At 69.5% G+C, this 54,166-nt stretch carries 59 protein-coding genes (1 of these 59 cut by a window edge); 37 read left to right on the forward strand and 22 right to left on the reverse strand.

What is annotated here, in order from left to right; all coding sequences use genetic code 11:
- The 15 genes from AC1RGU_RS28265 to AC1RGU_RS28335 all read left to right on the forward strand — a co-directional run.
- A partial coding sequence (locus AC1RGU_RS28265; protein WP_487861899.1) for an EF-Tu C-terminal domain-related protein occupies window positions 1-73 on the forward strand: 73 nt, incomplete at its 5' end.
- A gap of 21 nt (window positions 74-94) precedes the next feature.
- Window positions 95-409 carry a 30S ribosomal protein S10 gene (gene rpsJ / locus AC1RGU_RS28270; RefSeq protein WP_007838118.1) on the forward strand — a complete coding sequence of 105 codons (315 nt, stop codon included), beginning with the start codon at window positions 95-97 and terminating at the stop codon, window positions 407-409.
- A 151-nt stretch (window positions 410-560) separates the two neighbouring features.
- Window positions 561-2,141: a hypothetical protein gene (locus AC1RGU_RS28275; protein ID WP_492699685.1), complete on the forward strand. Its 1,581-nt coding sequence runs from the start codon at window positions 561-563 to the stop codon at window positions 2,139-2,141.
- A gap of 16 nt (window positions 2,142-2,157) precedes the next feature.
- Window positions 2,158-2,712 carry a hypothetical protein gene (locus AC1RGU_RS28280; protein ID WP_492699683.1) on the forward strand — a complete coding sequence of 185 codons (555 nt, stop codon included), beginning with the start codon at window positions 2,158-2,160 and terminating at the stop codon, window positions 2,710-2,712.
- 236 nt (window positions 2,713-2,948) lie between these two features.
- Complete coding sequence (gene rplC / locus AC1RGU_RS28285; RefSeq protein ID WP_062478866.1) at window positions 2,949-3,629, forward strand: 50S ribosomal protein L3; 681 nt, start codon at window positions 2,949-2,951, stop codon at window positions 3,627-3,629.
- The gene (gene rplD / locus AC1RGU_RS28290; protein ID WP_062478869.1) at window positions 3,629-4,249 is read left to right on the forward strand and encodes a 50S ribosomal protein L4; all 621 of its coding nucleotides are present in this window, start codon (window positions 3,629-3,631) and stop codon (window positions 4,247-4,249) included. Before rplC ends, rplD begins: the two co-directional genes overlap by 1 nt.
- The gene (rplW, locus tag AC1RGU_RS28295) at window positions 4,246-4,581 is read left to right on the forward strand and encodes a 50S ribosomal protein L23 (protein WP_056576559.1); all 336 of its coding nucleotides are present in this window, start codon (window positions 4,246-4,248) and stop codon (window positions 4,579-4,581) included. Before rplD ends, rplW begins: the two co-directional genes overlap by 4 nt.
- Before the next feature lie 2 nt (window positions 4,582-4,583).
- Window positions 4,584-5,408: a 50S ribosomal protein L2 gene (gene rplB / locus AC1RGU_RS28300; RefSeq protein ID WP_056576555.1), complete on the forward strand. Its 825-nt coding sequence runs from the start codon at window positions 4,584-4,586 to the stop codon at window positions 5,406-5,408.
- Window positions 5,409-5,418: 10 nt separating this feature from the next.
- On the forward strand, window positions 5,419-5,697 hold the full coding sequence (rpsS, locus tag AC1RGU_RS28305; RefSeq protein WP_062478874.1) for a 30S ribosomal protein S19: 279 nt from the start codon (window positions 5,419-5,421) through the stop codon (window positions 5,695-5,697).
- A 9-nt stretch (window positions 5,698-5,706) separates the two neighbouring features.
- A complete protein-coding gene (rplV, locus tag AC1RGU_RS28310) occupies window positions 5,707-6,039 on the forward strand; it encodes a 50S ribosomal protein L22 (RefSeq protein ID WP_007838134.1) in 333 nt (110 codons plus the stop codon).
- Window positions 6,040-6,056: 17 nt separating this feature from the next.
- Entirely contained in the window at window positions 6,057-6,968 is a 912-nt protein-coding gene (rpsC, locus tag AC1RGU_RS28315) for a 30S ribosomal protein S3 (RefSeq protein ID WP_062478877.1), read from the forward strand.
- Between the two features lie 52 nt (window positions 6,969-7,020).
- Window positions 7,021-7,437: a 50S ribosomal protein L16 gene (rplP, locus tag AC1RGU_RS28320; RefSeq protein ID WP_007838137.1), complete on the forward strand. Its 417-nt coding sequence runs from the start codon at window positions 7,021-7,023 to the stop codon at window positions 7,435-7,437.
- A 55-nt stretch (window positions 7,438-7,492) separates the two neighbouring features.
- Entirely contained in the window at window positions 7,493-7,702 is a 210-nt protein-coding gene (gene rpmC, locus AC1RGU_RS28325; RefSeq protein ID WP_056577224.1) for a 50S ribosomal protein L29, read from the forward strand.
- Window positions 7,703-7,711: 9 nt separating this feature from the next.
- Window positions 7,712-7,981, forward strand: coding sequence for a 30S ribosomal protein S17 (gene rpsQ, locus AC1RGU_RS28330; RefSeq protein ID WP_062478880.1), 270 nt, complete (start codon window positions 7,712-7,714; stop codon window positions 7,979-7,981).
- A gap of 83 nt (window positions 7,982-8,064) precedes the next feature.
- Window positions 8,065-8,571, forward strand: coding sequence for a peroxiredoxin (locus AC1RGU_RS28335; protein ID WP_070061892.1), 507 nt, complete (start codon window positions 8,065-8,067; stop codon window positions 8,569-8,571).
- A 109-nt stretch (window positions 8,572-8,680) separates the two neighbouring features.
- Here the strand turns inward: AC1RGU_RS28335 and AC1RGU_RS28340 are convergent, their stop codons facing one another.
- Window positions 8,681-9,271, reverse strand: a complete 591-nt coding sequence (locus AC1RGU_RS28340) for a GNAT family N-acetyltransferase (RefSeq protein ID WP_307588261.1) — start codon at window positions 9,269-9,271, stop codon at window positions 8,681-8,683.
- Window positions 9,268-9,975 (reverse strand): cytochrome b/b6 domain-containing protein, encoded by a 708-nt coding sequence (locus AC1RGU_RS28345; protein ID WP_492699681.1) that lies wholly within the window; start codon window positions 9,973-9,975, stop codon window positions 9,268-9,270. Before AC1RGU_RS28345 ends, AC1RGU_RS28340 begins: the two co-directional genes overlap by 4 nt.
- A 162-nt stretch (window positions 9,976-10,137) precedes the next feature.
- On the opposite strand from AC1RGU_RS28345, the gene AC1RGU_RS28350 reads away from it, so the two are divergent.
- The gene (locus AC1RGU_RS28350) at window positions 10,138-10,584 is read left to right on the forward strand and encodes a c-type cytochrome (RefSeq protein WP_307588257.1); all 447 of its coding nucleotides are present in this window, start codon (window positions 10,138-10,140) and stop codon (window positions 10,582-10,584) included.
- Between the two features lie 66 nt (window positions 10,585-10,650).
- On the opposite strand, the gene AC1RGU_RS28355 is transcribed toward AC1RGU_RS28350, so the two are convergent.
- Window positions 10,651-11,148: a TlpA disulfide reductase family protein gene (locus AC1RGU_RS28355; protein ID WP_489061998.1), complete on the reverse strand. Its 498-nt coding sequence runs from the start codon at window positions 11,146-11,148 to the stop codon at window positions 10,651-10,653.
- Window positions 11,149-11,250: 102 nt separating this feature from the next.
- On the opposite strand from AC1RGU_RS28355, the gene AC1RGU_RS28360 reads away from it, so the two are divergent.
- The 10 genes from AC1RGU_RS28360 (at window position 11,251) to AC1RGU_RS28405 (ending at window position 18,694) form a co-directional block, all read left to right on the forward strand.
- Window positions 11,251-11,787 carry a hypothetical protein gene (locus AC1RGU_RS28360; RefSeq protein ID WP_492699678.1) on the forward strand — a complete coding sequence of 179 codons (537 nt, stop codon included), beginning with the start codon at window positions 11,251-11,253 and terminating at the stop codon, window positions 11,785-11,787.
- A gap of 188 nt (window positions 11,788-11,975) precedes the next feature.
- Window positions 11,976-12,431 carry a PTS sugar transporter subunit IIA gene (locus AC1RGU_RS28365; RefSeq protein WP_062478898.1) on the forward strand — a complete coding sequence of 152 codons (456 nt, stop codon included), beginning with the start codon at window positions 11,976-11,978 and terminating at the stop codon, window positions 12,429-12,431.
- The gene (locus AC1RGU_RS28370; protein WP_062478901.1) at window positions 12,400-12,669 is read left to right on the forward strand and encodes an HPr family phosphocarrier protein; all 270 of its coding nucleotides are present in this window, start codon (window positions 12,400-12,402) and stop codon (window positions 12,667-12,669) included. Before AC1RGU_RS28365 ends, AC1RGU_RS28370 begins: the two co-directional genes overlap by 32 nt.
- Window positions 12,670-12,679: 10 nt before the next feature.
- Window positions 12,680-14,491, forward strand: coding sequence for a phosphoenolpyruvate--protein phosphotransferase (ptsP, locus tag AC1RGU_RS28375; protein WP_492687402.1), 1,812 nt, complete (start codon window positions 12,680-12,682; stop codon window positions 14,489-14,491).
- Window positions 14,492-14,738: 247 nt separating this feature from the next.
- Entirely contained in the window at window positions 14,739-15,122 is a 384-nt protein-coding gene (locus tag AC1RGU_RS28380; RefSeq protein WP_307588248.1) for a DUF4148 domain-containing protein, read from the forward strand.
- An 88-nt stretch (window positions 15,123-15,210) separates the two neighbouring features.
- The gene (locus AC1RGU_RS28385) at window positions 15,211-15,675 is read left to right on the forward strand and encodes a Spy/CpxP family protein refolding chaperone (RefSeq protein ID WP_095950136.1); all 465 of its coding nucleotides are present in this window, start codon (window positions 15,211-15,213) and stop codon (window positions 15,673-15,675) included.
- Complete coding sequence (locus tag AC1RGU_RS28390) at window positions 15,668-16,162, forward strand: DUF4260 domain-containing protein (protein ID WP_492699675.1); 495 nt, start codon at window positions 15,668-15,670, stop codon at window positions 16,160-16,162. Before AC1RGU_RS28385 ends, AC1RGU_RS28390 begins: the two co-directional genes overlap by 8 nt.
- A 26-nt stretch (window positions 16,163-16,188) precedes the next feature.
- Complete coding sequence (locus AC1RGU_RS28395) at window positions 16,189-16,548, forward strand: hypothetical protein (RefSeq protein WP_492699673.1); 360 nt, start codon at window positions 16,189-16,191, stop codon at window positions 16,546-16,548.
- 50 nt (window positions 16,549-16,598) lie between these two features.
- Window positions 16,599-17,297, forward strand: coding sequence for a response regulator transcription factor (locus tag AC1RGU_RS28400; RefSeq protein WP_062478915.1), 699 nt, complete (start codon window positions 16,599-16,601; stop codon window positions 17,295-17,297).
- On the forward strand, window positions 17,294-18,694 hold the full coding sequence (locus tag AC1RGU_RS28405) for a sensor histidine kinase (RefSeq protein WP_095950133.1): 1,401 nt from the start codon (window positions 17,294-17,296) through the stop codon (window positions 18,692-18,694). The genes AC1RGU_RS28400 and AC1RGU_RS28405 overlap by 4 nt, the downstream gene beginning before the upstream one ends.
- Here the strand turns inward: AC1RGU_RS28405 and AC1RGU_RS28410 are convergent.
- The 3 genes from AC1RGU_RS28410 to AC1RGU_RS28420 are packed head-to-tail and all read right to left on the reverse strand — an operon-like array spanning window position 18,675 to window position 23,226.
- The gene (locus tag AC1RGU_RS28410) at window positions 18,675-20,051 is read right to left on the reverse strand and encodes an efflux transporter outer membrane subunit (RefSeq protein WP_492699671.1); all 1,377 of its coding nucleotides are present in this window, start codon (window positions 20,049-20,051) and stop codon (window positions 18,675-18,677) included. The two genes, AC1RGU_RS28405 and AC1RGU_RS28410, sit on opposite strands and share 20 nt — an antisense overlap.
- Before the next feature lie 8 nt (window positions 20,052-20,059).
- On the reverse strand, window positions 20,060-22,036 hold the full coding sequence (locus AC1RGU_RS28415; protein ID WP_492699669.1) for a MacB family efflux pump subunit: 1,977 nt from the start codon (window positions 22,034-22,036) through the stop codon (window positions 20,060-20,062).
- Window positions 22,033-23,226: an efflux RND transporter periplasmic adaptor subunit gene (locus AC1RGU_RS28420; protein WP_492699667.1), complete on the reverse strand. Its 1,194-nt coding sequence runs from the start codon at window positions 23,224-23,226 to the stop codon at window positions 22,033-22,035. The genes AC1RGU_RS28415 and AC1RGU_RS28420 overlap by 4 nt, the downstream gene beginning before the upstream one ends.
- A 179-nt stretch (window positions 23,227-23,405) precedes the next feature.
- Here AC1RGU_RS28420 and AC1RGU_RS28425 point away from each other — a divergent pair, with 179 nt between their 5' ends.
- The 7 genes from AC1RGU_RS28425 (at window position 23,406) to AC1RGU_RS28455 (ending at window position 32,053) form a co-directional block, all read left to right on the forward strand.
- On the forward strand, window positions 23,406-23,945 hold the full coding sequence (locus AC1RGU_RS28425) for a sigma-70 family RNA polymerase sigma factor (RefSeq protein WP_492699665.1): 540 nt from the start codon (window positions 23,406-23,408) through the stop codon (window positions 23,943-23,945).
- Window positions 23,938-24,876, forward strand: coding sequence for a FecR family protein (locus AC1RGU_RS28430; RefSeq protein WP_492699663.1), 939 nt, complete (start codon window positions 23,938-23,940; stop codon window positions 24,874-24,876). Before AC1RGU_RS28425 ends, AC1RGU_RS28430 begins: the two co-directional genes overlap by 8 nt.
- An 88-nt stretch (window positions 24,877-24,964) precedes the next feature.
- Window positions 24,965-27,448: a TonB-dependent siderophore receptor gene (locus AC1RGU_RS28435; RefSeq protein WP_492699661.1), complete on the forward strand. Its 2,484-nt coding sequence runs from the start codon at window positions 24,965-24,967 to the stop codon at window positions 27,446-27,448.
- A 171-nt stretch (window positions 27,449-27,619) separates the two neighbouring features.
- Window positions 27,620-29,800 (forward strand): TonB-dependent siderophore receptor, encoded by a 2,181-nt coding sequence (locus AC1RGU_RS28440; protein ID WP_492699659.1) that lies wholly within the window; start codon window positions 27,620-27,622, stop codon window positions 29,798-29,800.
- A gap of 58 nt (window positions 29,801-29,858) precedes the next feature.
- Window positions 29,859-30,497 (forward strand): DUF4198 domain-containing protein, encoded by a 639-nt coding sequence (locus AC1RGU_RS28445; protein ID WP_083259249.1) that lies wholly within the window; start codon window positions 29,859-29,861, stop codon window positions 30,495-30,497.
- A 31-nt stretch (window positions 30,498-30,528) separates the two neighbouring features.
- Window positions 30,529-30,891 (forward strand): DUF3325 domain-containing protein, encoded by a 363-nt coding sequence (locus tag AC1RGU_RS28450; protein WP_492683073.1) that lies wholly within the window; start codon window positions 30,529-30,531, stop codon window positions 30,889-30,891.
- Between the two features lie 118 nt (window positions 30,892-31,009).
- The gene (locus AC1RGU_RS28455) at window positions 31,010-32,053 is read left to right on the forward strand and encodes an NADP-dependent oxidoreductase (RefSeq protein ID WP_492699657.1); all 1,044 of its coding nucleotides are present in this window, start codon (window positions 31,010-31,012) and stop codon (window positions 32,051-32,053) included.
- 28 nt (window positions 32,054-32,081) lie between these two features.
- Here the strand turns inward: AC1RGU_RS28455 and AC1RGU_RS28460 are convergent, their stop codons facing one another.
- The 6 genes from AC1RGU_RS28460 to AC1RGU_RS28485 all read right to left on the reverse strand — a co-directional run bounded on the left by AC1RGU_RS28460 (window position 32,082) and on the right by AC1RGU_RS28485 (window position 37,778).
- Window positions 32,082-32,408 carry a hypothetical protein gene (locus AC1RGU_RS28460; RefSeq protein WP_062482731.1) on the reverse strand — a complete coding sequence of 109 codons (327 nt, stop codon included), beginning with the start codon at window positions 32,406-32,408 and terminating at the stop codon, window positions 32,082-32,084.
- Between the two features lie 79 nt (window positions 32,409-32,487).
- Window positions 32,488-33,339 (reverse strand): DMT family transporter, encoded by an 852-nt coding sequence (locus AC1RGU_RS28465; RefSeq protein WP_492699655.1) that lies wholly within the window; start codon window positions 33,337-33,339, stop codon window positions 32,488-32,490.
- Between the two features lie 64 nt (window positions 33,340-33,403).
- Window positions 33,404-34,093, reverse strand: coding sequence for a helix-turn-helix domain-containing protein (locus AC1RGU_RS28470; RefSeq protein ID WP_492699653.1), 690 nt, complete (start codon window positions 34,091-34,093; stop codon window positions 33,404-33,406).
- A 38-nt stretch (window positions 34,094-34,131) separates the two neighbouring features.
- Window positions 34,132-35,253, reverse strand: coding sequence for an SLC13 family permease (locus AC1RGU_RS28475; RefSeq protein WP_492699651.1), 1,122 nt, complete (start codon window positions 35,251-35,253; stop codon window positions 34,132-34,134).
- Window positions 35,254-36,807: a class I adenylate-forming enzyme family protein gene (locus AC1RGU_RS28480; protein ID WP_492699696.1), complete on the reverse strand. Its 1,554-nt coding sequence runs from the start codon at window positions 36,805-36,807 to the stop codon at window positions 35,254-35,256.
- Between the two features lie 86 nt (window positions 36,808-36,893).
- Window positions 36,894-37,778 (reverse strand): LysR substrate-binding domain-containing protein, encoded by an 885-nt coding sequence (locus AC1RGU_RS28485; RefSeq protein ID WP_492699649.1) that lies wholly within the window; start codon window positions 37,776-37,778, stop codon window positions 36,894-36,896.
- Between the two features lie 174 nt (window positions 37,779-37,952).
- On the opposite strand from AC1RGU_RS28485, the gene psrA reads away from it, so the two are divergent.
- The 4 genes from psrA to phnY all read left to right on the forward strand — a co-directional run bounded on the left by psrA (window position 37,953) and on the right by phnY (window position 43,244).
- On the forward strand, window positions 37,953-39,047 hold the full coding sequence (gene psrA / locus AC1RGU_RS28490) for an iron-containing alcohol dehydrogenase PsrA (RefSeq protein WP_307638487.1): 1,095 nt from the start codon (window positions 37,953-37,955) through the stop codon (window positions 39,045-39,047).
- Between the two features lie 114 nt (window positions 39,048-39,161).
- A complete protein-coding gene (locus tag AC1RGU_RS28495; protein WP_492699646.1) occupies window positions 39,162-40,478 on the forward strand; it encodes an MFS transporter in 1,317 nt (438 codons plus the stop codon).
- Window positions 40,479-40,522: 44 nt separating this feature from the next.
- Window positions 40,523-41,764, forward strand: coding sequence for a phosphonoacetate hydrolase (gene phnA / locus AC1RGU_RS28500; RefSeq protein WP_492699644.1), 1,242 nt, complete (start codon window positions 40,523-40,525; stop codon window positions 41,762-41,764).
- A 22-nt stretch (window positions 41,765-41,786) separates the two neighbouring features.
- Window positions 41,787-43,244, forward strand: a complete 1,458-nt coding sequence (phnY, locus tag AC1RGU_RS28505) for a phosphonoacetaldehyde dehydrogenase (RefSeq protein ID WP_492699642.1) — start codon at window positions 41,787-41,789, stop codon at window positions 43,242-43,244.
- A gap of 94 nt (window positions 43,245-43,338) precedes the next feature.
- On the opposite strand, the gene ispC is transcribed toward phnY, so the two are convergent.
- The 10 genes from ispC to dxs all read right to left on the reverse strand — a co-directional run.
- The gene (ispC, locus tag AC1RGU_RS28510) at window positions 43,339-44,586 is read right to left on the reverse strand and encodes a 1-deoxy-D-xylulose-5-phosphate reductoisomerase (RefSeq protein ID WP_492699640.1); all 1,248 of its coding nucleotides are present in this window, start codon (window positions 44,584-44,586) and stop codon (window positions 43,339-43,341) included.
- Between the two features lie 10 nt (window positions 44,587-44,596).
- Window positions 44,597-45,895, reverse strand: a complete 1,299-nt coding sequence (ispG, locus tag AC1RGU_RS28515) for a flavodoxin-dependent (E)-4-hydroxy-3-methylbut-2-enyl-diphosphate synthase (protein ID WP_070063786.1) — start codon at window positions 45,893-45,895, stop codon at window positions 44,597-44,599.
- Between the two features lie 77 nt (window positions 45,896-45,972).
- Complete coding sequence (locus AC1RGU_RS28520; protein ID WP_070063787.1) at window positions 45,973-46,962, reverse strand: terpene synthase family protein; 990 nt, start codon at window positions 46,960-46,962, stop codon at window positions 45,973-45,975.
- 35 nt (window positions 46,963-46,997) lie between these two features.
- Window positions 46,998-48,146: a Rieske 2Fe-2S domain-containing protein gene (locus AC1RGU_RS28525; RefSeq protein ID WP_216360110.1), complete on the reverse strand. Its 1,149-nt coding sequence runs from the start codon at window positions 48,144-48,146 to the stop codon at window positions 46,998-47,000.
- 55 nt (window positions 48,147-48,201) lie between these two features.
- Window positions 48,202-49,155 carry a 4-hydroxy-3-methylbut-2-enyl diphosphate reductase gene (gene ispH, locus AC1RGU_RS28530; protein ID WP_487847397.1) on the reverse strand — a complete coding sequence of 318 codons (954 nt, stop codon included), beginning with the start codon at window positions 49,153-49,155 and terminating at the stop codon, window positions 48,202-48,204.
- Window positions 49,156-49,180: 25 nt separating this feature from the next.
- Entirely contained in the window at window positions 49,181-50,281 is a 1,101-nt protein-coding gene (locus AC1RGU_RS28535) for a Rieske 2Fe-2S domain-containing protein (RefSeq protein WP_083259397.1), read from the reverse strand.
- Between the two features lie 51 nt (window positions 50,282-50,332).
- The gene (locus AC1RGU_RS28540) at window positions 50,333-51,205 is read right to left on the reverse strand and encodes a polyprenyl synthetase family protein (RefSeq protein WP_492699694.1); all 873 of its coding nucleotides are present in this window, start codon (window positions 51,203-51,205) and stop codon (window positions 50,333-50,335) included.
- A 124-nt stretch (window positions 51,206-51,329) separates the two neighbouring features.
- Window positions 51,330-52,253, reverse strand: coding sequence for an SAM-dependent methyltransferase (locus tag AC1RGU_RS28545; RefSeq protein WP_070063790.1), 924 nt, complete (start codon window positions 52,251-52,253; stop codon window positions 51,330-51,332).
- A gap of 27 nt (window positions 52,254-52,280) precedes the next feature.
- The gene (locus AC1RGU_RS28550; RefSeq protein WP_369631538.1) at window positions 52,281-53,222 is read right to left on the reverse strand and encodes an SAM-dependent methyltransferase; all 942 of its coding nucleotides are present in this window, start codon (window positions 53,220-53,222) and stop codon (window positions 52,281-52,283) included.
- Window positions 53,223-53,256: 34 nt separating this feature from the next.
- A protein-coding gene (gene dxs / locus AC1RGU_RS28555) for a 1-deoxy-D-xylulose-5-phosphate synthase (RefSeq protein WP_492699635.1) crosses the window boundary here: on the reverse strand, window positions 53,257-54,166 show its 3' end. The gene runs 986 nt beyond the window's last position; 910 of the gene's 1,896 nt are visible here — the last part of the coding sequence; its start codon lies off the right edge, out of view; its stop codon occupies window positions 53,257-53,259.

Below are 54,166 nucleotides of genomic sequence, written 5' to 3' on the forward strand. Positions count from 1 at the left end.
CCTGCGCTTCGCCATCCGTGAAGGCGGCCGTACCGTGGGTTCGGGCGTCGTGGCCAAGATCCTCGACATCTAAGCCGGACGCAAAGGAATCACCATGGCTACCAAGCAAAAGATCCGCATCCGCCTGAAGGCATTCGACTACAAGCTGATCGACCAGTCGGCCGCTGAAATCGTGGACACCGCCAAGCGCACCGGCGCGATCGTCAAGGGTCCCGTGCCCCTGCCGACCCGCATGAAGCGTTTCGACATCCTGCGTTCGCCGCACGTCAACAAGACGTCGCGCGACCAGCTGGAAATCCGCACGCACCAGCGCCTGATGGACATCGTCGATCCCACCGACAAGACCGTGGACGCGCTGATGAAGCTCGACCTGCCGGCCGGCGTCGACGTCGAGATCAAGCTGCAGTAATTCGACCTCGCGTCGCATTCCGAGCACAGCCCGCCTGCAGAAATGCAGGCGGGCTTTTTTGTGCTTCACGTTTGTTTCTCAAGTGTGGCATCCTCGCGCACCGGCCTGCGGGACGCAGTGCGCCGGGGCTGAAATGAGGGCAGCACACGTGATGAGCCAGAAGTTCTCTTTTGCATTCGGTGCGGCGTGCATCGCGGCAGCATTGCTGGCAGGTTGCGGTGGAGGAGGCGGTGGTGGTGGTGGCGGCGGTGGGTTTCCCATCGGCCTGCCGATCGTGCTGAACCCGGTTGCCCTGAGCGGGAAAGCCACTTACGACTCGGTGCCGAACAACAGCGGGCCCCTCCTGTACGCGAACACCACGGCCAAGCCCGTGCGCGGCGCCACGGTAGAGGTGCTCGATGCCACCACATCGGCGCAGCTCGCGTTGACCACCACGGATGACGGTGGCAATTACGCGGTCTCGGTGCCGGCGAACACGAACATCGCCGTGCGCGTCCGGGCCCAGCTGACCCGGACCGGTCCGGGCGCGACCTGGGATGTCACGGTGCGCGACAACACGCGCAGCGATGCGCTGTACTCGATGCAGTCGGCGAGCTTTTCTTCGGGAAGCGTGGCATTGACGCGCGACCTGCGTGCGGACAGCGGCTGGGGAGGTTCTGGCTACAGCGGGACGCGCGTCGCAGCGCCGTTCGCCGTGCTCGACACGATCTACACCTCCATGCAGAAGGTGCTGTCGGTGGCGCCAGCTTCGGCGTTTCCTGTGCTGAAGGTTTTCTGGAGTGCCGACAACGCGCCGTCCACGTCGATCAACCTCGCGACAGGGCAAATCGGCACGACCTTCTTCTTCAACAACGGAAGCAGCGGTCGGCAGATCTATGTGCTGGGCAAGGAGAACGTCGACACCGACGAGTTCGACACACCGGTGATCGCGCATGAGTGGGGGCACTATTACCAGTCGGCGTTCAGCCGCGACGATTCGATGGGGGGCGAGCATGACGGAACGGATCGTCTCGACCGGCGGCTCGCTTTTTCCGAAGGCTGGGGCAATGCATGGTCGGGCATCGCGCTGAACCGGAGCAGCTACGTGGACTCGACGGGTGCGCAGCAGGGCGACGGCGGGCGGCTGGATCTGTCCGCCGGGCCTCCGACCGGCAACCCGGGCTGGTTCCGCGAACTGTCGGTCCAGGCCATCCTGTGGAACCTCAACCGGCAAGCCGGCTTCAAGCCCATCCACGACACCTTGACCGGCTTCCAGTTCCGAAGCGGCGCGCCGGTCACGTCCATCCACGCTTTCGCCGCCGCGTTCAATGCGACGTCGCCTGGCAACGCCTCGGCGCTGAACAGCCTGTTGGCTGGGCAGGGCATCACTTCCAGCGATGCATTCGGCACGGGCGAATCGAACGACGGCGGGGTGCCAAGAGCGCTGCCGATGTACGGAGCCTTGACGGTTGGTCCGGCGCCGAGCAGTGCCTGCGTCTCCAATGCGGCGGGTACCGGCAACAAGCACGGCAGCATTGCCTACCTGCGCTTCACCGCGCCGGCGAGCCGGGACTACCAGGTCACGGTCGGGGGCGCCACGCTGCCGGACTTCGACGTCTTCCGGGGCGGAGAGATCGCCCGGTCGGGCAATCGGGTCAGCCTGAGTGCGGGTGAGTACGTTCTGGCAGTGCGGGATGCCGCAATGACGAGCTCCTCTGCTTCGCCGCTGTGCCTCAGCGTGCTTGTTCAATAGGAAGGGAAGGCTCGCGATGATCCTGAACACTCGCCTCTCTTTGGCTGCCGCGTTGGCGGCGGGACTTGCACTGTCCGCGCTCCCCGTGTCCGCCCTGGCCGACGGCATGCCGCCGGCGCGCACCACTGCGAAGCTGTCGGCTGCAGCCTCGAAGGATGCGGCCACCCCCTGGGTGACCGCCTTGAGAAAACCCAATGACTCCGGCGTCAAGCTGCAGTACCGGCTGGACGGCGCTCCTCAGGCCGGCAAGCCGACTGTCGTCGTTCTGCAGTTCGACGGCGTCAGCGACCCCGCGGGCGCCAGCGTGACGCTGACGGTCGATGCGGGCCTGACGCTGTCCGGCAGCGCGTCGCTGAGTCTGCCGCCGGGACAGCGCTCCGACACTTCCGTCACGGTGATCAGCCAGGGTGACGGTCTGGCCTACCTGAATGTGTTCATCAAGCAGGCTGGTCGGACCAGTGCCATTTCCATCCCGATCCAGACCGGCGCGGCGGCGCCTGCCATGAAGGCCAATGGCGAGATCAAGTCGCTGCCCGGCGGCGACAACATCATCTCGCTGCCCGCGAAATAGGCCCGAAAGCCACCCGAAACGGGGCCGGAACCCCCTGAATCCGGCCCGAAAAGGGCCACTTGCGCCCCGGTTCGACTGCGGGCTATAATCTCTGGCTCTGCCCTTGTTGCGCCCGTTCGGGCGCCGTTCTGGCAGAGATTTATCAACCTTCTCTCGCAGGCCGGGAAACCAGCCAAACGCTGTCGCCAATTGAAGTGGCAGCGGCGAAGGAAGTCTTCCATTTTTGGAGAAAACAAATGAGTCTGAGCAACTCCCTCGGGTTGCTGGGCCGCAAGGTGGGGATGATGCGTCTCTTCACCGATGACGGGGACGCAGTTCCTGTCACGGTGGTGGATGTGTCCAACAACCGTGTGACCCAGATCAAGTCCCAAGAGACCGATGGCTACGTCGCCCTGCAGGTGACGTTCGGTTCGCGCAAAGCATCGCGCGTGACCAAGCCCCAAGCCGGCCACCTTGCCAAGGCAGGTGTCGAAGCTGGCGAGATCATCCAGGAATTCCGCGTCACCGCCGATACCGCAGGTCAGCACAAGGCTGGCGGCGTGATCGCGGCGAGCAGCGTGTTCTCCGTGGGCCAGAAGGTGGACGTGCAAGGCACGACCATCGGCAAGGGCTACGCCGGCACGATCAAGCGTCACAACATGAGCTCGCAGCGCGCGTCGCACGGTAACAGCCGTTCGCACAACGTGCCCGGCTCGATCGGCATGGCACAAGACCCCGGTCGCGTGTTCCCCGGCAAGCGCATGACGGGCCACCTCGGCGACGTCACCCGCACGACGCAAAACCTCGACGTGTTCCGCATCGACGAAGCACGTCAGCTGCTGCTCATCAAGGGCGCGATCCCGGGTTCGAAGGGTGGCTTCGTCACCGTGCGTCCCGCCATCAAGGCCAAGCCGCAAGCGGCTGAAGGAGCGAAGTAATGCAACTCGAACTCCTGAACGAACAAGGCCAGGCCGCGTCGAAGTACGACGCCCCCGAGACCGTGTTCGGCCGTGACTACAACGAAGACCTGGTTCACCAGATCGTCGTTGCATTCCAGGCCAACGCCCGTCAAGGCACGCGCGCCCAGAAGGACCGCGAACAGGTCAAGCACTCGACCAAGAAGCCTTTCAAGCAAAAGGGAACGGGCCGCGCCCGCGCCGGTATGACGTCCTCGCCCCTGTGGCGCGGAGGCGGCCGGATCTTCCCGAACATGCCTGACGAAAACTTCTCGCAGAAGATCAACAAGAAGATGTACCGCGCCGGCATGGCCTCCATCTTCTCGCAGCTCGCTCGCGAAGGCCGTCTGGCCGTGGTCGATTCGCTGACCGTGGATTCGCCCAAGACGAAGCCGCTGGCAGCCCGTTTCAAGGCAATGAATCTCGAGTCCGTGCTCGTGATCGCCGAAGAAGTCGACGAAAACCTGTACCTTGCCTCGCGCAATCTGGTCAACATCCTCGTGGTCGAACCCCGTTACGCCGATCCGGTGTCGCTGGTTCACTACAAGAAGGTGCTGGTCACCAAGGGTGCCGTCGACAAGCTCAAGGAGATGTTCGCATGAGCCGCGTGAACCCCACCCCTGCACAACGTAAGTTCGACGAAGGCCGTCTCATGAACGTGCTGGTCGCACCGATCGTGTCCGAAAAGGCCACGATGGTCGGCGAGAAGTCGAACGCTGTCACTTTCAAGGTGCTGCAAGACGCCACCAAGCCCGAGATCAAGGCCGCTGTTGAACTGATGTTCAAGGTCGAAGTCCAGGGCGTGTCGGTGCTCAACACCAAGGGCAAGACCAAGCGCTTTGGCAAGTCCATCGGCCGCCGCGACAACGTGCGCAAGGCTTATGTGACGCTGAAGGCCGGTCAAGAGCTCAACCTCGTCGGGGAAGGCGCTTAATCATGGCCGTCATCAAGATGAAACCCACTTCGCCGGGCCAACGCGGCGCGGTGAAGATTTCGCGTGACCACCTGCACAAGGGTGCGCCTCACGCAGCCCTGCTGGAACCCCAGTTCCAGAAGGCCGGCCGTAACAACAACGGTCACATCACGATCCGCCATCGTGGCGGTGGTGCCAAGCACCACTACCGCATTGTCGACTTCGTGCGCAACAAGGACGGCATCCCGGCCAAGGTCGAACGCATCGAGTACGACCCGAACCGCACCGCCCACATCGCTCTGGTCTGCTACGCCGACGGCGAGCGCCGCTACATCATCGCCCCGCGCGGTCTGGAAGCTGGTGCAACCCTGATGTCGGGCGCCGAAGCCCCGATCCGCGCCGGCAACACCCTGCCGATCCGCAACATCCCCGTGGGTTCGACGATCCACTGCATCGAACTGCAACCCGGCAAGGGCGCGCAGATCGCACGTTCGGCCGGTACCTCGGCCACGCTGCTGGCCCGTGAAGGCGTCTACGCCCAGGTCCGCATGCGTTCGGGCGAAGTCCGTCGCATTCACATCGAATGCCGCGCGACCATCGGTGAAGTGGCCAACGAAGAACACAGCCTGCGCCAGCTCGGCAAGGCCGGTGTGAAGCGTCACATGGGTATCCGCCCGACCGTTCGCGGCGTGGTGATGAACCCGGTCGACCACCCGCACGGTGGTGGCGAAGGCAAGACTGGCGAAGGCCGCCATCCTGTCGACCCGTGGGGCAATCTGACCAAGGGCTATCGCACCCGTAACAACAAGCGCACGCAGGTCTTCATCGTGTCGCGTCGCAAGAAGTAAGGGATAGCCAATGACTCGCTCTCTCAAAAAGGGTCCTTTCGTCGACCACCACCTCGTGGCCAAGGCCGACAAGGCCGTGACGAACAAGGACAAGAAGCCGATCAAGACCTGGTCGCGCCGCTCGATGGTTCTGCCCGAGTTCATCGGTCTGACCATCGCTGTGCACAACGGCAAGCAACACGTGCCCGTGTACATCACCGACCAGATGGTCGGCCACAAGCTCGGCGAATTTGCGCTCACGCGCACGTTCAAGGGGCACCCCGCGGACAAAAAAGTCCAGAAGAAGTAAGGAACGACCATGTCTGAAACACGTGCAGTCCTCCGCGGTGTCCGCCTGTCGGTCGACAAGGGCCGTCTGGTCGCGGACCTGATCCGCGGCAAGAAGGTCGATCAAGCGCTCAACGTTCTGCAATTCACGCAGAAGAAGGCCGCTGTGATCATCAAGAAGGTGCTCGAGTCGGCAATTGCCAACGCCGAGCACAACGACGGTGCCGACATCGACGAGCTGAAGGTCAAGACCATCTACGTCGAGCAAGGTGCAACGCTCAAGCGCTTCACGGCGCGCGCCAAGGGTCGCGGCAATCGCATCAGCAAGCCCACGTGCCATGTGTACGTGACGGTTGGCAACTAAGAAGGCCTGGAAGAAATATGGGACAGAAAATCCACCCAACCGGGTTCCGCCTTGCGGTCACCCGTAACTGGTCCAGCCGTTGGTACGCAAGCGACCGCGATTTCGCGGGCATGCTGGCCGAAGACATCAAGGTTCGCGAATACCTGAAGAAGAAGCTGAAGAACGCTTCGGTGTCGCGCGTCATGATCGAGCGTCCCGCCAAGAACGCACGCATCACGATCTACTCGGCTCGTCCGGGCGTCGTGATCGGCAAGAAGGGCGAAGACATCGAGAACCTCAAGCGCGAACTGGGCAAGCAGCTCGGCGTGCCGGTTGCGGTCAACATCGAAGAAGTGCGCAAGCCCGAAATCGATGCGCAGCTGATCGCCGACAGCATCACGCAGCAGCTCGAAAAGCGGATCATGTTCCGCCGCGCCATGAAGCGCGCCATGCAGAACGCCATGCGTCTGGGTGCCCTGGGCATCAAGATCATGTCGGCTGGCCGCCTGAACGGCATCGAAATCGCACGTACCGAGTGGTACCGCGAAGGCCGCGTGCCGCTTCACACCCTGCGCGCCGACATCGACTACGGCACCTCGGAAGCCAAGACCACCTACGGCGTCATCGGCGTCAAGGTCTGGGTCTACAAGGGCGACACGCTGGGTCGCAACGACCTGCCGGCCGTCGAAACGCCGCGTCCGGACGAAGAGCGCCGCCCGCGTGGTCCCCGCCGTGATGGTCGCCCTGGCGACCGTCCGGGTGGCGACCGTCGTGGTCCCGGCCCCCGTGCCGGTGCCCGTGGTCCGATCGGTGGCAACACCGCTCCGGCCGATGGCAGCGACAAGCCCGCAGAAGCAACCGGCGGTGCCGGTGCAGACTCGAAACCCGCCGTTAAGCGCGTCCGCAAAGCCGCGCCCGCTGCAGCAGCGGACGGTGCCAAGACCGAGTAATCGGTCGCTCCCGGGCACGCAAGTGCCTGGGGCCCTCACGGAGTAACAAAACATGCTGCAACCTGCACGCAGAAAGTTCCGCAAGGAACAAAAGGGCCGCAACACCGGCATCGCAACCACGGGTAACTCGGTTGCGTTCGGTGACTTCGGTCTCAAATGCACCGACCGCGGTCGCCTCACGGCGCGCCAGATCGAAGCCGCTCGTCGCGCGATCTCGCGTCACGTGAAGCGCGGTGGCCGTATCTGGATCCGCGTGTTCCCGGACAAGCCGATCTCTACCAAGCCCGCTGAAGTGCGGATGGGTAACGGTAAGGGCAACCCCGAGTACTACGTCGCTGAAATCCAGCCTGGCAAGATCGTGTTCGAGATCGTCGGCGTGCCCGAAGAACTCGCCCGCGAAGCGTTCCGCCTGGCCGCCGCCAAGCTTCCGCTGCGCACGACGTTCGTCGCTCGCCAGCTCGGCGCCTGAGAGGAGAACATCCATGGCAACACGTAAGAAGAAAGAAACCGCGGCTTCGGCCAAGGTGACGAAGGCCGCAACCCTGCGCACGAAGGACGTCGCAGGCCTGCAAGCCGAAATCAAGGATCTGCAGAAGGCCCACTTCGGCCTGCGCATGCAGAAGGCCACGCAACAGCTGTCGAACACCACGACGCTGCGCGTGACGCGTCGCGACATCGCTCGCGCCAAGACCATTCTTGCTCAGAAAGAGCAAGAGACCCAAGCCGCCAAGTAAGGAGTGAACATGACGGAAGCTAAAAAATCCCTCAAGCGCACCTTGATCGGCAAGGTGGTCAGCGACAAGCGTGCCAAGACCGTGACCGTGCTGGTCGAGCGCCGTGTGAAGCACGAGCTCTACGGCAAGATTGTGGCCAAGACGAGCAAGTACCACGCCCATGACGAAAAGGGCGAGTACCACCTCGGCGACACCATCGAGATCACGGAAAGCCGTCCGATCTCGAAGACCAAGAACTGGGTCGTGACCCGTCTGGTCGAGAAGGCCGTCCTGGTCTGATCAGGCACTCGGTCGCCCTCGAGGCAACCCATCCGGAAACGGCCCACAATGTGGGCCGTTTTTCTTTTTCAGGAGCAATTCACATGATCAAAGTCGGCGACACCCTTCCTTCGGCCACCCTGCAGGAATATTCCGAAGTGGAGGGCGAGGGCTGCAGCATCGGCCCGAACCCGGTCGACGTGACCAAGGCCACGGCGGGCAAGACCATCGCGCTGTTCGCACTGCCGGGCGCCTTCACGCCCACCTGCTCGGCCAAGCATGTGCCGGGCTACGTGCAGCACTTCGACGACTTCAAGGCCGCCGGCGTGGACGAGATCTGGTGCGTGAGCGTGAACGACGCGTTCGTGATGGGCGCCTGGGCGCGCGACCAGAAGACCGGCGCCAAGGTGCGCATGCTGGCCGACGGCAGCGCGGACTTCGCGAAGGCCACCGGCCTCACGCTCGACCTGACCGGCCGCGGCATGGGCCTGCGCAGCAACCGCTACTCGATGCTCGTGAAGGACGGCAAGGTCGCGACGCTGAACGTCGAAGGCCCGGGCAAGTTCGAAGTGAGCGACGCCGACACGCTGCTCGCACAAGCTCGCGGCTGAAACCGAATCTTTCGGGGGGGCCGCCGCGCACGGCCGCCCGAAGCGGCCGGCCCGCCCCCGGTAGGGGGTTGGCGCAGCGACACGAAGTGCGCGCAGCCTGGGGGCGAGCCTACAACTCTACTTTGAGGTAGTGAGCCCCGGCGACGGGGTTGTGATAGTAGGGCGGCACCTCCGCGAAGCCCAGGTCTTCGTAGAGGGCGCGCGCCGACTCCATGTCGTCGAGGGTGTCGAGCAGCACGCAGGCATAGCCTGCGCTGCGGGCCGCATCGAGGATGGCCTCGGCCAGCTGCCGGCCGAGCCCGAGCCCCCGGAACCCGGGGCGCACATACAGCCGTTTCATTTCCGCCGCGTTCGCGTAGTCCGTGCTGTCGATCGGGCGCAGCGCGCAGCAGCCCGCCACGTGGGCGAGCGTGCCGTCGGCGCGCTTCAGCGTGGGCGCGGCGCGGCCGGCGTCTTCGTTCACATGGGCGGGATCGACCAGCGCCAGCAGCAAGGTGCCGCGCGGCTCGGCGTACTCGCCGGGGAGTCCGGCCAATTCGCCGTCGAAGTCCTGGAAGTCGAGGTCGATGGCCAGCGAGCCCGCGTAGTCGCGGAAGATGGCGCGCACGGCGTCGACTTCGTGCGGTTCGTCGGGCGTGAGCAGCACCACCGCCGGCGTGTCCGACAGCGGCAGCGGGCGGGAGACGGAAAAGCCGCTCATACGCGCAACGACGCCACCCAGAACGCCACGCCCGCGCACAGCGCGAACAGCACCAGCGCCAGCGTGCGCGACACCGCATCGTCGCGGCTCGGGGCCACGCCGTTGCCATTGCCGTTCCCGTTGGAGGCCGCACCCGCAATCACCAGCTTGTCGCCCGACAGCATCGGCCCGACCAGCCGATGCCGCTTGACCAGCACATAGAACAGCACCGCCAGCACATGCAGGCTCACCAGGGCGATCACGATCCACTTGCCCTGCGCCTTGTGCCAGCCCGTCGCCAGGCTCACCATCGCGCCCGACACGAAGCGGGTCAGCGGCCCGGAGGCGGAAATCTCGTCGTCGGCCATCAGCCCGGTGGCGACCTGCAGGATCAACAGCGCCAGCACCGCGAACACCGACAGCGCGCCCAGCGGCGTGTGGCCGATCAGGTGGTCGGGGTGCGACTTGCCGCGCAGGTAGGCGATGACCGAGCCCGGCGCATAGATGAAGGCCGCGAAGCGCGACCAGCGCCCGCCCACGACCCCCCAGATCAGCCGGAACAGCAGCAGCGCCAGCACGGTGTAGCCGAGGCGGAAATGCCATTCCATGATGCCGTTCAGGCCCGTCACGATCAGGCCGATCACGGCGAAGGCGAGCGCCCAGTGAAAGAGGCGGGTCGGCAGGTCCCAGACGCGTGTGCGGGCCACCGAAAGGGTGTCGGTCATCGAAAAAGGCGCCGGGGCGCGAGGCTGCGGAAGGCGCAGATTAGCAAAGTCCGGCCCGGTCGTTCCACCGGGTTGTTGCTATGCGCCCGACACGGGCAGCCCCTACACTGCCTGCAGCACCGCGTTCGACGGTGCCCAAAACCCCCCACACAAGGACCCACGATGACCCGTTTTGCTTCGTTCGCCCTTGCAGCCGCCTGCGCTGCGATGTCCCTGCCCGCCGCGGCACAGTTTGCCAAGCCCGAAGATGCCATCAAGTACCGCCAGAGCGCGCTGTTCGTGATGGGCCAGCACTTCAGCCGCCTCGGCGCCATGGCCAACGGCCGCGTGCCCTACGACGCTGCCGCCGCTGCCGCCAACGCCGAGATCGTCGCCGACATGGCCAAGCTGCCCTGGGCCGGCTTCGGCGCTGGCACTGAGGGCGGCAAGGCCAAGCCCGAGCTCTGGAAGGAAGCCGCCAAGTTCAAGGAGCACCAGGACAAGGTGATCGCCGAGACCGGCAAGCTGGTGGTTGCCGCCAAGGCCGGCAACATCGACGCCCTCAAGGCCCAGTTCGGCCCGACCGGCGCCAGCTGCAAGGCCTGCCACGACAGCTTCCGCAACCAGTAAGCCGCGGGCTTTGGCCGCGAAAAAGGCGCTCCTCGGAGCGCCTTTTTGTTGGGGGAAGCCGGAAGCTCAGGCCTCGGCCAGGAGCTTTTCGATCAGCTTGTGCAGCTCGGCGAAGTCGGGCTCGCCCACATAGCGCTTCACGATCTCGCCCTTCTTGTTGACGATGAAGGTGGTTGGCGTGAGCTTCACGTCGCCCCAGGCCTGCGCCACGCTGCCGGTGTTGTCGATCGCCACCTTGAACGGCAGCTTGCGGGTTTCGGCGAAGTTGACGACGTAGCTTGGCGGGTCGTAGCTCATGGCCACCGCCAGCGTGTCGTAGCCCTGGGCCTTGTACTTGTCGTAGGTCGAGATCACCTTGGGCATCTCGGCCACGCAGGTCACGCAACTCGTGGCCCAGAAGTTGACCAGCGTGACCTTGCCCTTCAGGTCGGCCGTGCTCTTGGTGGTGCCGTCGAGCAGCACGAAGGTCGAGGCCGGGGCGGCCGTGCTGCCCGAACCGAGGTACACGCCCACGCCGGCGGCCAGGGCGATCACGACGGCGGCGGCAGCGAGGTATTTTTTCATGGGCACCTGAAGGAGAGAGGCGGCGCGATTTTAGTTCCGCGTGCCGGAACGCGTCGGCGCACGCGCTTCATTCCCCGAAGGCCGCTCGATAATCGTCCTCCGATGCCCTCGCTTCCTTTCCCCTCCTGGCCCGTGCTGGCCCTGGCCGCCGCGCTGGGCGCCTGCAGCCCCACCTTCAACTGGCGCGAAGTGCCGATCGCCGACGCCGGCCTGGTCGCGCTGCTGCCCTGCAAGGCCGACCGCGCCCAGCGCGCGGTGCCGCTGGGCGCCGAGTCGGTGCAGGTCGACATGACCGGCTGCGAAGCCGGTGGCGCGACCTTCGCCGTGGCCCATGCCGCCGCCACCAGCCCGGCGCAGGCCGAGGCCTGGCTCACGGCCTGGCGCACGGCCACGCGGGGCCAGCTGGGCGTCGCGCAGGTGATCGAGGGGCCGACGACCTTGCCGCGTGCCACCGCCGTTCCCGCACCGGTCCGGCTCGACGGGCAATCGGCGCAGCAGGGCGTGGCGCCGGTCCAGGTGCTCTGGTTCGCGCAGTCGCAGAAAGACGGCAGCGTGTCGCTCTACCAGGCCACCGTGCTCGGCCGGCCGTCCTCGCCCGAGGCGACCAAGACCTTCTTCGAGGGCCTGCGCCTGCCATGAGCGAGGGCCGGCCGGCGGGCCGCGATGCGCGGGCCAGCTATCGTTTTCATAGCTGTTGCCGCCGCGCGAATCGACACCCCGGCCACACGCCCGAATTGGCCGCCTTCCCCGGCTGCCGCGTTGTGTCCTCGATGTCTCTACTTCCTTTGGGCGCCCCCGCATAATCGACGCGTCGTCCTCCGAGCCGCATGAACAGCATCCTCATCATTGCCCACTCCCCGTTCGCACAGGCGCTGCGGCAGTGCGCGCTGCATGTGTTCCCCGACTGCGAACAGGCCGTCGTGGCCCTCGACGTGCTGCCCAACGTGTCGCCCGAGGAAACGCTGGCCGCCGCGCGCATCACGCTCGCGCAGCAGCTGCATGCCCCGCGCTCGCAAGTGCTGGTGCTGGCCGACGTGTTCGGCGCCACGCCCTGCAATGTCGCGCAGAAGCTGGTGGACGGCGTGCGCTCGCGGCTCGTGGCCGGTGTCAACCTGCCGATGCTGCTGCGCGCCGTCACCTACCGCCACGAACCGCTCGACACGCTGGTACAGCGCGCCCTCGCGGGCGGCACCGCCGGCGTCATGCAGGTGGCGGTGGCGGCTCCCCAGAACCAGGCGAAAAGAAAGCACAGTGATCAAGAAATCCGTGACCATCAGCAATAAGCTGGGCCTGCACGCACGCGCGTCGGCCAAGCTGACCAAGCTCGCCGGCAGCTTCCCCTGCGAGGTGTGGCTGTCGCGCGGCGACCGCCGCATCAACGCCAAGAGCATCATGGGCGTCATGATGCTGGCCGCCGGCCTCGGCGTGACCGTCGAGCTCGAGACCAACGGCCCGCAGGAAGATGAAGCGATGAACGCCATCGTCCAGCTCATGGACGACAAGTTCGGCGAAGGCGAATAAGGACCCGCGCATGACCTTCGCAGTCCACGGTCTCCCGGTCGCCCGTGGCATTGCCATCGGCCGCGCGGTGTTGGTCGTGTCCAGCCGCATCGACGTGGCGCACTACTTCATCAAGCCCGAAGAGATCGAGACCGAGATCGACCGCGTGCGCACCGCGCGCAACGCGGTGGCCGACGAGCTCACCAAGCTGCAGGCCAGCGTGGCGCAGATGGGCCCGAACGACGCGCCGCACGAGCTTGCGGCGTTGCTCGAGGTGCACCAGATGCTGCTGCAGGACGACGTGCTCAGCGGCGGCGTGAAGCACTGGATCAGCGAGCGGCTGTACAACGCCGAATGGGCGCTGACCACGCAGCTCGAGATCATCGCGCGCCAGTTCGACGAGATGGAGGACCCGTACCTGCGCGAGCGCAAGGCCGACCTCGAACAGGTGGTCGAGCGCATGCTGCATCGCATGAAGGGCACGGCCGCCGTGCTCGCGCCGAGCCCGCCGCGGCGCAAGCGCGCTGCCGCCCATCACGACCACGACGACGAAGACGACGACCCCACCGCGGGCGACGGTTTCGACGTGCCGCTGGTGCTCATCGCGCACGACCTCTCGCCGGCCGACATGCTGCAGTTCAAGAAGAGCGTGTTCGCGGGCTTCGTGACCGACGTGGGCGGGCGCACCTCGCACACCGCCATCGTCGCGCGCAGCATGGACATCCCGGCCATCGTCGGCGCTCGCTCCGCGAGCCAACTGGTGCGCCAGGACGACTGGGTCATCATCGACGGCGAGGCCGGCGTGATGATCGTCGACCCGTCGCCGATCATCCTGGCCGAGTACGGCTTCAAGCAGCGCCAGGGCGACCTCGAACGCGGGCGGCTCGCGCGGCTGCGCCACAAGCCCGCCGTCACGCTCGACGGCCAGCGCGTCGACCTGCTGGCCAACATCGAGATGCCCGAGGACACGGCCGGCGCCGTCAAGGCCGGCGCCGTGGGCGTGGGCCTCTTTCGCAGCGAATTCCTCTTCATGGGCCGCGAGAACTCGGCGCGCCAGACCCGCCTGCCCGACGAGGAAGAGCAGTACCAGGCCTACAAGCGCGCGGTCGAGGGCATGCAGGGCATGCCCGTCACCATCCGCACCATCGACGTGGGCGCCGACAAGCCGCTGGACGGCAAATCGGGCAGCAAGCAGGAGCACCTGAACCCCGCGCTCGGCCTGCGTGCCATCCGCTGGAGCCTGGCCGATCCGGCGATGTTCCTCACGCAGCTGCGCGCCATCCTGCGTGCGGCGGCGCACGGCGAGATCCACCTGCTCATTCCGATGCTCGCGCACGCCAGCGAGATTCGCCAGACGCTGTCGCTGATCGACTTCGCGCGCGCCGAACTCGACAACCGCGGCGCGGTGTACGGCCCGGTCAAGCTTGGCGCCATGATCGAGATCCCGGCCGCCGCGCTCACGCTCAAGACCTTCCTGAAGCACTTCGACTTCCTGTCGATCGGCACCAACGACCTGATCCAGTACACGCTGGCCATCGACCGCGCCGACGAGGCCGTTGCCCACCTCTACGACCCCGCACACCCCGCAGTGCTCAAGCTCGTGGCCGACACCATCACCGAGTGCCGCCGCCAGGGCAAGGGCGTGTCGGTGTGCGGCGAGATGGCCGGCGATGTCGCCTTCACGCGCCTGCTGCTGGGCCTGGGCCTGCGCAGCTTCTCCATGCACCCCTCGCGCATCCTCGCCGTGAAGCAGGAAGTGCTGCGCGCCGACACCGGCAAGCTCGAGCCCTGGGCGCAGGGCGTGCTCGACGCGGACGATCCCGCCGCGGCACTCGCGGGCTGAGCCCGCAACCCCGCCCTTCGCGGCGGGACGCAAGCACCAGGAACACCACGGAACCGGCTTTGCCGGGCCGTCGGTGTTGCCCCCGGTAGGGGGTTGGCGAAGCGACACGAAGTGCGCGCAGCCTGGGGGCGAGCCAACTCTGACGAAACAAACCGAAATATGGCGATACGGCGGTGAAAGGACTCGCGGCGCCTTGACGCGCACCATCAGGTCTCCTCTTCCAACCCCTGAAAGAAAGGCCTGCATCATGATCGTCAAGTCGTCCTTCTCCCTCGCCCAGCTCATCGCTGTCGGTTCCTTCGCCATGCTCGCCGCCGCCGGCGCCAAGGCTGAAAGCTACGAGGGCGTCCACGCGCCCGTGTCGGCCATGAGCCGCGCCGATGTCAACGCCGAAGCCGTGCGTGCCGCCGCCGCCCCCGACCAGAACGTCGTGCGCGGTTCGCGTGGCCCCGAGACCGTGGCCGTGTCGACCGACCGCGCCCGCGTCATCGCCGAAGCCGTGCGCACCGCCGCCGCCCCCGACCAGAACGTGACCTCCGGCTCGCGCGTGAACAGCAAGGTCATCTCGACGATGCAGAACCCCGTCGACGCGCGTGCCGCCGCCGCACGCGACAGCGGCAACCGTCTCTGAGCCGACGATGCGGCGCCCCGGGCGGCGCCGCCGTCGCCTCGTCCATCACTGAAGCAGCCCCGCGCAGGGGCGCATGAAGGAGCACCCCATGAAGCACTGGATCAAACGAACCCTGTTCGGATTCGCCGGCCTGGCCGTCGTCGCCGGCAGCATCGCCGGCTGTGCCGGCCATCGCCACGGCTGGGGCGGCGACAGCGCCGAGTTCCGCGCCAAGATGGTCGAGCGCGTCGGCAGCAAGCTCGAGCTCGATGCCGCGCAAAAGCAGAAACTCACCGTGCTGGCCGAGAAGCTGCAGGCGCAGCGCCAGGCCATGCGCGGTGCGGGCGGATCGGGCGATCCGCGCTCGCAGTTCAAGGCGCTGTTCGCGGGCAACACGCTCGACCAGGCCGGCGCCGCACGCCTGATCGAAGAGAAGACCGCCGTGGTGCGCACCGGCAGCCCCGAGGTCATCGCCGCCGCGGCCGATTTCTTCGACCACCTGAATCCGGCGCAACAGCAGAAGGTGCGCGACTTCATGGAGCGCGGCGGCCGCCGCTGGTCCCGCCATGGCTGAAATGGGCTCGCCCCCGGGCTGGGCGCGCTTCGTGTCGCTGCATCGACCTGCTCTGCGGGCGCCGCAGCAGCACGTGGGTTCCGCGGTGTCCCGCGAACTGGCGGTAGTGCCGGCCGTGGACGGCGTGCGCACCGTGCTGCGCTTCGAAGGCGCGGTGGTGCTCGCGGTGGCGCTGGTCGGCTATGCCCAGTTCGGCATGGGCTGGGGCGTGTTCGCGCTCTGGCTGTTCGCGCCCGACCTTTCGCTGCTCGGCTACCTCGCGGGGCCGCGTGTCGGCGCGGCGCTGTACAACGCGGCGCATGCGCTGATCGGACCCGTGCTGCTGCTGGCGCTCGGCGTGTTCGCGGCACAGCCGTGGGCGGTGGCCGGGGGCCTGATCTGGCTGGCCCGCGTCGGGCTCGACCATGCGCTGGGCTTCGGCCTGAAGTACGCGACGGGCTTTGCGTCCACCCACCTCGGCCGCATCGGCCGCGCCGATCCGTGGTGAGTGCCGTGGCCCGTTCGCGTCCCTTGATGCGCCCTGCGCTCGCGCGCACCGTGATGCTGGGCGAGGCGTTCACGCTCGCCGCCGCGTCGGCGGTGCACGGCGGCTGGCTCGGGGCCGGCCACGCGCATCCGCAGGCGCGCACCGCCGAGGCCGTGATCGCCACCGTGCTGGTGCTCGCGGCGCTCGAAACCTGGCGCCGCCCCGCGCATGCCCGCACGGCGGCGATCGCCGGACAGGGCTTTGCCCTGCTGGGCACGCTGGTCGGGCTGGGCACCATCGTCGCGGGCATCGGCCCGCGCACGGTGCCCGACGTGGTCTACCACGTGCTCTTGCTCGCCGGCCTCACCGCCGGCCTGGTCTGGACGGTGCGATGCCGGCCGGATTGATTGCAAGCCTTGCCATTCGCGCTCTCTTTGCCAGGAGGCACAATCCCGCCATGCCGCGCATCCTGCTGATCGACGACGACGAACACCTCGCCGCGCCGCTGACCACCTACTTCGCACGCTTCGGCTGCACGCTCGACAGCGCCAAGCGCCCGAGCGAAGGCATCGCCAAGCTGCGCGCGGGGCACTACGACGCGGCCATCCTCGACGTCATGCTGCCCGAGATGGACGGCTTCGAACTGTGCCGCGAGATCCGCAAGGAAAGCGACATCCCCATCGTGATGCTCACCGCGCGCGGCGAGGTGATGGACCGCGTGGTCGGCCTCGAACTCGGCGCCGACGACTACGTGCCCAAGCCCTTCGAGCCGCGCGAACTCGTGGCGCGCGTGCAGACCATCCTGCGCCGCCAGCGCAGCGCGCCGGCGGCCGCCGCCGCCAACGCGCAACTGCGCGTGTTCGACGGCCTGTCGATCGACCTCGACCGGCGCCAGGTGTTGCGCCACGGCGAGCGCGTGGAGCTCACCGGCACCGAGTTCGACCTGCTCGCGCTGCTGGCCGGCGAGCCCGGCAAGGTGTTCAGCCGCGACGACATCCTCAACCGGCTGCGCGGCCACGAGGCCGAGCTCTTCACGCGCGCGGTCGACATCGTGGTGAGCCGGCTGCGCAAGAAGCTCGAGCCGCTCGATTGCATCAAGACGCTGCGCAACGCCGGCTACGCGCTGGCCGTGGCGCCGGGCGAGCCTTCTTCATGAGATTTCCCCGCAGGCGCGCAGGCGCCGTGCCCGCCGACAACGAAGGCCTGTGCCCCGGCAAGGAGCGCCGCCGGCACTGGCACGCGCGCATGCACGCGCACATGCAGCAGCGCTGGCGCAGCTCGGTGCGCGTGCGGATCGTGATGATGTTCGTGGTGCTCGCGCTCGTGATGGCCGCGGTGTTCGTGGGCGGCATGAAGCGCTCGTTCTCCAGCACCTGGGCCGAGGCCGCGCAGCCGATGCTGATGGACTACGCCGACCGCCTCGTTGCCGAACTCGGCACGCCGCCCGACACGGTGCGCGCGCAGGCGCTGGTCGACCGGCTCCCGATCACGATCCGCATCACCGGGCCCAGCGTGAATTGGGAGTCGAACCCCGGCAACGACATGCACGCGCGCGGCGGCTGGTTCTACGACCGCGACCGCGAGGAGTCGATGTTCTCCACCGAGCGCTGGTTCGTGCGCCCCACGGCCGACGGGCACAAGGTCATCTTCGGCTGGGCGCCCCGGCTGTGGCAGCTCGCGCCGCGTGCGGCGGGCTGGACCACGCTGTGCGTGCTGCTGTTGCTCGTGGTGGTGGCCTACGCGCTGGTGAGCCGGCTGCTGCGTCCGCTGATCGACATCCGCGAGGGCGCGCAGCGCTTCGGCCGCGGCGAGTTCACGCAGCCCATTCCGATCCGCCGCAACGACGACCTGGGCGACCTCGCGCAGCGCGTCAACACCATGGCCAGCGACATCCAGGCCATGCTCGATGCCAAGCGCGGCCTGCTGCTGGCGCTGAGCCACGAGCTGCGCTCGCCGCTCACGCGGGCCCGGCTCAACGCCGAGCTTCTGCCCGCCACGCCCGAAGGCGAGGCCGAGCGCGAGGCGCTGCTGCGCGACCTCAACGAGATGCGCGACCTGATCAGCGACCTGCTCGAAAGCGAACGCCTGGCCAGCCCGCATGCCGCGCTGCAGCGCGAGCCGGTCGACCTGGCTGCGCTGGTGCGCGAGATCGTGGCCGAGATGCCCGGTGCGCAGGCGGTGCAACTCGACCTCGCGGACGGCCTGGCGCCGCAGCCCGTCGACCGCATGCGCGTGCGCCTGATGGTGCGCAACCTGCTGGACAACGCGCTGCGTTACAGCGCCGGCGCACCGCAGCCACCGACCGTGAGCTTGCGCGCGCCGGCCGACGGCGGTGCCGAGCTGGAGGTGCGCGACTTCGGGCCCGGCGTGGACGACGCGCAGCTCGAGCGCCTGACCGAGCCTTTCTATCGCACCGACGGCGCGCGGGCGCGCGCCACCGGTGGTGTCGGCCTGGGCATGTACCTGTGCCGGCTCATCGCCGAAGCCCACGGCGGGCGGCTCACGGTGCGCAACGCGCACCCGGGCCTGCAGATCAGCGTGCGGTTCGGCTGAGGCGCGTGGTCGCCGCTTCGTCGGCGGACCAACCCCCGCCGAGCGCGTGGTACAGCGCCACGCTGGCCTGCAACCGTGCCTGCAGCAACTGCGCGCGCGCGTCCTGCGCGGCGAACAGCGTGCGCTGCGCATCGAGCAGCGTGAGCAGCGTCTCGGCACCCGCGCGGTAGCGCGACTCGGCGAGCGTGCGCGCGCGCTCGGCCTGTGCCAGTTCCTCGTCCTGCGCGGCGCGCTGCGTGTCGAGCGCGGCCACGGCGTCGAGTGCGGTCAGCGCATCGGTGAAGGCGGCCACGGTGGCGGCGCGGTAGGTCGCGAGCAGCTCTTCGCGCCGTGCGGCCGACAGGTCACGCGCCGCGGCGCGCCGGCCGCCGTCGAAGACCGGCGCCGCGAGCGCCGTCGCCAGGCTGTACACCGGGTGATCGAACAGCGTGCCGAAGCGCGGCCCCGCCGCCGAAAGGCCGGCGCTCAGCGTGAGCGTGGGGAACATCGCCGTGCGCGCCGCCGCTACATCCGCATCGGCCGCGGCCAATGCGGCCTCGGCGCGTGCGATGTCGGGCCGGCGCGCGAGCAGGTCAGCCGGCAGGCCGACGTCCACCGCGGGCAGCGCGAGCTGCTGCAGGCTGGTGGCCGTGATCCGCACCTCGCTGCCGGCCTGGCCGAGCCAGCGCGCCATGCGGATGTCGGCCGCGCGCGACTGCTGGTGCAGCGTGGCGGCCGTGCGCCGCTGCGACGCGACGATGCCGCGCTGCTGCGCAAGCTCGAGCGGCGAGGCCGCGCCCGCGCGCGCACGGGCCTCGACCAGCTGCAGCAGCCGTTCGGCATCGTCCAGGCTGCGCCGCGCGATGGCCGTGCGCTCACGCAGGCCCAGCGCTTCGAGCCAGGCCGCACCCGCGCCTGCGCGCAGTGCGAGCCGCACCGCATCGCGGTCGAAGGCGCTGGCCTGTCGCGAGGCGCCGGCACTGTCGCGCTGTGCACGCAGGCGGCCCCACAGGTCGACCTCGTAGCGCGCATCGAGCCCGAGCGCGCGCCGGTTGCCGCTCACGTTCGCATTGCCGCCGAGCCGGCCTTGGCGCTGCACATCGGCGGTGGCCGACAGCTCGGGCCAGGCCGAGGCGCCAGTGATGCGCTCCTGCGCTTCGGCCTGGCGCAGGCGGGCTTCGGCGGCGTCGCCGTCGGGGTTGCCGGCATCGACCGCGGCAACGAAGGCCGGCAGCTCGGTGCTGCCGAAGCCGCCCCACCACGGGTCTGCGACGGGGGCTGCAGTGGCGGGCGCATCGGCCGATGGCGTCGCGCAGCCCGCGAGCAGCAACAGCGCCGCCAGGGCCAGCGCGGCGGGAGAGAAGAAAAGGCGCGTCATGGCATTCGTTATTCGGAAGACAGGGCCGCGACCGGGTCGAGCGCGGCGGCCTTGCGGGCCGGCATGAAGCCGAACACCAGGCCGGTGAGCACGGCGCAGCCGAAGGCGCCTGCGATGGCCGTGAGGGAAAAGATCACCGGCACGTTCCACACGATGAGCGCGGCGCCCACGAGCAGCCCGCCCACCACGCCCGCGACGCCGCCGGTCACGGTGACCAGCACCGCCTCGACGAGGAACTGGCGCAGGATGTCGCGCTGGCGTGCGCCGGTGGCCATGCGGATGCCGATCTCGCGCGTGCGTTCGCGCACGGTCATGAGCATCACGTTCATCACGCCGATGCCGCCGACCACCAGCGACACCGCCGCGATCAGCCCGAGCATCACGGTCATGGTGCGCTGGGTCTGCGCGCGCGCCTTGATCGATTCGGTCTGGTTGAACACCTGCACGTCGCGCACGTGGCGCTGCGCGGCCAGCACTTCGACGATCTCGGCCGCCGTCTCCGAGGCCTTGTCGACGTCGTGCACGGCCACCGCCACCCAGGTCGGATGGTTGCTGCCGTACAGCCGCGCGGCGGCGGTGGAGAAGGGCACGATCACGCGCTCGTCCTCGCTGGCCTGGCCGCCGCCCGCGCCCTTGGCGGCGAGCACGCCCAGCACGTCGAAGGGCACGTTGTCCAGCAGGATGCGCTGGCCCACCGGGTCGGTGCCGTCGGCGAACAGCGCGGCCTGCACGCGCTCGCCGATCACCGCGACCTTGGCCAGGCTCTGCTCGTCGCTCTCGTCGAAGAAGATGCCGCGCGCGGTCGGCCACTTCAGCGCCTGCTCGAAGTCGGTGGTGGCGCCGCCGCCCTCGGTGCGGTGGTCCACGTTGCCGCGCCGCGCGACCACGAAGCCCTCGATGTACGGCATGGCCACGCGCACGTTGGGCAGCCGGCGGATCGTGTCGACATCGGCCAGCGTGAGCTTGCCGCCGCGCCCGCGCGCGCTGTCGGGAATGGCGGCCACGTACATCTTGTCGGCGCCGAACAGCGAGATCTGCTTCATCACTGCCTCCTGCGAGCCGGTGCCGACCGCGAGCATCACGATGACCGAGGCCACGCCAATCACGATGCCCAGCAGCGTGAGGCCGGTGCGAAAGCGGTGGATCCACATCACGCGCCAGGCCGCACGCAGCGCCTCGTGCAGCTCGGAGAGCAGGGCGCGCGGCGTGTCGGCGGCGTCGGCTGTGTGCGAGGGCGAGAGCAGCGGAAGTGGCTCTGGTGGCGCTTCGACGGGCGCGCGCCCGCTGTCCGACACGATGCAGCCGTCGCGGATCTCGATCACGCGGCGCGCGCGCTGCGCCACCTCGCGGTCGTGCGTGATGAGGATCACGGTGTGGCCGGCGGCGGCCATCTCGTCGAGCAGTGCCATCACCTCTTCGCCGCTGCGCGAGTCGAGCGCGCCGGTGGGCTCGTCGGCCAGCACGATGCGCCCGCCGTTCATGAGCGCGCGCGCGATCGACACGCGCTGCTGCTGGCCGCCCGAGAGCTGGTGCGGCCGGTGGCCCAGCCGATCGCCCAGGCCCAGGCGCGTGAGCAGCCCGCGTGCGCGCGAGGCGCGCTCGGCGGGCGCCGCGCCGGCGTAGATGGCGGGCATCTCGACGTTCTCCTGCGCCGACTCGGTGGAGATCAGGTGGTAGCCCTGGAACACGAAGCCGAAGGCCTCGCGCCGCAGCCGCGCGAGCGCGTCGGCGTCCATGCCGGCCACGTCCTGGCCGGCGAACAGGTAGCGCCCGCCGGTCGGGCGGTCGAGGCAGCCGAGCAGGTGCATCAGCGTCGACTTGCCCGAGCCCGAACTGCCGACGATGGCGACGAACTCGCCCGCATGCAACTCCAGCGTGATGCCGCGCAGCACCTCGACGGCCGGCGCGCCGTCGTGGCCGCCGTAGGACTTGCGCAGGTCGTGCAGCGCGATCAGCGGGGTCGTGTCCGTCTCGGCCGCACTCACAGCTGGAACTTCCGCGTGCCGCCGCCGGCCGCGCGCTCGCCGGTGATGAGGCGCTCGCCCTCGGCCAGGCCTTCGAGCACTTCGCCCGAGAGCCGGTCGCGCACGCCGATGCGCACCTCGCGCGGCGCGGGCTGGCCGTCGGGGCCGAGCACGCGCGCGGTGAAGCGCCCGGCCTGGCCCTTCACGGCCGTGAGCGCGGGCAGCGGTGCCACCACCACGTTGCGCGCCGAGGCGGCGACGAAGCTCACCTGCGCGGTCATCTGCGGCATGAGCTCGCCGTCGGCGTTGTCCACGTCGAACAGCACCGTGTAGAGCACGACCTTGCTGGCGGCGGGCGCCTGCGGCGCGTCGCCGCCGCTCTTGCCCGCGGGCACGGGCGGCGAGGGCAGCACCTGGCGCACCGTGCCTTCCCAGCGGCGGCGGTCGGCGCCGAGCGTGGTGAAGTACACGGCCATGTCGCGCTTCACGCGGCGCACGTCGGCTTCCGAGACCTCGGTCCACACCGTCATGCTCGACAGGTCGGCCACGCGCAGGATGTCGGGCGTCTGGTAGGTGGCGTTGAGCGTCTGGCCCTCGCGCGCCTGCACCGAGACCACGCTGCCGGCCATCGGCGCGTAGATGCGCGTGTAGCCCAGGCGGGCCTCGTCGGCCTTCAGCGTGGCCTGGGTCTGGGCGATCTGGGCTTCGAGGTGCGCGATCTTCGCGGCGGCGGAGGCCAGCGTGGCTTCGGCGGTCTGCACGTCTTCGGCGCGCGTGGCGCCCTCGGCGGCCATCTGCTGCTGGCGTGCGAACTGCTGGCGCGCCAGGCGGTGCTGCGCGTGCTGGTCCGCCAGCTGCGCGCGCAGGCCCGCGAGCGAGGCGCGGCCGGCGTCCACCGTGGCCTGCTGCACGCTGGGGTCGATCTCCACCATCAGCTGGCCCTTCTTCACCGCGTCGCCGGGCTGCACGTGCAGCCGCAGGATCTGGCCCGACACCTGCGCGCCCACGTCCACGTAGCGGCGTGGCTGCAGCGTGCCGATGGCGGTCACGCTGCTTTCGATGTCGCCGCGGCGCAGCACGGCGGTGTCCCAGCCGGGGTCGCGCGGACTCGCCCAAACGTAGGCCACCGCGACGGCGGCCAGGGCCAGCGCCGCGAAGGCGGCGATGCGCAGGCGTGTGCCGGCGCGCGAACGGGAAGCGGGCGCCGTCACCGGGCGTCCCTGCAGAAGAAAGCGAGGGTCATGCAGCTAAGACGTGCGAGGCGCGGAAACGGGTAGCCCGCGCGGTGCCTCATGCGGAATGAGACGTTTCGGGGGACAGGACAAACTTTACAAATCTATAATGAGAATAACTCTCAATTGCGTCGCTGCCCGCGATGCCCCTTCACACCATGTCCCATCCGGAAGTCCGGCAGCTGTACGTCGACCACCAGGGCTGGCTGCGCAGCTGGTTGCTGGGCCGCCTGCGCTGCGGCTTCACCGCGGCCGATCTCACGCACGACACCTTCCTCAACCTCATCGAGCTGCCCCAGCAGCCGGTGCTGCGCCAGCCGCGCGCGTTCCTGCAGGTGGTGGCGAGTCGTTTGATGATCAACCGCTTTCGCCGCATGCAGGTCGAGGCCGAGGTGCTGCGCACCGTGGCGCTGATGGCCGAGGACGCCTGCGCGCCGAGCGCCGAGGACAAGGCCTGCGCGCGCGAGCTGCTGGGCCAGGTGCTCGCGCTGCTGGCGACCGAGCTCGACGTGAAGAGCCGCACTGCCTTCCTGATGGCGCGCGTCGAAGGGCGCTCGTACCGCGAGATCGCGGCCGAACTGGGCGTGTCGGAGACGCGCGTGAAGCAGTACCTCGCGAAGGTGCTGGCGCATTGCCACGGCCGCATGGCCGCGGCCGTGCCCGAAGCGGAAAGCGCCGACGCCCCGGCCCATGTCTGACGCGGCCGCCGAGCGCCTGCGCGAGGAGGCGGCGCTGTGGGCCGTGACCCTCGCCGACGACAGCGTGGACGACGCCACGCGCGCCGCCTGCGCCGCGTGGTGCGCGCTCGACGAGCGCCATGCGCGGCTGTTGGCCGAGATGCGCCGCATGTGGGAGTCGGTCACGCCCGACACCCCCGCGCCGCAGCCCGCGCGCCGCGGCCTCTCGCGCCAGGCGCTGGGCGCGCTCGTGTTGCTGCCCTGCCTGCTCGTGGCGGGCGCCGCGATGCCATGGCAGGCCTGGCTGGCGGATGAACGCACCGGCGCCGGCGAGATCCGCCACCTCACGCTCGAAGACGGCAGCCGCGTCGCGCTGAACAGCGACTCGGCCATCGACATCGATTTCTCGGGCAGCGTGCGCCGCGTGCAGCTGCTGCGCGGCGAGGTCTTCGTCGAGGTCGCGCACGGCGACAAGCCCTTCGCCGTGGTCGACCGCGACGGCAGCGCGGAGGCGCTGGGCACGCGCTATGCCGTGCGGCGCGAGGCGGGCGACACGCTCGTCACCGTCACCGAGTCGCGCGTGCGCGTGCAGCCGCTCGAGGGCGGCGACGACCGCTGGGTCGACGTGCAGGCGGGGCAGCAGGTGCGCTTCGATCGCCGCGGCGTCACCACCGACACCGTGCCCGCCGCGCCCGGTGGCCTGGCCTGGCCGCAGGGCCGGCTGGTGTTCGACGACGCACCGGTGGCCGAGGTGCTGCGCCAGCTCGGCCGGCACCGGCCCGGTCTGCTGCTGGCCGACGACGAAGCCCTGGGCGCGCTGCGCTTCACCGGCGTGCTGCCCATCCAGCAGAGCGACGCCGCGCTCGCGCTGCTTGCCAGCGCGCTGCCGAGCTTGCGCGTGTCGACGCTGTCGCCGTGGCTGGTGCGCGTGACGACCACGGCGCCGCCGTGACCGGGCGGTCGAACTTTTTTTCCGCGCGCGCCGCTACCCGATTCCCGTGCCCGCTTGTCATAGGTGGTGAAAAGAGATTCACCACACCATGACAGGACCCGCAGACCCGACCGAGACCGCGCAGCGCTGGCATCGCCTGCGCCGCGCCTTCGCGCTGGCGAGCCTGGTGCTGCTCACCGCGCCGGCTGCCGCGCAAGCGCCCGCCGCCGATGCGGCCTTCGAGTGGCACCAGCCCGCGCAGCCGCTGAGCAGCGCATTGACCGCGCTCGCCGTGCGCACGGGGCTGCTGCTCGGCGTCGATGCCGAGGTGGTGCGCGGCAAGCGCGCGCCCGCGCTGCAGGGCCGCTACACGGCGCGCGAGGCGCTGCTGCAGCTGCTCGAAGGCAGCGGCCTCGAAGCGGTGCGCGGTGCTTCGGGCGGCTACGCGCTGCGCGTCGCGGCGCAGCGCCCGCCGGGTCCGAAACCGCAGGCCGAAGCGCCCGCTGCGGGCGGCGCGCTCAGCGAGGTCACGGTCATTGGCGGGCGCGACACCGGCACCGTCACCGAAGGCACCGGCTCCTACACCACCGACGGCGCGATCGGCACCGCGACGCGGCTCGAGCTCAGCTTGCGCGAAACGCCGCAGTCGGTCAGCGTGCTCACGCGCGACCGCATCGACGACCAGGGCCTGGGCCAGATCAGCGACGTGCTGCGCCAGGCGCCCGGCCTGAGCTTCGTGCAGAGCGGCAACGCCGGCACCGACGCCAACGCCGTCTATGCGCGCGGCTTCGAGGTCGAGAACTACCAGGTCGACGGCATCCCGCAGGCCGGCACCTGGTTGCTGCAGACGGGTGACCTGGCTTTCTACGACCGCGTCGAGGTGGTGCGCGGCGCCACCGGTCTGCTCAACGGCGTGGGCACGCCCGCGGCCACCGTCAACCTCGTGCGCAAGCGCCCCGGCAACGCGCTGCAGGCCAGCGCCTCGTTCAGCGCAGGCACCTGGAATCGGCAGCGCGCCGAGCTCGACATCGGCGGGCCCGTCACCGCCGACGGCCGCGTGCGCGCGCGCGTGGTCGCGGCTGTACAAGACGGCGATTCGTGGATCGAGCGCCACCACGAGAAGAAGCGCCTGTTCTACGGCATCGTCGAAGCCGACCTCGCGCGCAGCACGCGGCTGAGTGCCGGCTTCGAGCTGCAACGCCACGACAACGACGGCGTGGCGCGCGCCGGCTTGCCGCTGCATTTCAGCGACGGCACCGAGGCCGACTACGGCCGCTCGCGCAGCGCCGCCGCGCGCTGGGCCCACTCGTACCAGGACCAGCGCCAGTATTTCGCCGCGCTCGACCACCGCTTCGACAACGGCTGGGCCGTGCACGCGGCCTTCAACCGCTCGCGCCGCGCCTACGACGACGTCATCGGCTACGCGCTGCGCGGCTACATGGACCGCGCGACCGGTGCGGGGCTCGGCCTGTGGACGAACCGCTGGAACGCGGTGCCGGTGCAGAACGCATTCGACCTTTACGCCAGCGGCCCCTTCGAACTCTTCGGCCGGCGCCATGAGCTGGTGCTGGGCTACAACGCCTCGCGCACGCACAGCGACGCGCCGCTGTACGCGGGCTGGAACGTGGCGGGCTTCGATCCGTGGATCGCGAACTTCAACAGCTGGACCGGCGACCTGCCGGCCCAGCCGCAGCAGCCCGTGACCGGCCGCCAGGAAACCGCCACGCGCCAGTCGGGCGCCTATGCCACGGTGCGGCTGCGGCCGACCGATGCGCTCTCGGTCATCGTCGGCGCGCGCGCGAGCGACTGGAAAGACGTGACGCGCACCGTCCCCCTGCAGCGCGCCGCCACCCTCACCACGCGCAGCGAGAAGGGCGTCGTCACGCCGTACGCGGGCGTGGTGGTCGACCTCGACAAGCACTGGTCGGCCTACGCCAGCTACACCAGCATCTTCAAGCCGCAGGCCAGCAAGGACCGCAGCGGCACCTACCTCGATCCGCTCGAGGGACACGCCTACGAAGCGGGCGTGAAGGGCGCGTTCCACAACGACCGACTCAACCTCAGCGCCGCCGTGTTCCAGGTGAAGCAGGACAACCTCGCCGTGCGCCTGGACAACGAGTTTGCGCCCGACGGCTCGGCCGCCTACCGCGCCGCCAAGGGCACGACCACGCGCGGCTACGAATTCGAAGTGGCCGGCGAGCTGCTGCCCGGCTGGCAGGTCGGCGGCGGCTTTGCGCACAGCGTGGCGCGCGACGCGGCCGGCCGCCGGCTGAACACGCAGGTGCCGAAGAACCTGTTGAAGCTCTTCACCAGCTACCGCATCGCGAGCATCGGCAACGGCCTCACCGTGGGTGGCGGCCTGAACTGGCAGAGCGACACCTACAGCACGGGCCTGGGTCCCTCGGGCCATGCGCGCTTCACGCAGCGGGCCTACACCACGCTCGACCTCATGGCGCGCTACCCGATCAACAAGCACCTCGCCGTGTCGGTGGCGCTGAACAACGTCTTCGACACGCGCTACCGCACCAGCACCAGCAGCAGCTTCTACGGCGCCCCGCGCCACCTGCTCGTGACCTTGCGCGGCACCTACTGACGCACCGCGTTTTTTCTCCGCAGCCAGGTCGCTGCCGACCCCTTCGCGGGCGGGTGCGTCGCTAGCCATCTCTTGCCAACGGGCGTTGCCGACATCCAGGGTCGGGTCGCCCCCTTTCTTCATGCCATGAACCAGCATTCGTTTTCACGCGCCCGCTTCCGGCGGTCTCCCGTGGCCCTTGTCGCCCTGCTTTGCTGCGGCGTCGTCAGCGCGCAGCAGCAACAACAGCCCGCCGCCAGCGGCGCGGCGCTGTCCGAGGTCACCGTCTCGGGCGACCGCAGCGGCCGCACCGAGGGCAGCCGCTCCTACACCGCCGAGCAGGCGTCCACCGCGACGCGCATGGACCTGTCGATCCGCGAGACGCCGCAGTCGGTGACCGTGATCACGCGCGAGCGCATGGACGACCTGGGCAGCGCCCGCATCGACGACGTGCTGGGCCAGACCACCGGCATCATGGTCGGGCAGGCCGACAGCGAGCGCGTGAACTACTCGGCGCGCGGCTTCTCGATCAACAACTTCCAGATCGACGGCATGCCGCGTGGCCCGAATTCGCCGCTGTCCGACACCGTGCTGTACGACCGCATCGAGGTCATCCGCGGCGCCACCGGCCTCATGGGCGGCACGGGCGATCCGTCGGCCACCATCAACTCGGTGCGCAAGCGCCCCACGCGCGAGTTCCAGGGCAGCGCCTCGCTCAGCTACGGGCGCTGGAACCACAAGCGCGCCGAGGTCGACCTGTCGGTGCCGCTCACCGCCGACGGCCGCATCCGCGCGCGCACCGCGCTGGCCTGGCAGGACCGCGACTCGCACATGGACATGTACCACGAGCGCAAGACCGTGGGCATGGTGATCGTCGAGGCCGACCTCACGCGCTCCACCTTGCTCACCGCCGGCATCGACTTCCAGGACAACAAGCCCACGGGCGCGACCTGGGGCGCCATTCCGTACTGGAACCACGACGGTTCGCTCGCCAACCTGCCGCGCAACACCAGCCTGAGCACGCCCTGGAGCACCTGGGCCAACAAGCAGCACACGACCTTCGTCTCGCTGCAGCACCGTTTCGACAACGACTGGAAGGTGCACCTGGGCTATGCGCGCACCACCAGCGCCAACAACACCACCGTGGCCTACGGCGGCGCCGGCTATCCCAACCGCTTCACGGGCCAGGGCATGTCGCTGTGGACCGGCAACTACGGCGAAGGCAAGTACGTCAACGACAACTTCGACCTCTATGCCACCGGCCCCTTCAGCCTGTTCGGGCGGCGTCACACCTTCATCGCCGGATGGAACGGCGGCAACCAGACCTACACGTCGCCGGGTGGCCGCTCGATCGTGCCGTACCCGGCGGAGATTCCCGACTACCGCACGTGGACCGGCAACATCCCGCGCCCGATCTTCCTGGCCGACGGCTCCAAGAGCGTGGGCTTCACGCAGCTCAACGGTGGCTACGTGGCGGGCCGCTTCAGCCTCACCGACCCGCTGAGCGTGATCGTCGGCGCGCGCGTGAGCAACTACCGCAGCTACACGCACGCCTACAACACGGCGCAGCAGTACACGCGCACCACGGGCAAGTCGGAGTCGAAGGACGAGGTCACGCCGTATGTCGGTGTGGTCTACGACCTGGACAAGCGCCACTCGCTGTACGCCAGCTACACCACGCTGTTCCGTCCGCAGACCTCGAAGGACCGCAACGACCAGTACCTCACGCCCGAGACCGGCACCAGCGCCGAGCTGGGCCTGAAGGGCGAGTACTTCGGCGGTGCGCTCAATGCGTCGGCGGCCGTGTTCCAGGTCAAGAAGAAGAACCTGGCCGAGCTCGACCGCAGCGTGCCCGCGGGCTTTCGCCTGCCCGACGGCGGCCAGGCCTACGTGGCCAGCGGCGACGGCGTGACCGCGCGCGGCCTCGAGTTCGACGTGTCGGGCCAGATCACGCCCGATTGGAACGTGGCCGCCGGCTACACCTACCTGGATGCCAAGACCGCCAAGGGCGCGCGTGCCGTGCCCAACCAGCCCAAGCACCTGCTGCGCCTGTCGACCGCCTATCGCTTCGGCGGCGCCTGGCGCGGCCTGAAGGTCGGCGGCGACATGACGGCGCAAAGCGGCATCTACGGCGAGTCGTGGTATGGCCAGCCGCCGCTCTTCAGCATGAAGGACCCGCTGCCGCGCATCTCGCAGAAGGCGTACGCGGTCTTCAGCCTCATGGCCAGCTACGAGATCAACAAGAACGTCACGGCGCAGCTGAACATCCGCAACGTCTTCGACAAGAAGTACTACCGCAACGTGGGCTTCTACGACAGCGTGTTCTGGGGCGAGCCGCGCAACGTGAGCCTGACCCTGCGCGCCAAGTTCTGAACAAGCCGTCTTCCATTCCGTCTCAACCATGCCATCACTACCACCTGGAGCATCGACCATGAAGAAACCCCTGTTCTCCCTTGCCACCCTCGCGGCGGCCGCGTTCGTTTTCTCGGGCGCCGCGCACGCCCACTTCGTCTGGCTCGAACCCGCCGCAGGCGGCGAGGCCAAGGCCTACTTCGGCGAATGGGCCGACGACCTGCGCGAGACCGAGGCCGGTCACCTGAAGCTGGTCAGCGCGCCGCGCGGCATCGCCGCCGACGGCAAAGAGACGCCCGCCACGCGCCATGCCGACCACTTCGTGGTCAAGGCCGACGCCAGCGGCGACGCGCGCCTCGTGGGCGCCTACGTCAGCGACAAGGGCGTGGCGAGCCTGTACCAGGCGCGCACCGGCCGCACCGAAACCGTCGCGCGCCACACGCTCGAGCTCGTGCCGCAGGCCGCCAACAGCAACAGCTTCACGCTGCTGCTGGCGGGCAAGCCGCTGCCCAAGGCCGAGGTGGTCGTGTTCGGCCCGCCCAAGTGGGAGAAGAAGTTCACCACCGACGACGCCGGCCAGGTCACGCTGCAGACGCCCTGGCCCGGCCAGTACGTGGTCGAGGTGAACCACACCGACAAGGACGGCAAGGGCAGCTGGGACGGCAAGCCCTACACGCAGACGCGCCACGTCGCCACGTTGAGCTTCGTCGTCCGGTGAGGGCGGGGCTTCCGGCGCAGGGGTGCTGCCCATGAGCACCTTCGCGCTGGTGTGCGCCCTGTTCGCGTCGGCGCTCGGCGGCTTCGTCACGCTGAGCCTGGCGATGGACCGGCACTACGAAGACGCCCACGGGCGCGGCCGCACGCCGGGCCCGTCGCGGCCCTGGCAGCAGCTGGGCGGCGCGGCGCTGCTGCTCCTCTCGCTGGTCGCAGCACTCCGGCTGCGCGGGCTGGCCATGGGCTGGGTGCTGTGGCTGGGCGCCCTCACGGCCGCCGCGCTCGTGGTGGTCGGCCTCGTGAGCTACCGGCCCGGCTGGGCGCGGCGCGTCGGCGCCGTGGCCTCGGTGCTGGGCGTCGCCACGGCGGCGGCGTACGGGCTGCTCCTGCTTCCATAGCAGGGCGCCCGGAGGGGGCGCGCGGGCTGTCGCCTGCGCTACGCGCGGGGTCTTGGCCCGCGACTACGATGCGGCTGCGTCGCCGATGCCCGGCACATTCACCCATCAAGGAGACACCATGAGCAGCGCCCTCACCAACCACCAGGTCCGTCTTGCCAAGCGCCCCGAGGGCACGGCCACGCGCGAGCACTGGCGCTTCAGCACCGAGCCCGTGGCCCAGCCCGACGAGGGCGGCGTGCTGGTCAAGACGCTGTCGCTGTCGCTCGACCCCGCCATGCGCGGCTGGCTCAACGACGCCAAGAGCTACATCCCGCCCGTCGCCATCGACGAGGTGATGCGCGCCGGCGGCATCGGCCGCGTGGTGGCCTCGAAGAACCCGCAGTTCGCGGTGGGCGACACCGTGTACGGCACGCTCGGCGTACAGGAATACATACTGATCCCGCAGGACCAGATCAAGCGCAACGGCCTCGTGAAGGTCGACCTGCGCGTGGGCACCATCACCCAGTGGCTCAACGTGCTGGGCATGCCCGGCATGACCGGCTACTTCGGCCTGATGGACGTGGGCATGCCCCAGGCAAGCGAAACCGTCGTCGTCTCCGGCGCGGCCGGCGCCGTGGGCCAGACCGTGGGCCAGCTGGCCAAGATCAAGGGCTGCCGCGTGGTCGGCATCGCCGGCGGCGCCGCCAAGTGCGACTGGGTGGTGAAAGAGCTGGGCTTCGACGCCTGCATCGACTACAAGGCCGGCGCGGGCGCGGTGCGCGAAGGCCTCAAGACCCACTGCCCGAAGGGCGTGGACATCTACTTCGACAACGTCGGCGGCGACATCCTCGACGCCGTGCTGGCACGCCTGGCGCGCAAGGCCCGCGTGATCATCTGCGGCGCCATCAGCCAGTACAACAACGCCAACAGCATGCCGGCCGCCGGCCCGAAGAACTACCTGAGCCTGCTCGTGAACCGCGCGCGCATGGAAGGCATCGTGGTGTTCGACTACGCCGACCGTTACCCGATCGCGATCGCCGAGATGGCCGGCTACCTGAAGGACGGCCGCATGAAGAGCAAGGAAGACGTCGTGAAGGGCCTCGACACCTTCCCCGAGTCGCTGAACAAGCTGTTCGCGGGGGAGAACTTCGGCAAGCTGGTGCTGCAGGTCGCCGAGGAATAACCAAAGGGGCGCCGCGGCGCCCCGAACCTCAATCGTCGGTGGGCCGCATCGGAATGTCGCCCATCGCATCGTCCTCCCGCAGGCCGCGCGCGGCCTTCAGCAGTTCGATCGAGAGGCCGTCGCCGTGGCCTGCGAAGCCCTGGGCGATGCCTTCGAGCACGGTCGACAGGTTGGTGTCGCCGTCGGTGCGGGCGTCCATGCTGATGTTCAGGACCCGCGCCGCCATCTGCCGGTAGGTGACGGCGCCCGCGCCCTCCAGCGCGGCCACCAGGTCGAGGTACAGCGCCAGGTTCATGTCGAACACCAGCTTGGGCGTGATCTCGAAATCCTCGGTCTTGTTGTTCTTCTGATCCATGGGGGTGACTCCTTTTTCCTGAGCCTCCACTCTAGCCACAAAAAACGACAAGCTCTGTCGGGCATCGCCCTGATTTGTCTCATTTCGCACGCGTGCCCATCACCGCGGCCGAGATGATCAGCGCCGCCGCCAGCGCGATGCTGGCCGTGAGCGCCCGGCCGGTCACGGCCAGCAGCAGTGCCGTGGAGGCCAGCGGCGTGAGGTAGCTCAGGATGCCGATCTGCCGCGCGTCGCCGCGCTTGAGCGCCATGTCCCACACGAAGAAGGCCGCACCCAAGGGGCCCAGGCCGCACAGCGCGACCAGCAGCCCGTCCTTGGCCGACAGCGCCACCGCCGGCTCCAGCAGCGCATGGCAGGCCAGCGAGAGCGCGCCCGACACCAGCCCGAAGAGACCAATGGCCGAGGTCGGGAAGGGCGTGACGCGCTGGGTCCACAGCGAGTAGCTGGCCCAGATGAAGGCCGAGCCGGCCGCCGGCAGGAAGCCCCAGTAGGTGGCGGGCGCGCCGGGAAGCGCCGCGCTGCCGCCGCGCGCACCGAGGATCGCGATGGCCGCGCCTGCGAAGCCCAGCAGCGCCGCCACCACGTGCAGCGGGCGCAGCGACACGCCCGGCAGCAAAACCGGCGCCAGCACCACCATCAGCAGCGGCCAGAGGTAGTTCACGAGGTTGGCCTCGACCGGCGGCGCATGCCGCAGCGCGATGAACAGCAGAAAGTGAAAGCCGAAGAGCCCGTACACCCCGAGCGCCAGCGTGCGCGGTGGCACGCGCCAGGCGCGGCGGTCGCGCAGCACCAGCGGCCAGCTCGGCACGCTGCCGACGATCAGCGCCAGCCCGGTCAGGAGGAAGGGCGGCAGGTGCGACAGCGCGGTGCCGAAGGTGGCGAGCGTGGCCCACAGCGCGATGGCGAGCAGGGCGTAGAAGGTGGCGGGCATGGACGCCGAGGCTACGCGCCGCGTTCGTCGCGGCCCGACGGTGCGTCGTCGCGCAACGACGGAGTCAGCGGCGCAGCGCGGCCGTGAGCGCCGATGGCGACCGGTAGCCCGTGCGGCGCGCCGTCTCGGCCACGCTCAGGCCTTCGAGCCGCAGTTCGCGCGCATGGGCCAGCCGCAGCGTGCGGAGCCACAGCATCGCGCTCTGGCCCTGTTCCTCGCGGCAGCGCTGCGCGAACTGGCTGGGGCTCAGGCAGGCGACCTCGGCCAGGTCGGCCACGCCCAGCGGCCGGTGCCAGTTCGCCTGCGCCCAGGCCGCGAGGGTCGGCCAGTCGATGCGGCGGCGGCGCGTGTCGGCGACCGAGGGCGCGGCGCCCCAGGCCTCGAGCAGCAGCGCCGGGCCCTGCTGCAGGGCGAGCGCCGCGTGCTGCGGCTGCTGCAGGCAGTGCGCGAGGTAGCGGGCCAGCGCATGCAGCCGGGGTGCGTCAGACGGCGGCTGTTCGACGCAGCGCGCCCACGGGGCGTGCGGGGTGTCGAGCACGAGGCAGACGCTGCCGCCGCGCCGGGCCTCGAAGTCGTGCCGGTCGCCGGGCGCGACCACCTGGGCCTGGCCCGTGCCGATGCCCGAGCCGCGGCCTTCGACTTCGATCTCGAGCACGCCGTCGAGCCCGAGCAGCACCTGGAAGTGGTCGTGCGCGTGGCTGCCGCGAGACTGTGTGTAGTCGCGCAGCGAGAGGACGGGGGCGGGCGTGTGCATGGCGGGAGCGATTGTCCGCGCCGCCCCGCCGCCTGTCATCACCCCAGCCGCAGCAGCAGCGCCGAGGCCGCGCACACCAGCAGGAAGGGAATGCTGATGCGGTGGAACTCGCGCAGTCCGTGCGGCAGCTTGGCCAGCCGCAGCGCGATGAGGTTGGCCAGCGAGCCCAGCACGCAGCCGAAGCCGCCCACGCTCACGCCGGCCGCCAGCGCGGGCAGGTCGTGCACGTAGCGGTCGAGCAGGATCGCCGCCGGCACGTTGCTGATGACCTGCGAGGCCGCAATGGCCGCGAGGTAGGCGCGCCAGCCTTCGCCGATGGGCCAGTGGCCCAGCAGCGCCGCGATGGCGGGCAGCTCGGCGGCCTGGCGCAGGTCGACGAACATCAGGGCGATGATCGCCAGCAAGGCCCAGTCGATGCCGCGCAGCACGCGCGGGTAGGTGAGCAGCAGCACGCCGAACACCGCGCCCAGGCCGGGCAGCAGCCAGTGGCGGTCGAGCGCGACCACGAAGCCGACGAACAGCACGCCGGCCAGCGCCAGCAGGCGCGGCTGCACGGGCGCGGCCTCGGTCTCCTCGCGCAGCGCGATGGGCGTGCGCGGCACCAGCCACCACACGGCCACGAAGAGCCAGAACAGCATGATCGCCACGGTCGGGCCCATCATGGCCATGAAGCCGAAGAAGCTCTCGCCCGAGCGGTGCCACAGGTACAGGTTCTGCGGGTTGCCGATGGGCGTGAGCGCCGAGCCCGCGTTCACGGCCAGCGCCTGCAGCACCACCAGCCGCGCCAGCGGCAGGTGCGCCTGCACGGCCAGCACGCGCGTGAGCGGCACCAGCAGGAACAGGCTCACGTCGTTGGTCACCAGCGCCGACAGCAGCGCGGCCGTGGCCGTGAGCGCCATCGCCAGGCCGCGCTGGCTGTGCGTGTGGGCCAGCAGGCGCCGCGCGGCGGCCTGCAGCATGCCGCTCTTCTCCACGCCCTGCGTGATGGCGAGCAGGCCCGCGAGCGCGCCCACCGTTTGCCAGTCGACCAGCCGCAGCCAGTCCATCGGCGCGCGCGGGCGCACGAAGGCGAACACGACCGCGACGGCCACGAGCACCCACAGCAGGCCGTTGCCGCCGCCGTGTTCGGGCGGGGCGGTGTTGGTGCTTGCGGCGGTCACTCAGGCACTCAGGTCGCGCAGTTCGCGCTTGAGCACCTTGCCGATCGCGCTGCGTGGCAGCTCGTCGATGAAGCGCAGGCGCGCCAGCCGCTGGGTCTTGCCGACCTGGGCGTTGGCCCACTGCAGCAGCGCCTCTTCGGTGGTGGTGTCGCCTTCCCGGCGCACCACGAAGGCCACGGGCGTCTCGCCCCACTGCTCGGACGGCACGCCGACCACCGCCACGTCGGCCACCGCCGCATGGCCGCGCAGCACGCTTTCGAGGTCGCTGGGGTAGATGTTGAAGCCGCCGCTGATGATCATGTCCTTCTTGCGGTCGAACAGCGTGAGGAAGCCGTCGGCGTCGAAGCGGCCCACGTCGCCGGTGCGGATGAAGCGCTTGCCGGTGGCGTCGAACCACTCGGCCTCGCGCGTCTTCGCGGGCTGGCGGTGGTAGCCGGTCATCATGCCGGCCGAATGGCCCACCACCTCGCCGGCCACCTCGGTGTCGCCGCGCGGCAGCTCGTTGCCTTCCTCGTCGATCAGGCGGATGTCGCTGCCCGGCGCGGGCTGGCCCACGGTGTGCAGCTTGGTCGGGTTCAGGTGCGCTTCCAGGATGCAGGTGCCGCCGCCTTCGGTCATGCCGTAGAACTCGACCAGCCCGCCCGGCCAGCGCTTGAGCACGTCGGCCTTGAGCGCCGCGTTGAAGGGCGCGCTGGTGCTGAACTTGTGGCGGAAGGTCGAGAGGTCGTGCGCGTCGAAGCGCGGGTGTGCCATCAGGCGCTGGTACTGCACCGGCACGAGCATGGTGTGCGTCACGCGGTGTTTTTCGGCCAGCTGCAGGTAGCCCAGCGCGTCGAACTTGGGCATGAGCACCACGCAGCCGCCGAAGGCGAGGGTGGGGAAGAACACGACCAGCGTGGTGTTGGAGTACAGCGGCGTCGACAGCAGCGTGACCGTCTCGGGCCCGTACTCGTACTTGGCGCCGCGCTGGATGTGCGACCAGCGCATGCCGTGGCCCTGCACGATGCCCTTGGGCTCGCCGGTGGTGCCCGACGAATAGATGATGTTGAAGGCCCAGCCGGGCTGCACCTCGACGGGCTCCGGCTTCGCGCCGGGCGCCGCGAGCCAGTCGTCGAGGGCGCGGCCGACGTCGGAGCCGTCGAGCGCGATGTGCGGCAGGCCGGTGGCCTGCGCGGCGCCGACCACCTCGACGGCCGAGGCGTCGGTGAACAGCAGGCGCGCGTCGGCGTCGGTGATCATGCGCGCCAGGCTGGCGGGCGCCGAGCCGGGGGCCAGCGGGGCCACCGCCACGCCCGCGCGCAGTGCGCCCAGGAACACGGCGGCGTAGGGCACCGACGAGGCGGCGCAGACCGCGATGGCGTCGCCGGCGCGCAGGCCGTCGCGCTGCAGGGCGGCGGCGATGCGGTCCATGAGCGCGTCGAGCGCGCGGTAGTCCAGCGTCTGCTGGGCATCGGCCAGCGCGGGGCGCTCGGGGGTGTGCTGGGCGTGGAGGCGGACCAGGTCGGCAAGGGTGCCGAAGTCGCGCGCGGCGGCGTCCTGGAGGGCGGGGTGCAAGTTCAAGGTCGATCCTTCGTCTGGGGCCAGACGGCAGGATAGCGAAGAAGCCCGCCGCGGGGTGTGCCGCCCGCGACGAAACCCGATCAGCCGGCCGTGTCGTCGCCCCGCTGCGCCACCTCGAACAGCGCGCGGATCAGCGGCCGGTCCTTGCGCACCGCCAGGCAGCACAGCGAGTAGCTGATCGAGAGCTCGTCGTCGTCGATCTCCACCATCTTCAGGCCGGGCAGCGGAATGCACTCGATCTGCGTCACGAAGCCCACGCCCATGCCGTTGGCCACGGCGTGCAGGATGGCCTCGCGGCTGTTGATCTCCATCACGCAATTCATCTGCACGCCCTGCTGCGCGCAGGCGCGCTCCACGCGGTGGCGCGTCTTGGAGCCGGGCTCGCGCAGGATCACCGGCTCGCCCGCGATGTCGCGCGTGGCGATGGTGCGTTTCTTCGCCCACGGGTGCTTCGCGGGCACCACGGCCACGATGCGCTCCACGCGGTACGGCACCTGGTGCAGGCCCTCGATCTCGGGCGGCTCCACGAGGATGCCCACGTCGATGTCGAAGTCCTGCAGCCCGCCGAGCGTGGAGGCCTCGGAGCCGATCGACACCGTCAGGTCGAGCCCGGCGTGGCTGCGCTTGAAGCTGCGCGCCAGCTCCAGCGCGATGGGTGGCGACACCGCGCCCACGCGCACCAGCCCCGTGCGCAGCTTGTGGGCGCGCTGCAGGAACTGCATCGCCTCTTCCTCCTGCCCGAACAGGCCCTGCGTGATCGCATACAGCTGCTCACCCGCGGCCGTGAGCCGCACGGCGCGCCCGCTGCGCAGGAACAGCTCGACGTTGAAGCGCTCTTCCAGCGCCTTGACCTGGTCGGTCACGGTGGGCTGGCCGATGTGCAGGTAGCGCGCGGCCGTGGTGAAGCCGCCGGTCTTGGCGACGGCGTGGAAGCAGCGGATCCACTTGTAGTACTGGTGAAACATGGGGCGATCGTGAGGGGCGTGCGCCGAGCCTCCCTCAGATGCGGCGCTGGCGCCTATGCAGGCTTTCCCGAAGGCATCCATCGGTTTTGGACGGGTTGCACGCGCGAAATGCGATTGGACGCCCCGGTGCGCCGCTTCGACACTGCGGCCCAGACAGAAACCGGAGACAAAAACATGCCCCACGCCTACCGCAACCCCGTGTCCATTCATTCCGGGCGAGGCAGCCTCGCACGGCTGCCCTCGCTCTTGGCGGGGCGCCGCGTCGCGCTCGTTACCTTCCCCGAGGCCCGCGGCCTCGGCCTGGTCGATCGCCTGCAGGCGCTGCTGGGCGACGCGCTCGTCACCGTGATCGACGACGTGCGTCCCAACCCCGACGTCGCCCACCTGCGCGACCTGTACAACACCTTCTGGCAATCGGACGCGCCCTGCGACGCCATCGTGGCGGTGGGCGGCGGCAGCGCCATCGACACGGCCAAGGCGCTGATGGTGGGCACGGCCAACGGCCAGTTCGACGAGCTCGTCGCGCTGCTGGCCACCGGCAAGCCCTTCGTGCCCGCCAGCGTCAAGCCGCTGATCGCCGTGCCGACCACCGCCGGCACCGGCAGCGAAGTAACGCCCTGGGCCACCATCTGGGACGCCGGCAACCAGAAGAAATACTCGCTGCACCTGGACGCCACCTGGCCCGAGGCCGCCATCGTCGACCCCGAGCTCATGCTCTCGGTGCCAGCGGGCACCACGGTGTCGACGGGGCTCGATGCGCTCTCGCATGCGCTGGAAGCGATCTGGAACGTCAACGCCAACCCGGTCTCCGACACCTTCGCCGTCTCGGCCGTGCGCGACATCTTCGACTGCCTGCCGGCGCTGCTGAAAGACCTGGGCAACCTCGACCTGCGCGAGCGCATGGCGCTGGCCGCGCTGAAGGCCGGCATGGCGTTTTCCAACACCAAGACGGCGCTGGCGCATTCCATCTCCTACGAGATGACGCTGCGCCACGGCCTGGCCCACGGCATCGCGTGCTCGTTCACGCTGCCCCTGGTGCTGGAGAAAGCCTGGGCCCGCTCGCCCGACCGCGACCGGACACTGCAGCTGCTGTTCGGCACCGACCTGGCGACCGCCACGCAGCGACTGCGGGCTTTCCTGCAGGGGCTTGGCGTGAAGACCGAGTTTGCCGACTATGGCGTGGCGGACAGCGAAGCGGCGGCCATGATCGCGCGCGCCATGGACGGGGCGCGCGGCAAGAACTTCATCGGCGCGGCGGCGTTGGCCTGACAGGCAGGGACTGCGCAGCGAGAAAAGACAGAGACAGCCAGACACGACAGACAGCATGCCGGCCATCGAGCCGGCCCCACGGGCCCCACGCCCGTCAAGACAAGGAGACATACCATGCAAGCGGCCAATCCCATCCTGCAGGCGGGCACCTACGCACGCCCCCTCGACAACTCGTTCCGCAAGGCGCAGTGGCGGATGCTGCTGGCGGCCATGTTCTGCTACTTCTTCTTCTACACGGGGCGCCAGACCTTCGGCTTCGCCATCCCGGGCATCCAGAAGGAGTTCGGCCTCTCCAAGGAGATGCTGGGCTGGGCCTCGACCTCGCTGCTGTGGTGCTATGCCGTCGGGCAGGCCATCAACGGCAACCTGGGCGACAAGTTCGGCGGGCGCCGCGTGATGACGGCCGGCGCCATCCTTTCGTGCGCCGCCAACTGGGTCGTGAGCTTCGCGGTCGGCTTCAAGAGCCTGGCCATTCCGTGGGGCATCAACGGCTACTTCCAGGCCCTGGGCTGGGCGCCGGGCAGCCGGCTGCTGTCGAACTGGTGGGGCGCGGGCGAACGCGGCAAGGTCTACGGCTTCTACGTGTTCGCCGCCGGCTGCGCCTCGGTGCTGTCGTTCGTGACCTCGATCATCGTCGTCAACGTGCTGCACCTGGACTGGCGCTGGATCTTCCGGCTCCCCGTGCTGCTGATGCTGGTGGGCGGCATCGCCTTCTACCTGATCGCCCGCGAACGGCCGGAAGACCTGGGCTTCAAGTCGCCCGACACCGGCGTGGCCAACAACAACCCGGAGGAGGCCGACAAGGCCGGCGTGGCCGACGGCGAGCCGCAGGAAAGCTCCTGGTTGCGCTACAAGGCCGTGCTCAGCAACCCCAAGCTGATGATCGCCGCGCTGGCCATCGGCTTCCAGAACGCCGCGCGCTACGGCCTCATTGTCTGGGTGCCGGTGCACTTCCTGGGCAAGGACTGGGCCAAGGCCGCCGACGGCATGATCGACCCGGCCTGGATCTCGGTGGCGCTGCCCGTGGGCATGGCCTTCGGTGCGCTCACCAACGGCTGGATCTCCGACAAGGTGTTCGGCTCCAAGCGCTACAAGGCCATCGTGCTGTACATGCTGCTGGGCGCCATCGCCTCGATGGGCATGTACCTGCTGCCCACCAGCATCCTCGGCCTGGGGCTGCTGTTCCTGGCGGGCTTCTTCGTCTACGGCCCGGCCTCTTCGTTCTGGGCCCTGTGCCCCGACCTCGTGGGCGCCAAGCGCGCCGGCACCGCCACCGGTGTCATGAACTTCTTCTCGTACCTGCTGGCCGGCCTGGGCGAACCGCTGATCGGCCGGATGCTGGACCACTCGGGCAGCACCTCGGTGGTGTTCCCCATCGTCGCGGCCAGCTGCCTCATCAGTGCCTTCATCGCGCTGTTCATCCGCCGCTGAAGCCCGCGCACCGACACACCCAACTTGCCAAGGAGCATCTCTTCATGAAATCCGATCGACTCGAAGTGAACGGCCGCAGCTACCGCTGGATGGTCCGCCCGGTCGTCGTCGTCTGTGTCGACGGCTGCGAGCCTGCGTACCTCGATGCGGCCATCGACGCTGGCGTGGCACCGTACCTCGAGGCCATGCGCAAGGGCGGCGCCGACCTGCTGGCCGACTGCGTCGTGCCCTCGTTCACCAACCCCAACAACCTGTCGATCGTGACCGGCGCGCCGCCCGCGGTGCACGGCATCTGCGGCAACTACTTTTTCGACCGCGAGCTGGGCCAGGAAGTGATGATGAACGACCCCAAGTACCTGCGCGCCGGCACCGTGCTGGCTGCGTTTGCAGATGCGGGCGCCAAGCTGGCGGTGGTCACGGCCAAGGACAAGCTGCGCAAGCTGCTGGGCCACAAGATGAAGGGCATCTGCTTCTCGTCCGAGAAGTCGGACCAGGTGACGATGGAAGAGAACGGCATCGACAACGTGCTCGATATGGTCGGCATGCCCGTGCCCTCGGTGTACAGCGCGGAGCTGTCGGAGTTCGTGTTCGCGGCTGGCGTGAAGCTCATGGAATCGCGCCGCCCTGACCTGATGTACCTGTCGACCACCGACTACGTGCAGCACAAGGCCGCGCCGGGCAGCCCCGCAGCGAATGCCTTCTACCAGATGATGGACGGCTACCTCGCGCAGCTCGACGCGCTGGGCGCCACCATCGTGCTCACGGCCGACCACGGCATGAACGACAAGCACGGCGCCGACGGCTCGCCCAACGTGATCTACCTGCAGGACGTGCTCGACGGCTGGTACGGCCCGGACCGCGCGCGCGTGATCCTGCCGATCACCGATCCGTACGTGGTGCACCACGGCGCGCTCGGCTCGTTCGCCACCGTGTATGTGCCCAACGAGGACGAGGTGCCCGGCTGGATCGACCGCATCCAGCGCATCCCCGGCATGCAGCTCGTGCTCTCGCGCAAGGAGGCCGCACAGCGCTTCGAGCTGCCGCCGGACCGCATCGGCGACATCGTGGTCGTCAGCGAGCAAAGCACCGTCATCGGCACCTCGGCCACGCGCCACGACCTCACGGCGCTCGAAGTGCCGCTGCGCTCGCACGGCGGCGTGTCGGAGCAGAAGGTGCCGCTGATCTGCAACCGCCCCGTCGCGGGCGTGGCGAGCACGCGCCGGCTGCGCAACTTCGACGCGCTCGACCTCGCACTGAACCACGCCCAAGGCCCCGTGGCCGCTTGAACCCCATTTGACGGAGCATTCCATGAGCCCATCTGACCACGCCGCCCTGAAGCCCGGCACCGTGTACCGCGAAGCGCTGCGCATCGCCGGCGAGAAAGTCCACCGCGACCGCACCATCGACGTCACCTACCCGTACACCGGCGAGGTGATCGCCACCGTGCCCAAGGCCACGCTGGACGACGTGCGCCATGCCCTGCGCATCGCCCGCGACTACAAGCCCACGCTCACGCGCTACGAGCGCTACAAGATCCTCATGCGCGCCGGCGAGATCATCGCCTCGCGCCTGGACGAGATGTCGCGCACCATCACGCTCGAATCGGGCCTGTCGCGCAAGGACTCGCTGTACGAAGTGGGCCGCGCCTCCGACGTGCTGCTGTTCGCCGCCAACCAGGCGCTGGTGGACGACGGCCAGGTGTTCTCCTGCGACCTCACGCACCACGGCAAGAGCCGCAAGGTCTACACGATGCGCGAGCCGCTCCTGGGCGCCATCACCGCCATCACGCCGTTCAACCATCCGCTGAACCAGGTGATCCACAAGGTGGCGCCGGCCATTGCGACCAACAACCGCATCGTGCTCAAGCCCAGCGAGAAGACGCCGCTCACGGCCTTCCTGCTGGCCGACATCCTGTACGAGGCCGGGCTGCCGCCGCAGATGCTGTCGGTGCTCACGGGCGACCCCAAGGAGATCGCCGACGAGCTGCTGACCAATGCCGACGTCGACCTTGTCACCTTCACGGGCGGCGTGCCCATCGGCAAGTACATCGCGGGCAAGGCCACCTACAAGCGCCAGATCCTGGAGCTGGGCGGCAACGACCCGATCATCGTGATGGAAGACGCGGACATCGAGGAGGCTGCGACGCTGGCTGCCAACGGGTCGTACAAGAACTCGGGGCAGCGCTGCACGGCGGTGAAGCGGATGCTGGTGCACGAAGCTGTCGCGGACCGCTTCGTCGAGCTGCTGGTCGAGAAGACCCGCGCACTGAAGTACGGCGACCCGATGGACCCCGACACCGACATGGGCACCGTGATCGATGAGGCCGCTGCGAAGCAGTTCGAAGCCGTGGTCAACGAAGCCATCGCCGCCGGCGCCAAGCTCCTGTACGGCAACGAACGCCGCGGTGCGCTGTACTCGCCCACCGTGCTCGACCACGTCGACCCCGAGATGACCGTCGCCAAGCACGAGACCTTCGGCCCCGTGTCGCCGGTCATCCGCTTCAAGAACATCGACGAGGCGATCCGCATCTCCAACGGCACGGCCTACGGCCTGTCGTCCTCGATCTGCACCAACCGCCTGGACTACATCACGCGCTTCATCCGCGAGCTGAACGTGGGCAGCGTGAACGTGCGCGAGGTGCCGGGCTACCGGCTGGAGCTCACGCCCTTCGGCGGCATCAAGGACTCGGGCCTGGGCTACAAGGAAGGCGTGCTCGAAGCGATGAAGAGCTTCACCAACACCAAGACCTACTCGCTGCCATGGTGACCGGCGCGGCGCACGAGGCGCATGGCGCGTCGCGCGCCGTGCGTGAAACCCCACCGCCGATGGCGCTGGCCGTGGCGGCCAAGTGGCTGTCGCGCTACAGCCGCGCGCCCGTGCCTTCGGCCAAGGTGACCGACCCGGAAAGCGGGACTGCCGGCGATGGGGACCGCAACGCGGCACGCTGGATCGCCTGACCCGCCAGCACGCGCGCCTGCGCGTCGGCCGCGACGATGTCGTCCAGGTTCTCGTGCGCGGACGAGGGCGTGTGTTGAAGGCAGTCCTCCACCACGTGCGCAATGTCGGTGTAGCGCAGGTGCCCGTTCAGGAACGCATCGACCGCCACTTCGTTCGCCGCATTGAGCGTCACGCTGGCCGCGCACCCCTCGCGCAGCACCTCCAGCGCCAGGCGCAGGCAGGGAAAGCGTTTCAGCTCGGGCGCTGCGAAGCTCAGATGGGCGAGCTGCAGGAAGTCCAGCGGCGCCACGCCCGAGTCGATGCGCCCGGGCCAGGCCAGCGCGTGCGCGATCGGCGTGCGCATGTCGGGGCGGCCCAGCTGCGCCAGCACCGACTGGTCGGCATAGGCCACCATCGAATGGATCACGCTCTGCGGGTGGATCACGACCTCGATGCGCTCGGGCGGCATCGCGAACAGCCAGCGCGCCTCGATGGTCTCGAGGCCCTTGTTCATCATCGTCGCGGAGTCGACCGAGATCTTGCGGCCCATGCGCCAGGTCGGGTGCGCGCAGGCCTCGTCGGGCGTGACGCGGTCCAGCGCCTCCAGCGGGCGGTGCAGGAACGGCCCGCCCGACGCGGTGAGCACCAGCCGCTGCACGCCCGCGCCGCCGGCCGGCGCGCCCGCCAGGCACTGGAAGATCGCGTTGTGCTCGCTGTCCAGCGGCAGCAGCGTGGCGCCGTGCGTGGCCACCGCGCGCATGAACAGCGCACCGGACATCACGAGCGCCTCCTTGTTCGCCAGCAGGATCTTCTTGCCCGCGCGCGCCGCCGCCAGCGACGATAGCAACCCCGCCGCACCGACGATGGCTGCGACCACCGTGTCGCAACCCGCCGATTGCGCCACTTCGCACAGTGCCTGCGGGCCGTGCATGACCTCGGTGCGCAGGCCGGCCGTACGCAGCCGCGCCTGCAACTGCGCGGCGCCTGCCGCATCGCCGACCACCGCCACTTCGGGGCGGAAGGCGACGCAGTGCGTGAAGAGCTTGTCGAGGTTGCGGTGCGCCGTCAGCGCATGCACCGTGAAACGGTCGGGGTGGCGCGCCACGAGGTCGAGCGTGCTGTCGCCGATCGACCCGGTGGCACCGAGCAGGGTGAGGCGTTGCGTGGCCATGGCGGTGCCTTCAGACGGCAGCGATCGGCACGACGCGCTCGCGCGACGACGGCTTCATCCACGCACCGAGCCGCTCGCTCGCCTCGGCGTCGGCGCCGTAGCGCGCGGCCACGTAGGTCTCGACCAGCCGCGTGAAGTCGTCGGCGATGTGCTCGCCCTTGAGCGTCAGCGCGCGTTCGCCGTCGATGTAGACCGGCGCCACCGGCTGCTCGCCCGAGCCCGGCAGCGAGATGCCCAGGTGCGCGAGCCGGCTCTCGCCGGGGCCGTTGACCACGCAGCCCATCACGGCCACGTGCATGTCTTCCACGCCCGGGAAGCGCACGCGCCAGGCCGGCGCCTGCGCGTGCAGCCAGCCTTCGATCTGGCTGGCCAGCGACTGGAAGAAGGTGCTCGTGGTGCGCCCGCAGCCGGGGCAGGCCGTCACGCTGGGCGTGAAGGCGCGCAGGCCCATCGACTGCAGGATCTGCTGCGCCACCAGCACCTCGCGCGTGCGGTCGCCGTTCGGCTCGGGCGTGAGCGACACGCGGATCGTGTCGCCGATGCCCTGCTGCAGCAGCACGCCCATCGCGGTGGCCGAGGCCACGATGCCCTTGGAGCCCATGCCGGCCTCGGTCAGGCCCAGGTGCAGCGGGTAGTCGCAGCGCGCGGCGAGCTCGCGGTACACGGCGATCAGGTCCTGCCCCTGGCTCACCTTGGCCGACAGCACGATGCGATCGGGCGGCAGGCCGACGTCTTCGGCGCGCGCCGCGTTCTCCAGCGCCGAGACGATGAGCGCCTGGCGCATCACCTCGTCGGCGGGCTGCGGCTGCGCCGCCTGCGCGTTCGCGTCCATCAGGCGCGCCAGCAGCGCCGGGTCGAGGCTGCCCCAGTTCACGCCGATGCGCACCGGCTTGCCGTGGCGGCAGGCGATCTCGATGAGCTGGCAGAACTGCGCGTCGCGCTTATCGCCCCGGCCGACGTTGCCGGGGTTGATACGGTATTTGGCCAGCGCCTGCGCGCAGTCGGGGTACTGCGCGAGCAGGCGGTGGCCGTTGAAGTGGAAGTCGCCCACCAGCGGCACGTGCACCTGCTGGCGCGCGAGCGCGTCGCGGATCGGCGCCACCTGCGCGGCGGCCTCTTCGTTGTTGACCGTGAGGCGCACCAGCTCGGCCCCCGCGCGCGCGAGCGCCGCCACCTGCGCCACGGTGGCGGCCGCGTCGGCGGTGTCGGTGTTGGTCATGGCCTGCACGGCCACGGGCGCGTCGCCGCCGATGCGCACGGTGCCGACGCGCACCTGCCGCGAGAGGCGGCGTGCGACGGGCGGTTTCATGGCGTGGCCTTGCCGACGCGCGTTGATGATCCGGGCATGGTCGAGGCTCCTTGGTCCATCGTGGCGGCACCCTGGCGCTACGGGCGGTCGAGCACGACGTGGCGCGAGCGCGTCCAGTCCCAGCCGTTGCCGCGGCTGTCCACGTAGCGGTCGTTCTCCAGGATCCAGCGCAGGTTGCCGGCGCACATCAGGCCGAAGCTGTCCAGGTACAGGCCGAAGCGATCGGCGTCGGGGCGATGGGCGTAGCGGCGGCGCAGCAGCTCGCAGGCGTCGACGCGCGTGCGGTCGGCCTCGCGGATGCGCTGGCAGAGGATGTCCGCGGCCTCCTGCGGGCTGTGGCCGTGCGCCATGCGCAGGCTTTCCATCGCGTTGAGGGTCACGCCCACGGCATGCTCCTTGTGGTGGGAGAGCAGGTCGTTGACCAGCGCGACGTGCTCGTTGGTGGCCAGGATGGCGCGCTGCAGGTCGGCGTCCTGCGCCAGCAGCTCGGTCAGGTCCAGGTCGTAGATGAACTCGGAGACCGGGAAGTAGGGCAGCAGCCCCGTGTTGGGATGGCGCAGCGCAAGAAACTCGTCGTACGGCAGCACCTTGCCTTCGGCCACCAGCCCGGCCTCCACTTCCACGCTGTCGAACCAGGCCTTCCACTCCAGGCAATAGCGGCGGTAGACCTGCGGCGACATGGACTGCCTGAGCCGGCCGAAGATGTCCGCGGCCGCGCGTGCCAGCGGGTGGCCTTCCAGCAGCGCGACGTCGCCGTCGCCGCACACCGCGTGCCGGCCCAGCGGCATGTCGTCGATGGCCAGGATGAGGCCCGTCACGCACGAGGTCAGGAAGATGCGGTCGGCCGAGCCGATCGGAAACAGCAGGCAATCCCACATCGGAAGGTGCAGGCGCAGGAATTTCAGCCGCGTCGCTTCGTCCGGAAACGGCAGGAACTCGCGGCCCCAGGCGGCATTGCGCTCGTCGATCACCGGGTAGTCGGTGTGGATCTTCGGGGGCACGCTGCAGAACATCTCCGGGATATGGAAGCTCACTTCGGGAAAGACGATGCGGTCGGGGTAGTTCATGGTGGGGTTCCGGTGGTCTTGGGGTGGGCCGTGGGTCAGGAAACAGGCGCGAGGGGCTCTGCCGATGCACCGGCTGCGCCCGCACCCGAGGCCGCCGACGAGACCGGCGGCACCGGGCGGATGGGAAAGACGCGCTTGTCGGTGGACGACGGCGGATAGAACCGGGCAGACCAGCGCCGGAACTCCGCAATCCCGCGATCGCCCCGGAGCAACTTGGGACGGCCGAGGAAGGCGCGGGCGTTCCAGATCGGAAAGTCGATCTGGGCAAAGCTGGCCAGCCAGCGCTTGGCCACCGGACCCAGCAGCGCATAGGCGGCCCGTCGCAGCGGCCGGGGCAGGCGTTCGAAGAGCGCGAGCTCAAAGGTGTCGATCCAGCTCATGGTCCATTCCATGGGCGCGGTGGGCGTGGAGTACAGCATCGTGATCACGCGAAAACCGATGCGGGACATCTCGCTTTCCGCCTGCACATGGCCCATGCCGAACTGCCGCATGCGCATGCGCATCGGCTGCCCGTGCCAGCGCGCGGTCAGCAGCGTTTCCATCCAGCAGTCGCCCACCTCGTAGGTCGCGGCGGTGTCCGTCAGTCCGTGGAGCCAGCCGAAATGCACCTGGTCGACGCTGTTCTCGCCAGTGTCCTGGGGATAGCCGCGCATCTCGTGGCTGCTGTGCTGCGGCGGCGATGCGAACGCGCTCAGGTCGCGCTCGGGCACCTCCCAGTTCGGCGGCCGGTTCTCGTGGTCCGCCCACACCATCACCGCGCCGTTGACTTCCTTCGTGTAGCGCAGCGTGAGCGATGCATCGGGAGGCGTGGTGCCCTGCCCGGTGCGCACGCAGCCGCCCTCGGGGCTGAACGCCAGGCCATGGAACGGGCAGACCAGTTCCTCGCCCTGCACCTTGCCTCCCACGCCGAGGTGGGCTCCCAGGTGCGGACAGTAGGGGTCGATGGCGCAGGCGCGCCCCGCGGCCGTCCGGTACAGCACCAGGTCCTGGCCCATGAAGGGCACGGTGCGCACGGTGCCCGGTGGGAGGTCCCGGCTGAAGCAGACCGAGAACCAGCCGTCGGGGTAGGGCAGCGGTGCGCGTGTTTCACCCACGGTGCTGCGCCTGTTCGATGGCATGCCGCCGGATGCGGGCGGGGCGACGTCGCTGGCCGTGGCCTGGGGGAGGGCTGCAGTTCTCGTCATCATCTTCTCCGTTGACGGTGGGCGTGCGCGGGCGCGGCGATGCGCGCACCCGGCGTCATGGCGTGGCCACCTCGGCGGCGGCGGCCTCCGCGGCGAGTTCGGCCGGCAGCCGGAACACCACGTGCTCCTCGCGCCCGGGCAGCGTCAGCAGTTCCACCTCGGCCAGGCGGCGCAGCGCGGCGACCACGTCCTGCACCATGGTCTCGGGCGCCGAGGCGCCGGCGGTGACGCCCACCGCGCCGGCGTCGCGCACCCAGTCGGGCTTGAGCTCGCTGCCCTGCGCGATGAGGTAGCTGCGCACGCCGGCCTGCGCCGCGATCTCGCGCAGGCGCTGCGAGTTGGAACTGTTCTGCGCGCCGACCACCAGCACCACGTCGACCTGCTGGCTCAGTTCGCGCACGGCCGTCTGCCGGTTCTGCGTGGCGTAGCAGATGTCGCGCGTGTCGGGCCCGACGATCTGCGGAAAGCGCCGCTGCAGCGCGTCGATGATGCCGCGCGTGTCGTCGACCGACAGCGTGGTCTGCGTGATGTAGGCCAGCGGCGCGTCGGCATCGAGCACCAGAGCGTCCACGTCGGCCTCGGTCTGCACCAGCGTGACCGGCGCCGGAATCTGCCCCAGCGTGCCGGTCACCTCGGGGTGCCCGGCGTGGCCGATGAGGATCAGCGCATAGCCCTTGGCGGCATAGCGGCGCCCCTGCTCGTGCACCTTGGTGACCAGCGGGCAGGTGGCATCGATCGCGCGCAGGCCGCGCGCGCGGGCTTCTGTTTCCACCGCGCGGCTCACGCCGTGCGCGCTGAAGATCGCGACCGCGTCGGTGGGCACCTCGGCGAGTTCTTCGACGAACACCGCGCCCTGCGCCTTCAGGCCGTCGACGACGTGCTTGTTGTGGACGATCTCGTGGCGCACGTACACCGGTGTGCCGTGGCGCCGCAGCGCGTGCTCCACCGTGTCGATGGCCCGCACGACGCCGGCGCAGAAGCCTCGGGGCTGGGCAAGGATGACGCGCATGGTGGGAGCTCCTGGTGGGGGTGGTTCATCGTTCCGCCGACGCTCTCAGGACCGGCTCGGTGTCCGCGTCGCCGGGCGGGGTGGCGGGATAGAACTGCGCGGACCAGCGGCGGAAGGCGGCGATGGAGCGGTCGCCCGCCATGAGGGCGGGGCGCTTGAGGAAGGCGCGGGTGCGCCAGAACGGCATGTCCTCGCTGGAGAACGAGATCAGCCAGCGATGCGCCATGGGGTTGAGCACGCGGTAGGCGAGCTTTCTGGCGGGCGAGGGCCAACCGTCGAACCGCGCGACGCTGGGGATGTCGATCCAGCGGAAGGTCCAGCGCAGCGGTGCGATGGGCGTGGCATAGACCAGCGTCGTGACCCGCAGGCCGAACTCCGGCATCTCGTTTTCCGCCCGGGTGTGCCCGAGGCCGAAGTTGGTCAGGCGCATGTTCAGCCGCTTGCCCTTCCAGCGCGCGCTGATCGAGACGGTGAGCGTGTGCTGCTCCATCTCGTGCGTCATCGCGGCCTCGGTGAGGCCGTGGAGCGATCCGAAATGGATCATGTCCACGCTGTTCTCTCCCACGGCGTCGCCGTAGCCGTCGAGTTCCCGCTGTCCGTACTGCGGGTAGATGCGGTCGTCGAGGTCGAGGCTCGGAAAGTCCCATTCGGGCGGGATGTCCTCGCTGTGGCGCCACACCATGACCACGCCGTTCGCTTCCTTGGCGTAGCGGCTCGTCAGCGCTGTGCGCGGCGGGGTCTGGCCCGGGCAGGCGCGCACGCACGCGCCATCGGGACCGAACACCAGGCCGTGGAACGCGCAGGTCAGGTGCTCGCCGTCGATCGTGCCGCCGTGCCCGAGGTGGGCGCCCAGGTGCGGGCAGTACGGCTCGATGACGCGAAGCAGGCCCGACGCCGTGCGGTAGACGACCAGGTCCTGTCCCATGAACGGGACGGTGATCAATGCGCCCGGCCTGACTTCGTGGCTGAAGCACACGGCGAACCATCCGTTGGTGTAGGGCAGCGGCATGCGCGTGTCGCCCGAGGCGCTGCGCGTGTGCAGCAGCGGCTTGCGGGCACTCACGAGCCGCGGGGCGTGCTCGCCGGCGTGGGGGCCGGTCATGAGGCGGGTCGAGGGTTCAGTCATGGCCGAGGCTCCTTGTTCGAAGGCGGGGGGACGCACCTGTGCGCGGGCGGCTCAGTGCGCGCGCTGGATGACCAGGTCGGCCAGCTGGCCGAGACGCCGGGCCCCGGGCCCGAGCGGTGCAAGCGCGGCGTGGGCGCGTTCGCGCAGTTCGCCGGCCAGCGCGCGCGAGGCCGCCAGGCCGAGCATCGACACGCAGGTCGGCTTGTCGTCGTCGGCGTCCTTGCCGGCGGTCTTGCCCAGCGTGGCCGTGTCGGCGGTCGCGTCGAGGATGTCGTCGACCACCTGAAAGGCCAGGCCGATGGCGTTGCTGTAGTCGTCGAGCGCGCGGTACAGCGCGGCGTTGGCCGGCGTGTCGGCCAGGCCGCACAGCGCGCCCATGCGCACGGCCGCACGGATCAGCGCGCCGGTCTTCATGCGGTGCATCTGTTCGAGCGCCGGCTGGCTCAGCGACCGGCCCGCGCTTTGCAGGTCGATGGCCTGGCCGCCCACGAGGTGGCGAGAGCCGGCGGCCTGCGCCAGCTCGCGCACCAGCGCGATGCGACGCTCGGCCGGCAGCGGCAGTTCGCTCAGCGTGAAGAAGGCCTGCACCTGCAGCGCGTCGCCCACGAGGATCGCGGTGGCTTCGTCGTAGGCCACATGCACGGTGGGCTTGCCGCGGCGCAGGTCGTCGTCGTCCATCGCGGGCAGGTCGTCGTGCACGAGCGAGTAGACGTGGACCATCTCGATGGCGGCGCCCGTGGCGTCGAGCGCATCGGGCGGCGCTTCGGCGAGGGCGCCCGCCGCCTGGCACAACAAGGGGCGGATGCGCTTGCCGCCGCCGAGCGCGGCATAGCGCAATGCCTCGTGCAGGCGCGCGGGCCGGGTGTCGGGCGGCGGCAGGTGCAGGCCGAGGGCCGTTTCGATGCGGCGGGTGGTGCCCTGCATCCACGCGTCGAAGGCACCGGCGGGTTCGATGCCGGTGCGCGGGACCGCGCGTGCCTCGTCCTGCCACGGAGCTTCTTGGTTCACTCAGGTCTTCCCGGGGTGGGGTCGGGTCGGTGCGCGGGACTCAGGTCCGCCGCGCAATGAAGCTGAACGACGAGGCCTTGTCCTTGAGCAATGCGTCCGAGAAGCTCACCGCAATGTCGCGCAGCTCGGTGAACGTGGCGGTCTTGCTGGTCGGGTGGTGCGCGTCCAGGTTGTCCTTGACCAGCCCGTACCAGCGGATCACCTCCGCGTTCGACGGCAGCACGCGTTGGTCGAGCACCGCGAAGCCGTGGCGCTCGAGCACCTGCTTCACGCCGTCGGGCGTCTTGCGGTAGCCCGACGCGGCGCGGTCGACCTTGTCCGGGATGTGCGACTTGTAGGTCGCCAGGTCCACCTTGTAGAGGCTCTCCGAAATGATGACCGTGCCGCCCGTGCGCATGCGCGCCGACAGCGAGGCCATGGCCTGCTCCAGCACCTCGGGCGTGAAGTGGATCAGGCTGCCGCGCAGGATGGCCAGGTCGTAGGGCACCTGCGCGTCGGGCAGCTCGCCGATGTCCTTGGCGTTGCACTGGTACAGCCGCACGCGGTCGGCCAGGCCTTCGTGCGCGATGAGTTCGCGCGCGCATTCCAGCTGCGGGCGGCTCACGTTCACGCCGTCGATGCGCGCGCACTGCGGGTAGCGCTGCGCGATGAACTTCAGCACCGGGCCCCAGCCGCAGCCGATGTCGATCGCGCGGCGCACGGTGGCCGGCGAGAGGTCGGCGCCGGCCTGCTCGGCGAGCTCGAACTGGTGCTCCATGTGGCGCCGGCCGGAGGCGTCGAGCGGGAGGTCGTGCGGGTCCATCTTCTCGTCGAACACGCCGTACTGGTACCAGAGCTCGTTGCCGATCGCCTTGCGCCACTGGTCGGGCGTGTCGGCGTAGACCTGCTCGATCTTGTCCTGGTAGTGGTCGAGGCTGCGGCTGTGGATGACGTCGATGCCGACGGCTTGCGCGGATGCTTGCATGGTGTGGGCGCTCCTTGTGGGGGAAATTCAGACGCGTCGCGCGATGACGCTGTAGGTCGAGAACTTGTCCTTGATCAGCGCGACCGAGAGGCTGACCGCCATCACGCGCAGCTCTTCGAGCGGGGGCGGGATGGTGTCCGGCGTGAAGTTCTTCTCGATGTTTTCCTTCACGTCGGTGAACCAGCGCGCCACGTCGATGTTGCGCGGGAGCACGCGCATGTCTTCGACGATGAAGCCGCTCTCTTCGAGCACGCGGCGGAAGTAGGCCGGTGTCTTGCGGTGCTTGCAGGCGAGGCGGTCGACCTCGTCCTCGATGTCGGAGCGGTAGTTGTCCAGCGGGATGTTGTAGAGGTTGTCGGAGATGACGACCTTGGCGCCCGGGCGCATGCGCGCGGCGACCTGCTTCATCGAGCGTTCGTACAGGTCGTTCGGAAAGTGCGAGATGACGCCGCGGATCGTCACCAGGTCGTAGGGCGTGTCGGGGTTGGGCAGCAGGGCGACGTCCTGCGCGTCGCACAGGTACAGGTTCACGCGGTCGCTCAGGTGCTGCTGGGCGTGGTACCGGGCGCAGTGCGCGAGCTGCGTCTCGCTGATGTTGATGCCGTCGAGCTGGCGGCATTGCGGAAAGTGCTCCGCGAGGTAGCGCAGGCCGAAGCCCCAACCGCAGCCCACGTCGAGGATGCGGCGGATGGGGAAGGGCGGCGGCTGGTCCAGGCCCGCGATCTCCATCTGCTGGTCGAAGTAGCGCAGGCCCGATTCGTTGAGCGAGATCGGCGGCACCGAGCGCGGGTCGTCGTAGACGCCGAACTGGAACATCAGGTCCTCGCCGATGGCCTTGCGCCAGTCCTCGGGGTCGTCCTGGTAGGTGTACTCGACCTTGGCGTGGTACGGATTGGCCTCGGCACCCCGGATCACTTGAAGCGAAGGCGGGGCGGGCGCATCGATGCGGCGTGCGGTGGCTGTGCTCATCGGGTTCTCCTGTGGCTGGCGGTCACGGTGGGTTTCAGGAAACGAGGCTCATGCGAGCCGTGCGGAACGCGGGGGCGTGGGCATCGAAGAACACCTGGATCGACTGCACCAGCCCGTCGGCATCCAGGCCGTGGGCAGCAAGCAATCTGGCGCAGTCGCCGTGCTCGACGAACTCGTCGGGCAGGCCCAGGTGCAGCGACGGAATCAGCACGCCCTGCGCGGCCAGTGATTCGAGGCAGGCCGCGCCGGCGCCGCCCATCACGCAGCCTTCCTCGACGGTCACGAGCACGTCGTGCGTCTCGGCGAGCGAGAGCACCAGGTCGGCATCGAGCGGCTTCACGAAGCGCATGTTGGCGACCGTGGCGTCGAGCCGTTCGGCGGCGGCCAGGCTGGGCGCGACCATGGTGCCGAAGGCCAGGATGGCGATGCGCGCGCCCATCGGCTGTGTCGACTCGCGCCGCACCTGGCCGCGGCCGATGCGCAGCGGCTGCAGCGCGCGCACGGGCAGCGCGCCGGGCCCGCCGCCGCGCGGGTAGCGCACGGCGGCCGGGCCGTCGTGGCGCAGGGCGGTGTGCAGCATCTGGCGGCACTCGTCTTCGTCGGACGCGGCCATCACGACCATGTTCGGAATGCAACGCAGGTAGGCGACGTCGAAGGCGCCCATGTGCGTCGCGCCGTCGGCGCCGACGATGCCGGCGCGGTCGACCGCGAACACGACCGGCAGGTTCTGCAAGGCCACGTCGTGGATCAGCTGGTCGTAGGCGCGCTGCAGGAAGGTCGAGTAGATGGCCACCACGGGCCGCATCCCTGCCGCCGCGAGGCCCGCGGCGAAGGTCACGGCGTGCTGCTCGGCAATGCCGACGTCGAAGTAGCGCTCGGGAAAGCGGCGCTCGAAGTCCATCAGCGCCGAGCCCTCGCGCATGGCCGGCGTGATGGCGACCACG

The sequence above is a fragment of the Variovorax sp. GW823-FHT02B07 genome, from assembly GCF_058797695.1.

Coding starts and splice junctions, on each gene's coding strand:
- AC1RGU_RS28485 (WP_492699649.1), bottom strand. CDS start 37,778: ATGTTTCACCAGTACTACAAGTGGATCCGCTGCTTCCACGCCGTCGCC.
- rpsC (WP_062478877.1), top strand. CDS start 6,057: ATGGGACAGAAAATCCACCCAACCGGGTTCCGCCTTGCGGTCACCCGT.
- AC1RGU_RS28525 (WP_216360110.1), bottom strand. CDS start 48,146: ATGACGAGAACTGCAGCCCTCCCCCAGGCCACGGCCAGCGACGTCGCC.
- rplW (WP_056576559.1), top strand. CDS start 4,246: ATGAGCCGCGTGAACCCCACCCCTGCACAACGTAAGTTCGACGAAGGC.
- AC1RGU_RS28390 (WP_492699675.1), top strand. CDS start 15,668: ATGGCTGAAATGGGCTCGCCCCCGGGCTGGGCGCGCTTCGTGTCGCTG.
- rplD (WP_062478869.1), top strand. CDS start 3,629: ATGCAACTCGAACTCCTGAACGAACAAGGCCAGGCCGCGTCGAAGTAC.
- rplV (WP_007838134.1), top strand. CDS start 5,707: ATGTCTGAAACACGTGCAGTCCTCCGCGGTGTCCGCCTGTCGGTCGAC.
- AC1RGU_RS28400 (WP_062478915.1), top strand. CDS start 16,599: ATGCCGCGCATCCTGCTGATCGACGACGACGAACACCTCGCCGCGCCG.
- ispC (WP_492699640.1), bottom strand. CDS start 44,586: ATGGCCACGCAACGCCTCACCCTGCTCGGTGCCACCGGGTCGATCGGC.
- AC1RGU_RS28340 (WP_307588261.1), bottom strand. CDS start 9,271: ATGAGCGGCTTTTCCGTCTCCCGCCCGCTGCCGCTGTCGGACACGCCG.
- AC1RGU_RS28360 (WP_492699678.1), top strand. CDS start 11,251: ATGCCCTCGCTTCCTTTCCCCTCCTGGCCCGTGCTGGCCCTGGCCGCC.
- ptsP (WP_492687402.1), top strand. CDS start 12,680: ATGACCTTCGCAGTCCACGGTCTCCCGGTCGCCCGTGGCATTGCCATC.
- phnA (WP_492699644.1), top strand. CDS start 40,523: ATGAAATCCGATCGACTCGAAGTGAACGGCCGCAGCTACCGCTGGATG.
- AC1RGU_RS28435 (WP_492699661.1), top strand. CDS start 24,965: ATGACAGGACCCGCAGACCCGACCGAGACCGCGCAGCGCTGGCATCGC.
- rplB (WP_056576555.1), top strand. CDS start 4,584: ATGGCCGTCATCAAGATGAAACCCACTTCGCCGGGCCAACGCGGCGCG.
- AC1RGU_RS28335 (WP_070061892.1), top strand. CDS start 8,065: ATGATCAAAGTCGGCGACACCCTTCCTTCGGCCACCCTGCAGGAATAT.
- rpsJ (WP_007838118.1), top strand. CDS start 95: ATGGCTACCAAGCAAAAGATCCGCATCCGCCTGAAGGCATTCGACTAC.
- AC1RGU_RS28380 (WP_307588248.1), top strand. CDS start 14,739: ATGATCGTCAAGTCGTCCTTCTCCCTCGCCCAGCTCATCGCTGTCGGT.
- AC1RGU_RS28345 (WP_492699681.1), bottom strand. CDS start 9,975: ATGACCGACACCCTTTCGGTGGCCCGCACACGCGTCTGGGACCTGCCG.
- AC1RGU_RS28280 (WP_492699683.1), top strand. CDS start 2,158: ATGATCCTGAACACTCGCCTCTCTTTGGCTGCCGCGTTGGCGGCGGGA.
- AC1RGU_RS28540 (WP_492699694.1), bottom strand. CDS start 51,205: ATGCAGGGCACCACCCGCCGCATCGAAACGGCCCTCGGCCTGCACCTG.
- AC1RGU_RS28550 (WP_369631538.1), bottom strand. CDS start 53,222: ATGAGCACAGCCACCGCACGCCGCATCGATGCGCCCGCCCCGCCTTCG.
- AC1RGU_RS28395 (WP_492699673.1), top strand. CDS start 16,189: ATGCGCCCTGCGCTCGCGCGCACCGTGATGCTGGGCGAGGCGTTCACG.
- AC1RGU_RS28430 (WP_492699663.1), top strand. CDS start 23,938: ATGTCTGACGCGGCCGCCGAGCGCCTGCGCGAGGAGGCGGCGCTGTGG.
- AC1RGU_RS28275 (WP_492699685.1), top strand. CDS start 561: ATGAGCCAGAAGTTCTCTTTTGCATTCGGTGCGGCGTGCATCGCGGCA.
- AC1RGU_RS28410 (WP_492699671.1), bottom strand. CDS start 20,051: ATGACGCGCCTTTTCTTCTCTCCCGCCGCGCTGGCCCTGGCGGCGCTG.
- AC1RGU_RS28450 (WP_492683073.1), top strand. CDS start 30,529: ATGAGCACCTTCGCGCTGGTGTGCGCCCTGTTCGCGTCGGCGCTCGGC.
- AC1RGU_RS28455 (WP_492699657.1), top strand. CDS start 31,010: ATGAGCAGCGCCCTCACCAACCACCAGGTCCGTCTTGCCAAGCGCCCC.
- psrA (WP_307638487.1), top strand. CDS start 37,953: ATGCCCCACGCCTACCGCAACCCCGTGTCCATTCATTCCGGGCGAGGC.
- phnY (WP_492699642.1), top strand. CDS start 41,787: ATGAGCCCATCTGACCACGCCGCCCTGAAGCCCGGCACCGTGTACCGC.
- AC1RGU_RS28355 (WP_489061998.1), bottom strand. CDS start 11,148: ATGAAAAAATACCTCGCTGCCGCCGCCGTCGTGATCGCCCTGGCCGCC.
- AC1RGU_RS28460 (WP_062482731.1), bottom strand. CDS start 32,408: ATGGATCAGAAGAACAACAAGACCGAGGATTTCGAGATCACGCCCAAG.
- AC1RGU_RS28545 (WP_070063790.1), bottom strand. CDS start 52,253: ATGCAAGCATCCGCGCAAGCCGTCGGCATCGACGTCATCCACAGCCGC.
- rpsS (WP_062478874.1), top strand. CDS start 5,419: ATGACTCGCTCTCTCAAAAAGGGTCCTTTCGTCGACCACCACCTCGTG.
- ispH (WP_487847397.1), bottom strand. CDS start 49,155: ATGCGCGTCATCCTTGCCCAGCCCCGAGGCTTCTGCGCCGGCGTCGTG.
- AC1RGU_RS28465 (WP_492699655.1), bottom strand. CDS start 33,339: ATGCCCGCCACCTTCTACGCCCTGCTCGCCATCGCGCTGTGGGCCACG.
- AC1RGU_RS28425 (WP_492699665.1), top strand. CDS start 23,406: ATGTCCCATCCGGAAGTCCGGCAGCTGTACGTCGACCACCAGGGCTGG.
- rplP (WP_007838137.1), top strand. CDS start 7,021: ATGCTGCAACCTGCACGCAGAAAGTTCCGCAAGGAACAAAAGGGCCGC.
- AC1RGU_RS28385 (WP_095950136.1), top strand. CDS start 15,211: ATGAAGCACTGGATCAAACGAACCCTGTTCGGATTCGCCGGCCTGGCC.
- AC1RGU_RS28445 (WP_083259249.1), top strand. CDS start 29,859: ATGAAGAAACCCCTGTTCTCCCTTGCCACCCTCGCGGCGGCCGCGTTC.
- AC1RGU_RS28470 (WP_492699653.1), bottom strand. CDS start 34,093: ATGCACACGCCCGCCCCCGTCCTCTCGCTGCGCGACTACACACAGTCT.
- AC1RGU_RS28350 (WP_307588257.1), top strand. CDS start 10,138: ATGACCCGTTTTGCTTCGTTCGCCCTTGCAGCCGCCTGCGCTGCGATG.
- rplC (WP_062478866.1), top strand. CDS start 2,949: ATGAGTCTGAGCAACTCCCTCGGGTTGCTGGGCCGCAAGGTGGGGATG.
- AC1RGU_RS28365 (WP_062478898.1), top strand. CDS start 11,976: ATGAACAGCATCCTCATCATTGCCCACTCCCCGTTCGCACAGGCGCTG.
- ispG (WP_070063786.1), bottom strand. CDS start 45,895: ATGAAACCGCCCGTCGCACGCCGCCTCTCGCGGCAGGTGCGCGTCGGC.
- AC1RGU_RS28495 (WP_492699646.1), top strand. CDS start 39,162: ATGCAAGCGGCCAATCCCATCCTGCAGGCGGGCACCTACGCACGCCCC.
- AC1RGU_RS28520 (WP_070063787.1), bottom strand. CDS start 46,962: ATGAACTACCCCGACCGCATCGTCTTTCCCGAAGTGAGCTTCCATATC.
- rpsQ (WP_062478880.1), top strand. CDS start 7,712: ATGACGGAAGCTAAAAAATCCCTCAAGCGCACCTTGATCGGCAAGGTG.
- AC1RGU_RS28535 (WP_083259397.1), bottom strand. CDS start 50,281: ATGACTGAACCCTCGACCCGCCTCATGACCGGCCCCCACGCCGGCGAG.
- AC1RGU_RS28405 (WP_095950133.1), top strand. CDS start 17,294: ATGAGATTTCCCCGCAGGCGCGCAGGCGCCGTGCCCGCCGACAACGAA.